This window comes from Aurantibrevibacter litoralis (assembly GCF_034651555.1).
Taxonomy (GTDB): Bacteria; Bacteroidota; Bacteroidia; order Flavobacteriales; family Flavobacteriaceae; genus Aurantibrevibacter; species Aurantibrevibacter litoralis.
Genome location: NZ_JAYEEQ010000008.1, coordinates 55,932 through 113,602 on the forward strand (window position 1 = coordinate 55,932; position 57,671 = coordinate 113,602).

Annotated in this window: 45 protein-coding genes and 1 tRNA gene (1 of these 46 only partly in view); 22 read left to right on the forward strand and 24 right to left on the reverse strand. The window is 40.2% G+C overall.

Going from position 1 to position 57,671, the window contains the following annotated elements:
- From U1E44_RS08675 to U1E44_RS08695, 5 genes are all read right to left on the reverse strand, one after another.
- Positions 1 to 2,567: thrombospondin type 3 repeat-containing protein (locus U1E44_RS08675; protein WP_322930678.1), on the reverse strand; the 2,567-nt coding region annotated here is incomplete at its 3' end.
- A 19-nt stretch (positions 2,568 to 2,586) separates the two neighbouring features.
- On the reverse strand, positions 2,587 to 3,048 hold the full coding sequence (locus U1E44_RS08680; RefSeq protein WP_322930679.1) for a hypothetical protein: 462 nt from the start codon (positions 3,046 to 3,048) through the stop codon (positions 2,587 to 2,589).
- Positions 3,049 to 3,641: 593 nt separating this feature from the next.
- A complete protein-coding gene (locus tag U1E44_RS08685; RefSeq protein WP_322930680.1) occupies positions 3,642 to 4,238 on the reverse strand; it encodes a Crp/Fnr family transcriptional regulator in 597 nt (198 codons plus the stop codon).
- A gap of 84 nt (positions 4,239 to 4,322) precedes the next feature.
- On the reverse strand, positions 4,323 to 4,844 hold the full coding sequence (locus U1E44_RS08690) for a 5' nucleotidase, NT5C type (protein WP_322930681.1): 522 nt from the start codon (positions 4,842 to 4,844) through the stop codon (positions 4,323 to 4,325).
- Positions 4,845 to 4,896: 52 nt separating this feature from the next.
- The gene (locus tag U1E44_RS08695; RefSeq protein WP_322930682.1) at positions 4,897 to 5,775 is read right to left on the reverse strand and encodes a phytanoyl-CoA dioxygenase family protein; all 879 of its coding nucleotides are present in this window, start codon (positions 5,773 to 5,775) and stop codon (positions 4,897 to 4,899) included.
- Between the two features lie 278 nt (positions 5,776 to 6,053).
- Here U1E44_RS08695 and U1E44_RS08700 point away from each other — a divergent pair, with 278 nt between their 5' ends.
- The 7 genes from U1E44_RS08700 (at position 6,054) to U1E44_RS08730 (ending at position 14,571) form a co-directional block, all read left to right on the forward strand.
- Positions 6,054 to 7,067: a zinc-binding alcohol dehydrogenase family protein gene (locus U1E44_RS08700; protein WP_322930683.1), complete on the forward strand. Its 1,014-nt coding sequence runs from the start codon at positions 6,054 to 6,056 to the stop codon at positions 7,065 to 7,067.
- Between the two features lie 49 nt (positions 7,068 to 7,116).
- On the forward strand, positions 7,117 to 8,769 hold the full coding sequence (locus tag U1E44_RS08705) for a UxaA family hydrolase (RefSeq protein WP_322930684.1): 1,653 nt from the start codon (positions 7,117 to 7,119) through the stop codon (positions 8,767 to 8,769).
- A gap of 457 nt (positions 8,770 to 9,226) precedes the next feature.
- Positions 9,227 to 10,123, forward strand: a complete 897-nt coding sequence (locus U1E44_RS08710; RefSeq protein WP_322930685.1) for a mechanosensitive ion channel family protein — start codon at positions 9,227 to 9,229, stop codon at positions 10,121 to 10,123.
- A gap of 460 nt (positions 10,124 to 10,583) precedes the next feature.
- Positions 10,584 to 13,331, forward strand: a complete 2,748-nt coding sequence (locus tag U1E44_RS08715) for a hypothetical protein (protein WP_322930686.1) — start codon at positions 10,584 to 10,586, stop codon at positions 13,329 to 13,331.
- Positions 13,332 to 13,521: 190 nt separating this feature from the next.
- Positions 13,522 to 13,773 (forward strand): type II toxin-antitoxin system ParD family antitoxin, encoded by a 252-nt coding sequence (locus tag U1E44_RS08720; protein WP_322930687.1) that lies wholly within the window; start codon positions 13,522 to 13,524, stop codon positions 13,771 to 13,773.
- Positions 13,760 to 14,062 carry a type II toxin-antitoxin system RelE/ParE family toxin gene (locus tag U1E44_RS08725; protein WP_322930688.1) on the forward strand — a complete coding sequence of 101 codons (303 nt, stop codon included), beginning with the start codon at positions 13,760 to 13,762 and terminating at the stop codon, positions 14,060 to 14,062. The genes U1E44_RS08720 and U1E44_RS08725 overlap by 14 nt, the downstream gene beginning before the upstream one ends.
- A 20-nt stretch (positions 14,063 to 14,082) precedes the next feature.
- The gene (locus tag U1E44_RS08730) at positions 14,083 to 14,571 is read left to right on the forward strand and encodes a DinB family protein (protein ID WP_322930689.1); all 489 of its coding nucleotides are present in this window, start codon (positions 14,083 to 14,085) and stop codon (positions 14,569 to 14,571) included.
- A 199-nt stretch (positions 14,572 to 14,770) separates the two neighbouring features.
- Here the strand turns inward: U1E44_RS08730 and U1E44_RS08735 are convergent, their stop codons facing one another.
- The 7 genes from U1E44_RS08735 to U1E44_RS08765 all read right to left on the reverse strand — a co-directional run bounded on the left by U1E44_RS08735 (position 14,771) and on the right by U1E44_RS08765 (position 25,319).
- A complete protein-coding gene (locus U1E44_RS08735; RefSeq protein ID WP_322930690.1) occupies positions 14,771 to 16,021 on the reverse strand; it encodes an NAD(P)/FAD-dependent oxidoreductase in 1,251 nt (416 codons plus the stop codon).
- Positions 16,022 to 16,318: 297 nt separating this feature from the next.
- Positions 16,319 to 17,326, reverse strand: coding sequence for a 4-hydroxyproline epimerase (locus U1E44_RS08740; protein ID WP_322930691.1), 1,008 nt, complete (start codon positions 17,324 to 17,326; stop codon positions 16,319 to 16,321).
- A gap of 184 nt (positions 17,327 to 17,510) precedes the next feature.
- Positions 17,511 to 19,436, reverse strand: a complete 1,926-nt coding sequence (locus U1E44_RS08745) for a DUF7133 domain-containing protein (RefSeq protein ID WP_322930692.1) — start codon at positions 19,434 to 19,436, stop codon at positions 17,511 to 17,513.
- Positions 19,437 to 19,446: 10 nt separating this feature from the next.
- Positions 19,447 to 21,306 carry a 3-keto-alpha-glucoside-1,2-lyase-like domain-containing protein gene (locus U1E44_RS08750; protein ID WP_322930693.1) on the reverse strand — a complete coding sequence of 620 codons (1,860 nt, stop codon included), beginning with the start codon at positions 21,304 to 21,306 and terminating at the stop codon, positions 19,447 to 19,449.
- 673 nt (positions 21,307 to 21,979) lie between these two features.
- Complete coding sequence (locus U1E44_RS08755) at positions 21,980 to 22,597, reverse strand: SusD/RagB family nutrient-binding outer membrane lipoprotein (protein ID WP_322930759.1); 618 nt, start codon at positions 22,595 to 22,597, stop codon at positions 21,980 to 21,982.
- A gap of 30 nt (positions 22,598 to 22,627) precedes the next feature.
- The gene (locus tag U1E44_RS08760) at positions 22,628 to 24,211 is read right to left on the reverse strand and encodes an aldehyde dehydrogenase (NADP(+)) (protein ID WP_322930694.1); all 1,584 of its coding nucleotides are present in this window, start codon (positions 24,209 to 24,211) and stop codon (positions 22,628 to 22,630) included.
- A 190-nt stretch (positions 24,212 to 24,401) separates the two neighbouring features.
- Positions 24,402 to 25,319, reverse strand: a complete 918-nt coding sequence (locus tag U1E44_RS08765) for a dihydrodipicolinate synthase family protein (RefSeq protein ID WP_322930695.1) — start codon at positions 25,317 to 25,319, stop codon at positions 24,402 to 24,404.
- Positions 25,320 to 25,736: 417 nt separating this feature from the next.
- On the opposite strand from U1E44_RS08765, the gene U1E44_RS08770 reads away from it, so the two are divergent.
- Positions 25,737 to 27,293, forward strand: coding sequence for a M28 family peptidase (locus tag U1E44_RS08770; RefSeq protein WP_322930696.1), 1,557 nt, complete (start codon positions 25,737 to 25,739; stop codon positions 27,291 to 27,293).
- Positions 27,294 to 27,681: 388 nt separating this feature from the next.
- Here the strand turns inward: U1E44_RS08770 and U1E44_RS08775 are convergent.
- Positions 27,682 to 27,757 (reverse strand) — tRNA-His (locus U1E44_RS08775).
- Between the two features lie 302 nt (positions 27,758 to 28,059).
- On the opposite strand from U1E44_RS08775, the gene U1E44_RS08780 reads away from it, so the two are divergent.
- A complete protein-coding gene (locus U1E44_RS08780) occupies positions 28,060 to 30,090 on the forward strand; it encodes a tetratricopeptide repeat-containing sensor histidine kinase (RefSeq protein ID WP_322930697.1) in 2,031 nt (676 codons plus the stop codon).
- Here U1E44_RS08780 and bshB1 read toward each other — a convergent pair.
- The 7 genes from bshB1 to U1E44_RS08815 form a co-directional block, all read right to left on the reverse strand.
- Positions 30,087 to 30,809: a bacillithiol biosynthesis deacetylase BshB1 gene (bshB1, locus tag U1E44_RS08785; protein ID WP_322930698.1), complete on the reverse strand. Its 723-nt coding sequence runs from the start codon at positions 30,807 to 30,809 to the stop codon at positions 30,087 to 30,089. The genes U1E44_RS08780 and bshB1 overlap by 4 nt on opposite strands.
- Before the next feature lie 133 nt (positions 30,810 to 30,942).
- On the reverse strand, positions 30,943 to 32,118 hold the full coding sequence (locus U1E44_RS08790; RefSeq protein ID WP_322930699.1) for a trans-sulfuration enzyme family protein: 1,176 nt from the start codon (positions 32,116 to 32,118) through the stop codon (positions 30,943 to 30,945).
- Between the two features lie 343 nt (positions 32,119 to 32,461).
- The gene (locus U1E44_RS08795) at positions 32,462 to 33,334 is read right to left on the reverse strand and encodes an ABC transporter ATP-binding protein (protein WP_322930700.1); all 873 of its coding nucleotides are present in this window, start codon (positions 33,332 to 33,334) and stop codon (positions 32,462 to 32,464) included.
- The gene (gene modB / locus U1E44_RS08800; RefSeq protein ID WP_322930701.1) at positions 33,327 to 34,007 is read right to left on the reverse strand and encodes a molybdate ABC transporter permease subunit; all 681 of its coding nucleotides are present in this window, start codon (positions 34,005 to 34,007) and stop codon (positions 33,327 to 33,329) included. Before modB ends, U1E44_RS08795 begins: the two co-directional genes overlap by 8 nt.
- Complete coding sequence (locus tag U1E44_RS08805) at positions 34,000 to 34,404, reverse strand: TOBE domain-containing protein (RefSeq protein WP_322930702.1); 405 nt, start codon at positions 34,402 to 34,404, stop codon at positions 34,000 to 34,002. The genes modB and U1E44_RS08805 overlap by 8 nt, the downstream gene beginning before the upstream one ends.
- Entirely contained in the window at positions 34,397 to 35,170 is a 774-nt protein-coding gene (gene modA, locus U1E44_RS08810) for a molybdate ABC transporter substrate-binding protein (protein ID WP_322930703.1), read from the reverse strand. Before modA ends, U1E44_RS08805 begins: the two co-directional genes overlap by 8 nt.
- A 109-nt stretch (positions 35,171 to 35,279) precedes the next feature.
- Positions 35,280 to 38,441, reverse strand: coding sequence for a cytochrome c biogenesis protein CcsA (locus U1E44_RS08815; protein ID WP_322930704.1), 3,162 nt, complete (start codon positions 38,439 to 38,441; stop codon positions 35,280 to 35,282).
- Positions 38,442 to 38,672: 231 nt separating this feature from the next.
- Here U1E44_RS08815 and U1E44_RS08820 point away from each other — a divergent pair, with 231 nt between their 5' ends.
- From U1E44_RS08820 to U1E44_RS08850, 7 genes are all read left to right on the forward strand, one after another.
- The gene (locus U1E44_RS08820; protein ID WP_322930705.1) at positions 38,673 to 39,437 is read left to right on the forward strand and encodes a Rossmann-like and DUF2520 domain-containing protein; all 765 of its coding nucleotides are present in this window, start codon (positions 38,673 to 38,675) and stop codon (positions 39,435 to 39,437) included.
- A complete protein-coding gene (locus tag U1E44_RS08825) occupies positions 39,421 to 39,948 on the forward strand; it encodes a KdsC family phosphatase (protein ID WP_322930706.1) in 528 nt (175 codons plus the stop codon). Before U1E44_RS08820 ends, U1E44_RS08825 begins: the two co-directional genes overlap by 17 nt.
- A 5-nt stretch (positions 39,949 to 39,953) precedes the next feature.
- Positions 39,954 to 40,541 carry a Maf-like protein gene (locus U1E44_RS08830; protein ID WP_322930707.1) on the forward strand — a complete coding sequence of 196 codons (588 nt, stop codon included), beginning with the start codon at positions 39,954 to 39,956 and terminating at the stop codon, positions 40,539 to 40,541.
- 116 nt (positions 40,542 to 40,657) lie between these two features.
- A complete protein-coding gene (locus U1E44_RS08835; RefSeq protein WP_322930708.1) occupies positions 40,658 to 41,602 on the forward strand; it encodes a hypothetical protein in 945 nt (314 codons plus the stop codon).
- A gap of 3 nt (positions 41,603 to 41,605) precedes the next feature.
- Positions 41,606 to 42,145, forward strand: a complete 540-nt coding sequence (locus tag U1E44_RS08840) for a mechanosensitive ion channel domain-containing protein (protein WP_322930709.1) — start codon at positions 41,606 to 41,608, stop codon at positions 42,143 to 42,145.
- A 115-nt stretch (positions 42,146 to 42,260) separates the two neighbouring features.
- Entirely contained in the window at positions 42,261 to 44,777 is a 2,517-nt protein-coding gene (locus U1E44_RS08845; protein WP_322930710.1) for a PIG-L family deacetylase, read from the forward strand.
- 119 nt (positions 44,778 to 44,896) lie between these two features.
- Positions 44,897 to 46,603: a sodium:solute symporter family protein gene (locus tag U1E44_RS08850; RefSeq protein WP_322930711.1), complete on the forward strand. Its 1,707-nt coding sequence runs from the start codon at positions 44,897 to 44,899 to the stop codon at positions 46,601 to 46,603.
- Between the two features lie 46 nt (positions 46,604 to 46,649).
- On the opposite strand, the gene U1E44_RS08855 is transcribed toward U1E44_RS08850, so the two are convergent.
- Together U1E44_RS08855 and U1E44_RS08860 are read right to left on the reverse strand one after the other, a co-directional pair.
- Positions 46,650 to 47,495 (reverse strand): DUF2911 domain-containing protein, encoded by an 846-nt coding sequence (locus tag U1E44_RS08855; protein ID WP_322930712.1) that lies wholly within the window; start codon positions 47,493 to 47,495, stop codon positions 46,650 to 46,652.
- An 85-nt stretch (positions 47,496 to 47,580) separates the two neighbouring features.
- Positions 47,581 to 48,813, reverse strand: a complete 1,233-nt coding sequence (locus U1E44_RS08860) for a hypothetical protein (protein ID WP_322930713.1) — start codon at positions 48,811 to 48,813, stop codon at positions 47,581 to 47,583.
- A gap of 188 nt (positions 48,814 to 49,001) precedes the next feature.
- On the opposite strand from U1E44_RS08860, the gene U1E44_RS08865 reads away from it, so the two are divergent.
- The 6 genes from U1E44_RS08865 to U1E44_RS08890 all read left to right on the forward strand — a co-directional run bounded on the left by U1E44_RS08865 (position 49,002) and on the right by U1E44_RS08890 (position 55,749).
- Positions 49,002 to 49,499, forward strand: a complete 498-nt coding sequence (locus tag U1E44_RS08865) for an SRPBCC family protein (protein ID WP_322930714.1) — start codon at positions 49,002 to 49,004, stop codon at positions 49,497 to 49,499.
- Positions 49,500 to 49,501: 2 nt separating this feature from the next.
- On the forward strand, positions 49,502 to 50,197 hold the full coding sequence (locus U1E44_RS08870; RefSeq protein WP_322930715.1) for an SDR family NAD(P)-dependent oxidoreductase: 696 nt from the start codon (positions 49,502 to 49,504) through the stop codon (positions 50,195 to 50,197).
- A 28-nt stretch (positions 50,198 to 50,225) separates the two neighbouring features.
- On the forward strand, positions 50,226 to 51,536 hold the full coding sequence (locus U1E44_RS08875) for a cryptochrome/photolyase family protein (RefSeq protein WP_322930716.1): 1,311 nt from the start codon (positions 50,226 to 50,228) through the stop codon (positions 51,534 to 51,536).
- Positions 51,536 to 53,011 carry a cryptochrome/deoxyribodipyrimidine photo-lyase family protein gene (locus tag U1E44_RS08880; RefSeq protein ID WP_322930717.1) on the forward strand — a complete coding sequence of 492 codons (1,476 nt, stop codon included), beginning with the start codon at positions 51,536 to 51,538 and terminating at the stop codon, positions 53,009 to 53,011. The genes U1E44_RS08875 and U1E44_RS08880 overlap by 1 nt, the downstream gene beginning before the upstream one ends.
- Before the next feature lie 207 nt (positions 53,012 to 53,218).
- Positions 53,219 to 54,646, forward strand: coding sequence for an amidohydrolase (locus tag U1E44_RS08885; protein ID WP_322930718.1), 1,428 nt, complete (start codon positions 53,219 to 53,221; stop codon positions 54,644 to 54,646).
- A gap of 236 nt (positions 54,647 to 54,882) precedes the next feature.
- A complete protein-coding gene (locus tag U1E44_RS08890) occupies positions 54,883 to 55,749 on the forward strand; it encodes a ThuA domain-containing protein (protein WP_322930760.1) in 867 nt (288 codons plus the stop codon).
- Positions 55,750 to 55,898: 149 nt separating this feature from the next.
- On the opposite strand, the gene U1E44_RS08895 is transcribed toward U1E44_RS08890, so the two are convergent.
- Positions 55,899 to 57,467, reverse strand: a complete 1,569-nt coding sequence (locus U1E44_RS08895) for a solute:sodium symporter family transporter (protein ID WP_322930719.1) — start codon at positions 57,465 to 57,467, stop codon at positions 55,899 to 55,901.
- A gap of 33 nt (positions 57,468 to 57,500) precedes the next feature.
- Positions 57,501 to 57,671, reverse strand: the 3' end of a protein-coding gene (locus U1E44_RS08900) for an inositol oxygenase family protein (protein WP_322930720.1). The gene runs 705 nt beyond the window's last position; the window shows 171 of its 876 coding nt (coding positions 706-876); its start codon lies beyond the right edge, outside the window; its stop codon occupies positions 57,501 to 57,503.

Below are 57,671 nucleotides of genomic sequence, written 5' to 3' on the forward strand. Positions count from 1 at the left end.
GGAGTGCCATCGTTGTCATCGTCCAGATCGGTATTATCTCCCGTACCATCGCCATCCGTGTCGGTATCCTCGTTGGGGTCGGTGGGGAAAGCATCTTCATCATCCGGAGTGCCATCGTTGTCATCGTCCAGATCGGTATTATCTCCCGTACCATCGCCATCCGTGTCGGTATCCTCGTTGGGATCGGTGGGGAAAGCATCTTCATCATTGGGAACTCCATCACCATCAATGTCGGCATCGCATGCATCTCCAATACCGTCACCGTCTAGGTCAGCTTGATCGGCATTTGGGGTGGTAGAGCAGTTGTCCACCGAATCCAATATTCCATCACTGTCAAAATCCTCATCTACCTCATCTGTAACGCTTATTGTGATTATCGCTTCAAAGATGTTGTTGTCCGAGTCTGTCGTACGTACTCTAATGGAATAGGAAGTTTTGGTTTCAAAATCAAATATTGTAGTGGCCAATAAATTGGCACCATCAATACTAAAATGGGCATTGTCCGTATCACCGACACCTGTAACCAAAGCATAATCATGCGTGTCGCCTGTATCCGCATCAATCGTGGACAGTAGTCCTACCAACTGATTTACGGTATTGTTTTCTTGGATCGTATTTGGCGAAAGGGAGATTCCTGTTGGCGGATTGCTGATTTCCAAAACAGGGCTCATCGTAAAACTATGGTGCAATGTCCCAAAATTATTTCCTGCACCACCATCGGTAGTTCCGGAAGTTGAGCATCTCTTGAAAATACCTTGTTCTCCAGTGATTAGCGGGTTGGATGTAGATTCTTTAAGAACCACATAGTAGTTGGTATTTTCTTGAAGCACCGTACCTGCGGTAAACGTAAAACTAAAATCTGATTGAACAGTATTTGCAGGAACGGTGACGATTTCAGAAGCCTCCAATAAGGAATTGAATTTCAGAGCAGGGTTGGCCGAAGCAGGGTCGTTATCGGTTTCATGTAATTCCAACCATAAATCATAGCTGTTGGTCGCATTTGTGTTTTCCAACTGTAAGGTCACTGTTCTCAACGCCCCCGTAGTAACGGTGCGTATCGTTTGCCAGGCACCGCCCCAGCCAGTAGTACATGGAGCGTCTGTATTGCCTACGATTTCGGATTGCAGCGTGTGCGATCCACTCTCATTGGTTACAGTAATATAAAAATCGGTGGCACCGTTGGGTACGGTAACCTCTAAGGTATTGGCATCAACAACCGAAAACAGCGCATTAAGCGTACCAATGGCCACGTTGCTCGTGGTGCTAAAATTTGCTCCAGTTACAGTTATGGTCTCACCATGTGCAGCTGACTTCGGATTAAAATCGACAATAACAGGAGGAGCCTCCTTAGTAGTTAAAGTTTCTGAGATGACCTCTGTGTAGGCATCATTGACCCCATCAAAAAATTTAGAAACGAAATAAAAATCGTAAGTGGTTAATGCCTCCAAGTTTGACAAATGGAAGACGTGTTCCTGATTGGCCAGCATTGCTGCATTGCCAGCTGCCGCTACGGTAACGCCCCCATAATTGACTCCTGCTTCTATTTGGGTTTCTGTGGGCGGGGTTGATCCTTGTGGTACCGCAAGCCAATAACCCGTACCGGGTTGTACTGTGGTTGCGGCGTAGTCTGCCGAATTATACGTTATATTTTCAAACGCTCCAATAGCAGCACTGGCCACGCGCATAATGATTTCATCAATCTCCGGTAAGGTGCCGGCACCATAATACCAAATGAGTTCATCACTTTGGTTTACGCCCAGATCGTTGAACCTTACGTATAAGGCATACGAACCATCGCCAGTTGTGGTTATGGCATTGGTCGCCGGATTTTGAAGGTAGGCATTACTGAATGAACAACAATTGCTTATGGTTGAAAATGCTCTATCTGAATTACTGAAAAACAAAATAGCTTCTTGGGCGGTAGAGATTTTAATGGCTTTGGCTTGATCTGCCATACTGGTATTGCGAACAAACTCTTCATCAATCAAATTGCCTCTTTCTTTTGTAGGTCTATCTGAGCCGCCGACAAAATCATCCCTCGTACCTACCCAAAGCCGTACATTGCTAGCGTTGGAACCGCTAATATTAGTTATTTTGACCTTTATAGCAATATAGCCTTCAGGTTGCAATAACTCGAACAAATTCTCTACCCGGAACAATTGACCGCCAAGCGTAATTTCCCCGCTAGTTCTAATTTGACCAAAACCTTCTCCCGTGGTTGAATTGGTAATGGTAAATCCTGAGAAATCAAAGGTCTGATTAGCGAATATGGGGTTCTGGCTAATGGAGCCGTTAGTATTCCAACCTGAGGTGCCATCACCTCCAATGCCCCATGCAATATCTAGGGGAAAGGTACTGAATGTCAGCTTTTGCCATGTAGTACCATTGAAATAGAAGGGTTGCTGCATGTTCCCGGAATTGTTTATGGAATTTTCCGTTCCGTTCCCTACCCGAAGTCTGTTGTTATTTAAAATTCTGTTGGTTTGCCCCTGAGATGGGTTTAATCCCACAAAAACAACAAAGAGCAACAACAACCAAGGTAATTTTAGTCTTAATTTTGGTTTCATTTTTAGTTTGATTTTTAAATTAAAGTGTGGTTTTATCAATTGACCATTGGTCAGATTCTTTAAGTAATTTCAGTGTTGTATTGGAGGTTTTGGCAGATCCGTTGTCAGAATAGGTTAAATAAATCCCCACGAATGCGCTATCTCTATCTACAACTAGAGTATGTACAATAAAATAAGGCTGGTCGCCAAGGGAACTGAGTTCTTCTTTTTCTATCAAGGAAACGGGTATTCCGTTAATTGAAAACGCCTCTGGCAAATCCAGTTCCACACTATGGTGCAAAATGTAATAGTTTGATAGATGGGTAGCCTTTATTAGAGGTTCTTTCCAAAGACTTTCATGTTGCATGGCTATGGCCAGTACTGAAGCAACGTCCCTTTCGGAAGCGGATGATTTGTGTTCTTGTGCTGTCGCAATACAGAATACTGTAAAAAAGTAAAGCAACATCAATTTGTTCAATTGGATCGTTGTACGTGTCATCATAATTTTAATTAATTTGTAGGATTTAACTTATTTTGTGTAATCTTTTTCTGCTAACGTCCTACAACTTTTTCAAGTATAAAAAATCGTAAAACAACATGACATATGTCAATTTCATCGGTTTTTTAGATCACTTTATCGATTTTTTTAACAATTCGTCGATAAAAAGGGTAGATAAAAAATTTCTTGGAACCGACTATCCCCGAAGCAAGCCATAGAGGTATTTTGCCAGTTTCATTTTGGTCTTTGGGCCAAAAACCGAAATTTTGTATTTTACGTCAACCGGAACTGCAAAAAGGCAGTTCTGACCTCTCCAAAGGAGCGGTAAATAGGAAACCCCGAACCCCAAGGGTCGGGGAGTCTTTAGATTGAATAAGTTCGATTAGATCTATATTTCCTAAGCGGTATATGAAGCTTTTGCGTTGGGGTATAGACGACAATAACAATCTAATGCGCCATATAAAAATGAAGAAAGAAAGGTTTAAAATCTGGAGTTCGTTTGCTAAAGGCGTATCATCCTGTTCGCATCACAAATTAAGTAAATACAGAGTATAAGATCGAATTCAAAAGTGTAGGTAAGTGCCTACTGCACTAAACTACAGTCCATTTTTCAGTAGTCTCGACAAGGTTTCAGGGCGCATATTTAGAAAAGAAGCTAAATACTTCTTTGGAATCCTATCTATTATTTCTGATTTGGACGTTGCCCGATAATGATGCCACCGCCCTAATGCCGAAGGGATTCTGGCCAAATACGCTCTGTTTTCTGCGTGTAAATAGTAGTCTTCCATGAGAATACGGTTTAAATCCCTCATCTCCGGAAAATTTTTAAGACAGAAATGCATGTCTTCATAGCTTAAGTACACGCAATGGGTTTCTTCTAAAGCCTGTATGTTTTCCATGGCGACTTCATTTCTGAAATATCCGGTAATGGACGTAAAAATATCGTTGTCCGAACTAATCCATGTAGTAACCTCTGTTTCATCCGCCATAAAAAAACCTCGGACCACCCCTTTCTTTATCACATGAAGATTAGTACACACCTGTCCCTTCTTACATATGAGATCTCCCTTTGCAAAAACAGTACTTTTAATATGGGTCGCCAAAAAAGACTTCAACCCAGCACTTAAAGGAATAATTTCATTAAGGTAAATTACTATAAAAAGATTCTGATGCGGCTTTTTATTATGAGGCATATCTATTTGGTTGATGGCTTAAAATTAAAAAAATACCTCTTAAAAAAATTCATAATTCTTACAACGCATTTTAATATTCAAGAATTATAAAAGCTTATCCCCCAACTCTAACCATGTATTGGCGCGCTCAAAACCATTTGTATTGATATTATGGGGCGAGGTAAACATAATAGGTCTACCCTTAAATGTTTCTAAATTAAAGGTGCGGTCATCGATAAGGACATCCCCATGTAAAATATGCTTGTCGCCACACAAGATGCGCTTTTTCCAATGGATAAACGGAAAGTGGGCATCTAGCCAATGGTATTTTTCGATCAAAGATTTAGGGTATTGCATAGCTGCCGATGCAATATAGACTTCATATTTCTGAGAAAGTTCTTTTAACACGACCTGACTATCCTTTATAGGCTCTAATTCCATAAAAAAACCATCTAAGGATGCGTGCTTATGTATACTCTCTTGGCGATCTTCGGGCACGCATTGCCATACCTCGCGCCCCATACAGTCTGCTTCGGTTAGATTTTCATTGAAATCTGCGTTATATCGATCTATGTGCGCTTTAAAGGTATTCGCCATTACCTCGTCCATATCCACAAATAATGTCATAGCGTTCTTTTTTTTGCGAAGTACGCTAAAATAATTTAATTGTAAAATGGATTTAACGCTGAAAAATGAGAGGGAAAAACTTGCCCTCCATCTTTTCTCCTTTTTTTATGATAGGAACACCTTGTAATAAAACATCATTGGTGTTGCTCACCGTGCCGTCTGCAAAAACATTGAGCACAAATGCCCTGCGACTTCGCTCGGAAGTATTTGCATAAGAGCCATGAACCAATAAAGGGTGATGAAAAGTAGCATACCCTTTTTTAAGTTCTACCGGTACTGGAGTAAATTCTGCCTTTTGAGCCTCGGTTAAGTAGGCCATAATCCCATTCATTTCGCCAGCCAATTCGGGTTTATCTAATAATCCCCAACGATGACTCTTAGGGATATAATGCAAACACCCATTTTCTGTAGTCGCATCGTCTAAACCCACCCAGCAGGTAAGATGTTGCATGGCAATGGTGCGTGTCCAATACGAATAGTCTTGATGCCACGCCACTACTCCACCGTGTTTGGCAGGTTTGCAAAACAATTGATCGTGCCAAAACCGGACATCTTTATCGCCTAAAAGTTGACTTGCTACCATTAAAAAAGCGGGGTTCCATAAGACATCGTGAAAACCTTCTGCAATACGCCAATGCCCTAACGAATGAAACAAAACCGCTTCGGGATCCGTAGATTCATTCGAATGAAATTCATAAAACAGATGATGTGCCGGATGTTTAGGATCTGTTATTTCCGCAAGTTCCTTGTTCAATATGGCAATCTGTGTTTCATCCAACAATTTTATACCGGATAGATATCCATTTTCATGAAAAGAAGCCACTTGTTCCTCGGTAAGTCTATATTGTTCCCATTCTTCTTTAGCCTTGGGTTTGGAAAACATAGACGTTATAGGGTGGTGGTAATCTGCCAAATCTTTACTTTTTTCCATAAATGCTAAATTTAATGTTGCAATCTGCTATATATTTTCCGTTGCTCGGATTTTTTTCTACCTTCCCAATTCAAAATAAAATTGCTGCTGATCTCCTTCATCGCTTTAGAATAGATTTACAATGTTTGATTCTCCTAACCCTAAAAATACACAATTTACCATTATTTTACAGCTTGGTTCATCTATTGATAGTGTGAAATCTTATGAAAGTACATGATAGCTCCATAAAATAATTTTAGCACCTTAGCAGTAACCCATATTTTAAAACTATTCACAAAATGAAATACATTGTCTGTGAAAAACCGGGGAGGTTTCTCATGAAAGAAAAAAATAAGCCGGAACGTAACCCAGGGGAAGCCCTTTTGCGTATTAAAAAAGTTGGGGTTTGCGGTACGGATTTACATGCCTATTCCGGAAATCAGGCTTTTTTCACCTATCCTAGAATTTTAGGACATGAACTTGCCGCCGAAGTGGTTGCTATAGACGAAAACCAACAAGGCATACAGGTGGGCAACAAGGTAGCGATAATGCCCTATGTCAGTTGCGGTGTTTGTGTGGCTTGCCGTCAAGGGAAAACCAATTGCTGCGTTAATATGCAGGTTTTGGGCGTACATACCGATGGTGGAATGCAAGAGCAAATTTCTGTGCCTATAGATTTACTGCTACCCGCTCAGCACCTTCGCTTAGAAGAAATTGCCCTTGTAGAACCTTTGGCTATTGCAGCACATGCTTTAGCACGTGCGCAACTAAAAGCCGGCGAAACTATTGCTGTAATTGGTTGCGGCCCTATTGGTATTGGCATTATTAAGTTAGCGCAAATTGCAGGAGCTCATGTTATTGTAGTTGATGTAAATAAGCAGCGGCTACAGTATGTCCAGGATTATTTTGATGCAGCCCATTGCATTGTTGCTGATGAAAAAACTAAAGTGACCATTTCCGATATTACGAAAGGAAATCTGTGCAATGTGGTTTTTGATGCCACCGGCCATAAAGGTGCCCTAGAAGCCGGTATTAATTATATGGCACATGGTGGGAGGTATGTTTTAGTGGGACTTTCAAAAGGCGAACTTACGTTTCTGCATCCGGCCATACATGCTAAAGAAACTACCTTACTTTGCAGTAGAAATGCCACGATAACCGATTTTAAATATGTGATGGAAATTCTAGAGAAAGGACTTTTCCCAACGTCCTCATTTATAACGCATACCGTAGATGCTGCGCAAATGATTTCTCATTTTGATGGATGGTTAGATCCTTCAAACGGTGTTATAAAAGCCATGGTCAACTTTTAACTCGATATAAAGCGTTATTTTTAACCTTCTATTATAGCACAAGAAATTTATGAGTACTTCTTACCTGCAAATTCATCCTAAAGATAACGTTTTTGCTGCCCTCAAAGATTTACAACCCGGAACAAACATTCTTTATGGAAACGATAGCTTTCCGGTATTGGCTACAATTCCTGCAAAACACAAGTTTGCGGCCTTAGATTTTGAAAAAGGCGATCCTGTGCTGATGTATGGCTGCCTGGTAGGAAGAGCTACCCAAGTCATTAAAAGAGGTACACAATTGACTACTGAAAACGTAGTACACGATTCCCAAGCCTACAAGATATCAGGAGAAAAAAAATCTTGGCAAGCCCCGGATGTCAGCCAATGGAAAAACCGAACCTTTAACGGATACCATAGAACCGACGGTAGTGTGGGTGTGGCCAATTACTGGTTGGTGATCCCTTTGGTTTTCTGCGAAAACAGAAACGTGGAGGTCATGAAACAAACGCTGCTGAAAGCATTAGGGTATTCAACAAGCAATGATTTTATAGTAGATATAGATTCCTTGATTACCCAGTACAAAAATGGAAGTAGTGAGGCTGATTTATTAAATGCTAACCTCATAAAAACCTCAGAAGATATTAAATTGAATCGCACCTTTCCCCATGTAGACGGTATTAAGTTTTTGAACCATAACGGGGGTTGTGGCGGCGACCGACAGGATTCGGATACCTTATGCCATTTACTTGCCGGATATGTCACGAATCCCAATGTGGCCGGAGCCACCATACTGAGTTTAGGGTGCCAAAATGCACAATATAAAATCGTAGAGGAAGCTATCGCGCTTCGGGATGCTCATTTTTCGAAACCGCTTGTAATCATGGAGCAACAAAAGAGCAAAAGTGAGCGCCATTTCATTGAAGAAGCTGTTAAAAGAACTTTTTTAGGATTGATAGAGGCTAATAAAGTACTGCGACAACCGGCACCGCTGAGTCAGCTTGTACTTGGTCTAGAATGTGGCGGATCCGATGGTTTTTCGGGGATTTCCGCAAACCCCGTTTTGGGGTACACTTCTGATCTTTTGGTCGCTTTGGGAGCTACAACCATTTTATCTGAGTTCCCCGAACTCAATGGAGTGGAGCAAGAATTATTAAATCGATGTGAAACCCTTGAAAGTGCCGAAAAATTTTCCGCTCTCATGACTGCTTACTCCAAACGAGCGGTGGCGGTGGGCTCCGGATTTGAAAATAACCCTTCACCGGGCAACATAAAAGACGGGTTGATTACCGATGCCATGAAATCGGCTGGTGCCGCCAAAAAAGGAGGCACTTCACCGGTTACAGATGTATTAGATTATCCTGAAAAAGTTACAAAAAAAGGACTCAACCTGTTGTGTACTCCGGGCAATGACGTAGAAAGCACCACCGGGTTGGCAGGTGCAGGAGCTACCCTAATTGCCTTTACCACTGGGTTAGGAACCCCTACCGGAAATCCCATTGCCCCGGTTATCAAAATTTCCAGTAACAATACCCTATCAGAACGAATGAAAGATATTATTGATTTTAATACGGGCACTATCATCACCGGGGAAGACACGATTGAAACCAAAGGAGAAGCTTTGTTAGAATACCTTATTAAAGTAGCAAGCGGCGAAGAAACCACCGCTGCAGTACGCTTAGGACAAGATGATTTTATTCCCTGGAAGCGGGGGATTTCGTTGTAAGCGATAATTTAGTTGTCCGTTTTCAGTTGTCCGTTTTCAGTTGTCCGTTGTCCGCACCGATGGCGCGGATTTTCGCCCGATAGCGCAGATTTGCAATCTGTGCAAGCTATAAATAAGAAGGGTTCTACGGTAATGCTAGCTCAAATAAAGGGGAAATTGTCAAGAAGTATAAGGCACGGAAAATAGTTACGCCCCATCGGGTGCGGAATTACAATCCGTGCTACTATCACGTCCTGATAAAATCGATGCATTTCGTTTTTGACTTCCCCTATCCCCTCCCAAGGAGGGGGATAAAACACAACTACATTAATAATATAGTTTCGCATATCGCTATATACATGTAAAAACTGAGCATTAGATGCTGCCATTTTTGGATTGCGGCTCTTCTTGAAAATTTAAAAATAGTATCTTTGAGATGTTTCCGTTCGGAATATTCTTTTAATCAATGGTATAGCGCATGTTTAAAGATTTTGAAATCAGCAAGGCATTTGAAAAAGTAATCGATAAACTCTACGCCTGGGGCGAGATGATCATTTTAAAAACACCAAACTTTCTGCTGGCCATTTTCGTTTTTGTAGTGTTTTGGTATGCCGGTAAATACTTGGCGCATTTCATTAAAAAAGTGCTTTTAAAAAAGGTGGGGCAAGAATCTATAAAAGCCATTCTGGCCCGTACTGCCTTTATTGTAACTGTACTCGTTGGGTTTTTCAGCGCTTTAGCCATTTTAGATTTAGACAAAGTGCTTACTTCGGTTTTAGCCGGAGCCGGGGTGGTTGGTTTGGCCATAGGTTTGGCTTTACAAGGCACGCTGCACAATACCTTTTCGGGATTTATTCTATCTTTTTTACCTAATATTCAAATTGGCGACTGGATTGTTTCTAACGGCCATGAAGGCAAAGTGATCGATATTAACCTTAGAAGTGTTACCATTATGGAGGCAGATAATAATGCCGTGGTAATTCCAAATTCAAAAATTATTGATGCCCCTTTTAAAAATTTTAGTGGTACCCAACGCTCCAGAATAACCATAAGCTGCGGTGTTGGTTATGAGAGCGACTTAGCGCTGGTGAAGCAGGTAACTACAAAGGCAATAGAAACCCTGTACCCACAAAACCAAAATGAAGAAATAGAGTTTTTCTATACTGCGTTTGGTGATAGCTCTATTGATTTTATCATCCGATTTTGGACCGATGTTAACAACCGAAAAGATATGCTAGCAGCCCAAAGTTCTGGTATTATGGCTATAAAAGCGGCCTACAACACCCATAAAATTAATATTCCGTTCCCTATAAGAACCTTAGATTTTGACAAAAATAAATTCCGCTCAGAAACTCTAACCGTTAAAAAAATATAACTTTGGCAGTGCGTCGAAGGATAGTCTATACGATGTCGTAGTCCTTAATTTTGCAGCATTAAGGTCTCAAATAAAAAATTTCTTGAAACTGACTATCCCCGAGGCAAGCCATAGGGGAATACTTCTACTGCGCTCAGTACGGGTTTTGCCAGTTTCATTTTGGCCTTTGGGCCAAAACCGAAATTTTGTATTTTACCTCACCCGAAACTGCAAAAAGGCAGTTCCGACATCTCCAAAGGAGCGGTAAATAGGAAACCCCGACCCAAGGGTCTGGGAATCTTTAGATTGAAGAAGTCCGACAAGGAGTTTTGTATTTCTCAAGAAGTAAAAGGAACGGAAAAAATTTCCGCGCCGTCAGGCGTTGTCAAGAAATCTCTTTTCGATTTGTCATATCTGTTTACACGGATGCATTTTATTTTATCGTTTTTGTGCTTATTTTTAAAGAAAACTGGCGGTAGTCATGCTCAAAGCGCTTTTTTATGCAACTGTGCTCATTTATGCATTTTTATTCGCACAAATCGGTCATACACAAAATCCTTTGGAAAAGGAAACTGAAGTATTCGCAAATGCTGCAGATGCCGAAAAAATATACCTACAACTTTCCGGAACCACCTTTAATACCTCAGAAACCATTTGGTTCAAAGCCATAGTAACGGATGTAATTGACCACATGCCTACAACAAAAAGCGGCGTACTTCATGTTGAGTTGATTGACCCATTGGAAAACCGAATAGTTGACAAAAATCTTTTAAAGATAAGTGGTGGTGTCGCTAATGGATTTTTTCAGTTGCATTCAAGTTACCCAGAAGGCAAATATATGGTTAGGGCATACACAGAATGGAACAAAAATTTTGGTTCGGATTTTATTAACTCTATTCCTATTCATCTATATCGATTACAACAAGCTGATGGCAAACCCAATCCCATTCGGGATATAGTATTCACAAAAGACCTAAATTCCAGTACATTTTCTTTATCATCTACCATTGCAGTTAAGGCGTTGGACAGTCTTCATACTGGTGATGCCATGTTATACATGCGTTGGGAAGGGGGAAAAGACTCTATTGTTATAAAACCAAAAAAAAAGGAACTGAACATAAACACACAACATAAGGTTCCACTAAATGTCCCAATAGTACATTACCGGTTACAGACCAAAAATGAGGTGTTCACAAAGGCCATAGTCCTTGATGAAGAATACGGCTCATTACAGTTTTTTCCTGAAGGTGGTTCTTTGGTAGAGGGTTTACAAAGTGTAGTTGGATTTAAGTATGTAGATTATCGGGGAAAGGGCGCAGAAATCCAAGGAACTATAGAAGATAAAAACAATACTAAAGTTGCCGAATTTAAAAGCAATGCGTTGGGGATGGGCAAAGTAATCCTAACACCGGAAGCAGAAAAGACCTATTATGGTGTTTTAACTACCAAAAGCGGGAATACGTTTAAGTACGAATTGCCCAAAGCAAAAAAGACAGGTCAGGTTTTCAGTTTGATTAATAAAGGATTAGATAAGGAATTAAGAATTTGGAACAAAGAAAAGAATAGGGATAGTGTCTTTATCAAGCTGTTCCACAGGGGCAAGAACCTTTTCGGGATTAAGGCCAGATTCAGAAATGGGATGTTTTCCTATAGAGTTCAGCCAGAAGACCTTCCCCACGGGGTTATTGGAATTACGGTCTTTGATAAAAATTATGGCCCCGTGGCAGAGCGTCATTTTTTCAATGAACGTAATGAACAAAACCTTGATATAACCATAGAAACGGATAAGGATCGCTATGCTGTTCGGGACAGCGTTCAAGTTTCCATATCTACACGGCAAAATGGACAATCCATACCAGCCTCGGTCTCTGTTATGGCAGTTGAATCCAGTTATTTCTATGGCACCAATCTGGAAAGGAACACTATTGTCTCCTACTTTTTGTTGCAATCTGATATAAAGGGAACGGTTGAAAACCCATCATACTATTTTGAAAATACCAAAAACTTGACCGACCTGGATGATTTAATGTTGACACAGGGTTGGACCAACTATAAATACAAAGAGAGGAAAAAGCCAAAACTTGTTGATGCTGAAAAAGGTTTGGAAATAAAAGGTACTGTCGATGATCTTCAAAGAGTAAGCAAAAAGGGCATAACAAAGAAGAACGAATATGATTTAAATATACTCCTAATGGAAGAACCCATAGAGGTTTATACACTAGAGACTGATAGTACAGGGTATTTTAGGTTTGGGTTGGGAGACAGCTATGGACTCGGCAGAAATTTTGTGATACAGCCCTCGGATGCGAGCAACAAAAGGGGTGACCTAAAAATAAACATCAAAGAGTACGAAGTCCCTGAAATAGCCTACGGATTGGAAAAAGTCATTGTTCCTGTAGATAGTATTGTCGAAAAGAAAATGTTCCAAAAGATGGAAGAGGATATAAAAGAGGATCCTTTGCTCTTGCCAAATACCATAGCGCTGGATGAAGTAGTGGTGAGTGATTATAAGGTTACGCCAGAGCGGGCTGAAATGGTAGCACTTCATGGGATTCCGGATGTGGTCATCGACAACAGAGAGTTGGTAAACAAACAAAAGAACTGGACAAATAACCTTTACAGATGGTTGCTTTTCAATTACCCAAAGGATATAAAGGTTGAACGGCTCCGAAACGGTCTAGGGTTTGAAATTGCCTACGTTTATGGTGCGGATTGGACCTACGTGGTTATAGATGGTATTCCCGTACATGAGCGGGATTATCATCTCATCGGTAATATTCCGGTAAGAGCGGTTAAAAGTGCAGAAATCATTCGAAATACAGGTACGGCAAATAAATACCACCGTCAGGTTTTTGATTGTGCACCAGTATGTCCACCTCCACCGTTTCCTGCCATACTTGCCATTTATACCTATTCGGGAAAAGGTCTGTATGGTGCTTTCCCCAAATCCAACACTACCAACCTTATAAATGACACAGCTCCCCAATTTACTCCTATCCGCGAATATTATGTTCCCGAATATCATGAACCCTCAAAAATAGACTGGAATGTTCCTGACAGGCGCACACTGCTGCATTGGAAGCCTAATATGGTTACCAACAGTTACGGTCTGGCAAAAACAAGTTTTTTCAATGGCGACCTTACCGGAAAAATGGTGCTTATCTGTGAGGGGATTACTTCAAATGGAAAAGTAGGGTATTCCCAACTGTTTTATGAAGTGGAGAAGTAATGCAAGGAAAAAATTCGACACTATCGGGTTATTAAGCCATCAGTTACTAACAATTCTTCATTTTTTAACGGACCAGAATAGGATCTTGGTGAAAAACACCAACAACGACGATAAACAGTTTATTCCTCGATAGTTGTTTAAATTGAATTTTATTTCTAACTTGAACCAGTATTAATACTATTGGTTCATTATGGCGGTAATTAGAAAGTCCATCACCTTTACAGAACAACAAGAGGCGTACGTAAAAAGCTTGATTGAACAGGGTTTTTATACGAATGATAGCGAATATATCAGGGATATTATTCGAAAAGATCAGGAACGAAGAAAGCAAATAGTAGATTTGAACGATGCGCTAATTGAGGGAATGGAGAGCGGCCCATCGGATGCCACCATAGATAGTATATGGGAGGAGGCCATAAACGAGCACAATGACGAACAATAAATATGTCATTAGTGCCAAAGCAAGGAGCGATATAAAAGCCATTGCCAAATACACCTTAATAGAATTAGGAAAGCGTCAATCTTTAAAATACGCACATGGGCTAAAGGAAATTTTACAGGAACTGGCAAATAATCCCGAACTAGGTAAGCGCTATGTGGCAGTTAAAAATCAAATGCTGTTTCGGTTTAGATATCAATCACATGTGGTGTTTTATTATAAGGGCCAAAATGAAATATTCATAGTTAGAGTTCTTGGTGGCATGATGAACTTTTCAAAACACATAAAATAAACTTCACAAAGAACAACAATTTGAGAGTTTTAATCCAAGAAATCAGCAATCAACTTCTAGAGATACAGGAAGCAAAAATTTGGCTAGGTGAAAATTTTTCCAAAAAGCTAGCCATGGTTGATGAAACTGAAGTATTTACCAGACCCTTGCCTAACCTTCATAGCATAGCCGAAATTATCTCCCACCTCACCATTTGGAGAAAAGAAACAATACTTAAGATTAATAATGGTAAAGGCTCTTTGATAGACAATGGTGAAGAAAGCTGGCTTACCAACGACCTTTTGATTGAAATAGGATGGAAGAAAATCTTAAAGGAATACAAGGATTCGTTATTAGAAGTTATAGCCTTATTAGAGAACAGAGAGGATAGTTTTTTGGTTCAGAAATACTATGATAATGATTTTAAGGGATGGCATGAATACCGATTTGTTCTAAACGGAATGCTTCATCATGATATCTATCATTTAGGACAACTTGGAATAATTATTAAATTATTAAAACTAAATTGAAAGTTTTGGTTTACATAAGATTATAATCCGCAATTGAATCTAGCATCTTGCTTGTGTCCTACTGTAAAACATTATTATTTTAACGTTGAGAAGACCTTCAAGATAAGGTAACGGTCTCGATCCTCCTACGGCGGACTGGTACTTTTTTTTAACTTGTGGAAAAGCAAGTTTAAAAAATCGACCTGACACTCTAGGTGAATTAAAACCTCCTATCCGGAGCAAAAGGTGCAATATCCATCGATGTCTTTTTATTCGCTATAATTTCAGAAACCAGTTGCCCCGTAGCCGGACCCAGACTCCATCCCATCATGGCATGTCCGGTAGCAGAAACAAGGTTTTTAAACTTGGAAGATCTGCCGATATAGGGTAAACCATCGGGTGAAACCGGGCGTAATCCGCTTTGGGCTGCCATTTTTTCTTCATCATTAATTTTTAGTTCCGGATAAAAATAGGTGGCAGCTCTCGCAATAGCTTCAACGCGTTCTTTCCGAATAATTGAATTGACACCCGAAAACTCCATAGTTCCGGCAAAACGAGTAAAACCGTTCATGGGGGTAACGGCTACCTTGGCTTCCATTAAAATGGCAGGAAGTTGAATTCCCGTAGCTTGCGCAACATTAATTCGATACCCTTTCCCGGCTTGCAAAGGAAGATTCAGTTGGAGTTTCTTTGCCAAATTACCACTCCAGGATCCTGCAGCTAAGACAAATTCATCGGCTTTATAGTTTCCCTTAGTAGTAAGAACTTCAGCTAGGGTCTGATTGTTGAATTTGATATCGATAACTTCTTCATTCGTCTTAATAACCACTCCATTTTCTTTCAGAAAATTGACCAACTTCGGCATAAACTCGGTGGGTGTCATATGTCCGTCGCAAATATAATGTATGGCTCCCTGAGCGTCTATTTTTACATTGGGCTCCAATGCGTCTAATTCTTTTTTGTTCAATTGGGCTACTTCAAGACCCAAAAATTTTGCTTTTTCGGCCACTTCCATTTCATGTGCTCCTGCCTTATCGGTTTTGTACAACATCAACAGACCCTTGCGCTCCAATTGAAAAGAACCCAAATCGCCGCTAGTTTTGATGCCTTCAAACAATGCTCTACTGAGGATATTAATATCTTTAATCACCGGAATAGCTTTTGCTACTTTTTCTTTGGTTGATGCCCTGTGAAAATACCAAGTCCATTTAAAAAAATCGGTGTCCCAGCGGGGTTTCATATAAAACGGACTCGCCGAATTGAACATCCATTTTATGCCTTTGGCAATCATACCGGGAGATGCCAAGGGAATAATATGACTTGGAGTAATGTAGCCGGCATTAACAAAAGAGGCTCCAGAGGTAATATCCGATTTATCAATAACGGTTACCTGATGTCCTTCCTTGTGCAAAAAATAGGCAGCACTGAGTCCTACAATACCCCCTCCAATAATTACAACATTTTTTTCCATAAATTAAATAGTATTAAACCCCAACGCCATCCCAAAACCTTTTCAAACTCGATCGGTAAGTAATTAACCTATATCTTCTCGTCCGCCGAAGCGATACGCAAAGGAATATAATATTTCTTCAAACTTGCCTGTTACCGAAGCGAACTAAAGGTATAGTACGCAAGTTTCATTTTCAGCTTTGCACCAAAAACATAAATTTTATATTTCACCTCACCCGGAACTGCCCTTTGCAGTTCCGACCTCTCCCAAGGAGCGGTAAAGCGGAAACCCTGAGCCATGGCTCGGGGAATCTTTAGATTAAATTACCTGAAACCCGTAAGCGTACGGATCGTCTTCATCAATTACAATTGTATTATGTCCGTAAATTTTAGCCCACCCTTTGATACCGGGAACAATAGCCGGAATACCCGCCAGACTCGTCTCTTCTTCAATTGTTCCTATAAATTGCGAACCAATATAGCTTTCGTGAATAAATTCTTGTCCCATTTTTAATTTGCCTTTGGCATGCCACTGCGCCATGCGTGCGGAAGTTCCGGTGCCACAAGGCGATCGGTCAATTGCTTTATCTCCGTAGAAAACAGCATTTCTAGCCGTTGCATTGGGTGCCAAGGTAGCTCCAGTCCACAGTATGTGACTTACATCCCGAATATGGGTATCCTCCGGATGAATAAATCTATCAGAATATTTTAAATTGATTCTTTCCCGAATTTCTTGACTAAACTGCACCAATTTCCCGGCGGAAAAATCCTGGATGCCTGAAAAACATTTCTGCGGATCTACAATAGCGTAGAAATTACCCCCAAAGGCCACATCAAAAACGAGTTCACCTAAATCCGTACTTTCAATAGTGAGTTCGGAAGCCGCCAAATATGATTTTACGTTGGTTAGTTTTACCCAATCTACCTTTTTCCCTGTTTGTTGGTATTCAATGAGCACTAATCCGGCAGGTGTTTCCATCCGAACCTTTCCGGGTATTTTGGGTTGCAGCAACTCTTCCTCTATACCAATAGTTATGGCACCTATAGTACCATGTCCGCACATAGGCAAACAGCCACTTGTTTCAATAAAAAGGATGCCAAAATCATTAGCAGGATCGGAAGACGGGTAAAAAATACTACCACTCATCATATCATGTCCGCGGGGTTCAAACATCAACCCTTTTCGAATCCAGTCGTATTCCTTTAAAAAATGTTGACGCTTCTCTGCCATGGTTGCCCCTTTAAGATGAGGCCCCCCGTGCTTTACAACTCTAACAGGATTGCCACAGGTGTGAGCATCGATGCAAACAAATGTATTCCGCGACATATAAAAACACTATTTTACGCCAAAACTACACGTAATGTAGTACGTTGCTCAGGTTAGTACAAATATATTGTTTATGAACTACCTTTTTCAAAAAAAAAGTACGGTTGCTAAATGTATTTAGGCTGTTTCCTATTTGTCAAAACGTAATGAAGATATTGTTTCAGATTTCAAAAGTAAGCCTTTCTTAGTCCCCCATGCGTAATGAATTTATCCATGCTGCTATTTTTAGGGCATCTTCCCGTTTCACTTGTGGCATTGGTGCCATTGGTGTTGCGTACTCTGGCCAGTTAGAAGGTTCGGGATTGTATATTAGTTCTACTATTCTTTCATTGGAATATTTTCGTTTTGCAACATCTACATAGGCAGGCCCCACTTGTTTTTTGTTTACTTGGTGGCATGCGATACATGTATTACTTTGTAATAGTGGCATAATTTCCTCGGTGGTTAATACCTTGGTGGCTGCTACCGTTTTAGTTACCGTTGTTTTTCTAATTGTCTTTTTAGATGTCATGCGCTTGGTGCTCAACGAGCTTAGTGCCACCTTAGCCCCATCGGGAATATTATTTAAAGTATAAAAACCTTGTGGATGCAGCACAGGAAGGTTTTCTTTTAAAGACATGACGCCAGGTGTGTTTATTTCATAAATATAGTATTGCCGCAAGTTTTCTACTACCAATCGAACTTTTAATAAGTCATCGGATACTTTTACTCCTTTAATCTTTAAATCTTCTTCATTGATGGTTGGGCTGCCATAGACGGAATGATATTTATAAGTAAATGAACGCCCGGTATAACTATCCAAATCTTCTGCGGAATCTCTATTTATTGGTTTTGTGAATTCAATTTCAAAACCGTCGGGCATGGCTTTTATCGTTTTCATTTCCATGGGTACATCGCCTGTCCACACCAATCGTTGAAACCCGGAATCTTTAGGTCCCGCAGAGCCCCAACCTCGGTTGGTTTCACCTATATAAAGTGAACCATCATTACCATAAGCCATGCGCAGCACACCGGATTGAAAACCCGACTTAAAATCGAAAGAAACACCTTGATATACTCCTTTTACTTTCTCTAAAAAAACACGCATTATCTTACTTTGACCCTGATCACCCACAAAAACTTGTCCGCCAAATGGCCCAAATTTGCCTTGAGTTTCATCCATAATAATCTCTGAGGTAGAAATTCCCTGTATAGCATGAGGCAACCAAACGGCCGGTAACTTTATTTCCGGAAAACGTTTTTGGGCGTCTGATAGTAACAGCGGATTTGTTTCATCCTGAATATTCTCCGGCTTTACAGCTCTCCCTTCTTTGGTTATACGACGTTCGTCAAAAGCAGCATAAAAATCCTCTTGTTTTCGTTTAACAGGTGATATGGGATCTTGAGACCAGCGCAATCCTGCCGGATGACCCGTAAAATCCCCCTTTTCTAAATGCCAAATAGCACCACTTCCCTTCCAATCACCCTGATTATCTGCATAGAATAACTCATCGTTAACGATGCCTAATCCTGCAGGAGAACGCATACCCGTTGCCCAAGGTTGCAATTGACCGTCTTTTGTAATTTTGAGTGTCCAGCCCCTCCATGGTACACGACTCTCACCGCGCCACCATTCTTGATCGCCGAAAGCCACATTAGTGGAAACGTAAAAATTACCGTCCGGAGAAAATTTAGGGCCAAAAGAATACTCATGATAATGCCCTGAAAGAGGCCATGCATAGATGGTTTCATATTGATCTGCCTTGTCGTCTCCGTCTGTATCTGAAAGCTTTGTGAGTTCGCCTCGTTGTGCCACAAAGAGTGCATTATCTCGGTATGCCAGTCCTAGCGGCTCATGCAAACCGGAAGCAAACAAAGTAAATCTTGGCAAGCTATTATCTTCCAAAGCAGCATTTTCAATAAACCATACATCGCCTCTTCTGGTACAAATAGCCATTCTACCATCTGGAAGCGTTGTAACACCACCCACTTCTAAAAGCATTCCCTCTGGAACCGGAATGTTAATTATGCGATAATAATCATCTTCAGTTTGTATATTGGATTGAGCCCGTATAGTCTGCACCACTAGAAATGAGACTACGATTATAAAAAGTGAATTAAATTTAATCATGATTTTTGAGTTACCAAATTATAGAATATGTTATAGGAGAAATGCTAGGACTTACTAACATAAGTTCTCCTAGCTCATTTTTAGCAATATGTGCTCTAGTTCCATTTTCCAAATGGATATAATATGACTGATTGACCACATACAAGCTATCGGTTAATTTTTGAATGTTTTGCCCATGGGCAAGTTTAAATTCCGGACTATTCTCTTTTGGTACATTTTCAAAAGTAACTTCTCGTATAAGATGTTTCTTACTAGTATCCGGATAAATTTTATCCTTTACTTTTACGCCCATATCATTATACAAAAAAGTAGGTATTCCTTGTTCATCTAAAGTGTATCCTAAGCTTTTAAAAGAATCCCCATTACTAGTAGTAAATGCGCTTTCTTTAGATAAATATGTAACCACTCCCCTTGGCTGGTAAGAACCGTCGCCTCTATTGTGCCACATGGGGGTTGCATCAATAAAGGCACCCTTCCACACACAGGCTATATTACCTGAAGCCAGATTATATACATAATGTAATTCTGACGGATCACCGACTGCAATGGTATGGGTAAGACGTTGATCCCGGTCTTTTTCATAATCCAAAAAAGCTCTTAAATGTTTGGGTGAAGCCCCTACATTCACATAAATTGGAGCAACAAAATCGCCATCGGGCGGATATGAGGTTATATGGTGAAAACTTTTGGAAAGTGTATTCTCACTTTTAATTTCCAACCCAAGTTTAGGCTCTAACCACCCAACTGTTTTGTAATACACTATTTCTAAAGGATATATCCCTTCTTCTAAAGTTAGTGTACCTGTAGCCACAGACCAATCATCATCACTTAAAACTACATTGTTTACCTTTAAGGAAGCCGAACCATTACAAGAAACTTTAAAGGTATAGCTTCCACTTTCCGCTATAGTTACCATACTTTCATAGCGAACGCCAAAATTATTTTTGGTGGCAGATACTTTAAAAGTTAACTCATTTAAAGTACCTGATGAAACAGGTTGGGCATTAAGAACATCCGTATCTGTCTTAAAATCTCCTTGGTAAGCCTCGTAGCTAAAAGGCGTTAATGCTACGGTTGACTCTTTTAATAGTTTATATTTAAAATTCTTTATAGCAACCGGACCGTGATCACCTTGTATCATAATTGGCCCTACCGCTTTCTCGTTATTTTCTATGGCACCCCCAGTAGGTAAAGGAATTTCTACGTTTTGATGAATGGTAATACCGTTAAGCGTTGCCTGTACTATTTTCGCGTTTGCTACCTTATTACCATCACTATCAAATCGAGGTGCTCTAAAATTAATGGTTAAATGTTGCCATAAACCGGGAGCTTTTGCAGCATTAGATAGTGGTGCTTTACCTAGGTAAACTTTTCCTTGTTCCTTTTCCCAATTGCGATAAATGCCTCCCATATCGGAATATTTAGGGCTTTTTACACCATAACTATCAAACAATTGTATTTCATACCGTCCTTGAAGATAAATTCCGGAATTAGAACCTTTTGGCAACATCACATCAAGCTCCAATTCCATATCTCCATGTTCCCATTGGGTAATTAAGGCGTCTTTACTGTTCTCATTATTAACATTAAGAAGTATCCCTGATCCCTCAGTAAATTGCACTGCTTTAGGAAGTTCTGTTGCCTCTTGTTTCTTCCTTTTCTCCTTTTTCTTTAGGGGTAAGCTTTCCTTATGGGTTACCGCTACCAAAGGATTCATAACCACATCACCGACCAAAAACCAATTTCCAGCCTGCGCTTTAAACGAATTTAAATCGGTGAACGATTGTTGCGTAAACCCATCTTGGGCAAATGTAAAAAAGCCAAAAAAATACAGCACAAAAGCCGATACTATGTGTTCTTTAAAATTCATATTTATTTATCTACAATTATAAAATTTAAAATTAGGTTAGATTCTATTGGCATGTGCCGAAAAAGCTGAAAAAAAACATAAAATACATGAATTTGATGATTTTAGTCCTCCTCTTTTACTTTAAATAAGATAGATTGAGTTTATCGTATGCCTAAGACCCTATTGTATGCTTAGTAAAAAATAAACCATTAGCGATTTCCAATCTCTAGTTTTCTCAAATAATGAATTGAGAAAAGAGCCACCGATGCCCATTTTTATACGATTTTGAACTTCGCTACCTCTTTTTAAGATACTAGATACTGATGATAATCAACATAAATATAAAAAACTAATAAAGAATTTCTTGAAACTAACTATCCCCTAGGAAAGCCTTAGGGATACCCCTTGGAATACATGGTATACTGAGTTTATCGAGGTATTCATGGCAGGTTTCGCCATATCGATAGCTATCGGTATTAGTTCGACGGGTGATACAGGGAGCCTATCGAACTGCTCAATACATCGTTTTTTCGCCTGAAGCTCAAAACCGAAATTCATTAATTTACCTCATTCGAAACGACCAATAGCAGTTTCGACTGCTTCAAAGGAAGGTGGATAGAGAAACCCCGGCGGACTTGCCCCGGGGAATTCTTTGGATTAAAGAACAGCTATTTTAATTGATTTATGGATATATTTAATTTTCCCACCACATTGGAGTTATTGGCGTTTTTTGATTCGCTAATACGTTAGCTTCATTCCTGTTTAGTTCACTTGGAGGATAATTGGCTCTTCGAAACCATTGTCCAGCAAATTCAGGGTCGGCGCTATTATTTTCTAGTCTGATCTGCAACCCTATGAATACTTCATCGGAAAAATTATAACGTCTGTAGTCTACAAAAGTTTCCGGATTTAGAAAATTATGGATGTATTTCTCTTTCATTATATGATGAAGCATTAATTGATTTGCGCCTACAGAAATAGCACCATCTGCCAGGTAATCTGCTCCATCAACACCATACATTTCCATACTTGCAGCTATACCCTCTACGTATGCGTCATAGGCTAAAGCATTAGTTCCTGTACTTTGTTGATTTCCTCCGTTCGCTAAAAATGCAGCTTCTGCCTTGATAAACAGTGCTTCGGAATACGAAATAAGTAATAGAGGCGCATCGATGCTTGTATAATATCCATCGGTTTTAAATCGGGTATTAGCGGGGCTACCATCCGGTGAAATACCCTGACTCCCACTAACAAAACCTTTCCACTCGATATCGCCACCATTCTCTGCAAACAGGGGCAGTCTTGGATCGATTTACTAAATTAGAGACAAACACATGAAACATTAAATTTTTGCATTGGTATGCACCCCGTTAAGGATGCGCATAATATTTAAAGGGTTGTCATTTTTTAAAGCATCCGGTAATAATGACTGAGGCCAGTTTTGCAGGGAAATTGGTCGTACCCATCGCTTAATAGCAGATACGCCAACCGAGGTAAAACGACTGTCCGTAGATGCCGGAAAAGGGCCGCCGTGCTGCATAGCCGGACACACCTCTACTCCTGTAGGCACTCCGTTAAAAATGAGGCGCCCTACCCTACTTTGAAGCGCATCTACACTCTCCAAATACGTTTCCAGATCAGCATCATTACCTAACACGGTGCCCGTTAACTGTCCTTCCAGATGGTCTAAAACCGTAGTAACTTCTTTGGCGTCTTCACATTGTACTACAATAGAAAATGGGCCGAAAACTTCACGGTGCAGCGTAGGATTCTTCAAAAAGTCGGTACCTGTAACAGTTAATACTTTCTGTTGTGCAAAATTGGGTTGTACATCGGTGTGGTATTCCGCTACAACAGCAACGCCTTTTTGTGAGGAAAGCTCCATTTTATTCTTTTCGTATGCCTCGTGTATATTTGGATGCAACATGCAAATAGGATCTATTTTTGTAATTGCATCGCCTAGTTGCGCAACAAAATCGGTTAAAGCGTTGCTTTTAACACCGATTATTAAACCCGGATTGGTACAGAATTGCCCCGCTCCCATCGTAATAGATCCCGCATATTGGACAGCCCAAAAGGCGCCCTTTTCTTCTAGCGCTGATGGCAAAGCTAACACGGGATTGATACTTCCCATTTCCGCAAACACCGGAATAGGTTCCGGTCTTTGGTTGGCCAAATGATACAGGGCTGTACCGCCCTTTATGCTTCCGGTAAAGCCTACCCCCTTAACTCTAGGATGTTTTACCAATTGTTGGCCTACTTCAAATCCGCTACTATTAAGATTAGAAAATACGCCCTTTGGCATTCCTGTGCGCGAGGCGGCTTTTGATACGGCCGACGCCACCAACTCACCGGTACCTGCGTGCATAGGGTGACTTTTCACGATGACGGGACATCCGGCAGCCAAGGCACTTGCGGTATCGCCACCTGCGGTAGAAAAAGCTAGGGGAAAATTACTGGACCCAAAAACAACAATAGGACCTAACGGAAACAGCATTTTTCGCAAATCTACTTTAGGAATGGGTTGTCTGTCTGGTTGGGCGGTGTCAATAGTCGCTTCAACCCATGAACCTTCCTCTAAAAGCGAAGCAAAAGCACGTAATTGACCCACTGTCCTGCCCCTTTCGCCTTGTGCCCGGCCTTCGGGCAGACCGGATTCTGAACAATATACGTGTAATAAGTCATCCCCAAGTGCTTCTATTTCTTCTGCAATGGCTCTTAGGAATAGCGCCTTTTGTTTTCCCGAAAAATTCTTATACTTTTGAAATGCTTCCCATGCCAATTCTACGGCCACATCAATCTCAGCAGGGGAGGCCTCATAAAATTCCCACGAATTTACCGTATTATTTTTGGGATTAAAGGTGGTAAACACTTTTTCGCCTTTTGCCGATACTTCTCCTCCAATGTAATTTTTTCCTTGAATCATTTTGTTCTTTTATTTGTTTATTCAAATTCTGGTTCACATGTTTGCTTGTAAAAATGGCCTTTCAGCGTCAAACAAACCTAATTAAAGAAATATTGAGTATTCCTTATTTTCAAAAATACAAATCCTTTGGCAAACACTAGCTTTTGAACGGAATTAGTCTTGAAGTTGTTAAAAACAATTTTCTTTAAAACTAACCTAACACTTTATAATCAGGAAGTGTAGGTCTATTTTTAAGAGCTGCATCTATTATATTCTGAACCCGGATACGTTCTGTTCCCTGCAGGGGTAATCGCGGAGCCCTTACATTTTCAGTTCCTATTCCGGTGGCTAACTCAGCCAATTTTATATTTTGCACCAATTGCGGACTAATATCCAATTCCAATAATGGCATAAACCAACGATATATGTCCAAGGCTTCCTGAATTCTTCCAGCCTTTGCCAATTTATATATAGCTACAGTTTCCTCAGGGAAAGCACATACCAATCCGGCTACCCATCCGTCTGCTCCAACGAGTAAACTCTCTAGTGCCAAGGTATCTACCCCGCATAGAATGTGGAGTCTATCTCCAAATCTGTTACGAATTCGAGTAATATTAGTCGTGTCTCTGGTAGATTCTTTTACGGCTTGTATGTTTTTGTGTTCCAAAATTTCTTCGAACATATCTAGTGTCACCTCAATTTTATAATCAATGGGATTATTGTAAATCATTATGGGCAAATCTGTGTTTTTTGCCACTTCCTTAAAATAGGTAACTGTTTCAAAATCTGTAGCTTTGTAGCGCATTGGGGGAAGCATCATTAATCCGGAAGCTCCATATTTTTCTGCCTTATTGGCTGTAATTACTGCGCCCTTGGTTGATTGTTCGGCAATATTGATGATTACAGGCACCTTGCCGTTTACCATACCAACAGTTTCTTGAATCAGGGTTTTCTTTTCATCGTCGGATAAGGTACTGGCCTCTCCCAAAGTTCCTCCCAAAATAATACCGTGGACACCCGCTTCTAACTGTGCCTGAATATTGGTGCCAAACATTTTTAAATCTAAGGTGTCATCCTCTTTAAATTTTGTAGTTACAGCGGGCATAACACCCTTCCATTGTATGGTCATTTGCTTAAAATTTAGCTTTGCGTAGTACTGGGAGACGTTTTTTGCACATTGTCATGAATACCACTTTGTTTCTACAAATGTAGTACTTTGTTTTATGTTTAAGATAAGCCTCTAGTGGACTGTTTTCGTTCTCGTATGCGTTTTTACACCTTTTGCAATACGATAAAAAAACAGCCCAGAGACCTAAATAAAAGACCAGGCGCTCCTGAACGTGAACAAATTATTTAGGGGGTTGTTCTTATTGAGCATACTGAATTTATGTTTAAGAAACACCGGCGTATGGGTCTATTTTGTTGGGGTATGGGACACAAAAACAAGTATTTCGAGTAAAAAAAAGCAGTATTTAAAGCATGTAAAAACACCAATCACTTTGTTTTTACTATTTTTGAACACTTTTGAAATTTATAACACAAACGAATGAAAAAAATAATACTTCTAGTTGGGCTGGTTATAGGCTGTAATTCCTCCCAAAAAACGGTTGATGAGATTGTAAAAAATCCCATCAATTCAATTTCTTCAATCACTTTTGCGGAGAGCATTACGGAAGCCGAATTAAAAGATTATTTATACACCTATGCCTCGGACGAATTTGAAGGACGGGAAACCGGAAAGCCAGGACAGAAAAAAGCGGTCGAGTTTCTAAAGGCCGTATACCAAAGATTAGGAGTTCCTGCTGCCCAACAGAATGGTGACTATTTTCAGGATGTACCTTTAACCATAACCAAACTCCCCACAGGATTTTTAAAAATAAATGGTGAAGAGTTCCCTATCGGGGATGATTTTATTGGTTTTTTACCTGCAAAAGATACCTATAGTAGTATCGTTTATGCCGGGTACGGGATAGAAGATGAAAATTATTCGGATTACGCTGGTCTCGATCTTGAGGGTAAAATGGTATTGGTAAAATTAGGCGAACCCGTAAACAGCGATGGCACGTATACGGTAACCGGAACAAACGAAAAATCTGTTTGGAGTAATCCATCAGAATCTATTGGTAAGCGACTAGAGGTGGTGAGTGGCAAAGGTGCTAAAGGCATGATCTACTACGATGCCGAAAACTATAACCGATTTAAAAGTAGATTTGAGATGATGAGTACTCAAAATCAGGACAGAATGAGTCTTAAAAATGATGAAAACTCTGATTTTGCCTATTTTTTTGTAGCAGGTTCCTTGGCCAAAACAATGTTTCCAGCCATAGACACAGATCATTCCCCCAAGGAGATACCGCTTGCTTTGGAGACGCACTTAGAAAGCAATAATGACGATGTACAGTCCGAAAATGTGGTTGCTTTTTTAAAAGGTTCTGAGCTCCCTGAAGAATATGTGGTCATTTCGTCCCATTTAGATCATATTGGCATTAGCAATAATGGCGATATCAATAATGGCGCAGATGACGATGGCTCCGGTACAGTGGCCTTGCTGGAAATTGCCGAAGCCTTTAAAAAAGCTGCCGATGCAGGATATGGCCCTAAAAGATCTGTCGTTTTTCTGCATGTTACCGGAGAAGAAAAAGGACTGTTAGGATCGCAGTATTATACGGATATCGCTCCTATTTTTCCGCTAGAACAAACCGTTGCCAATCTTAATATTGATATGATTGGGCGTATAGATCCGAAGCGAAAAGGGGAAAGAAACTACATTTACTTAATTGGTTCGGATAAGTTGAGTACCGAGTTGCATGAATTGTCTGAAGAAGTAAATAAAATACACACCAAAATAGAACTCGACTACACCTACAATGATGTAAATGATCCAAACCGTTTTTATTACAGAAGTGACCATTATAATTTTGCCAAAAATAATATTCCCGTGATCTTTTATTTTAATGGGACGCATGATGATTATCACAGACCGGGAGATACGCCGGACAAAATAAACTACGATCTCTTGGAAAACCGAACCCGACTCATTTTTTATACTGCTTGGGAAATTGCCAATCGAGAAAAACGGCTCATCGTAGATAAATCAGAATAACGCACACCTACTTTCAAAGAAGCCTTGTGTCCTCGCAAGGTTTTTTTGTTTTTATATTACCAACAGATCTCTACCTTCAGTCTGTTCAGGGAGAAGGCTTTGGTAAAGCGATTTGTGGTATTTGTAATTTTCCCATAGCCCATGGTTTAAACCATGGGCTATGAATTGCAGAGTCGCACGATGGGACAGGCTTCTCGACCTGCGCTTCTCAATCCAATCTGGACATAAAAAAGTTCTCAATATTTTTGGGAACTTTCTGTCAGGGTGGAAGACCGGTCTTCCTTCGACCCCGATCACTCAGGTCTCAGGACAGGCTTCTAGACCTGCGCTCCTCAATCAAATATGGACATAAAAAAAAGTTCCCAATATTTTTGGGAACTTTCTGCCAGGGTGGAAGACCGGTCTCGAACCGGCGACCTCTAGAACCACAATCTAGCGCTCTAACCAACTGAGCTACAACCACCATTTATTAGCGGTGGCAAAGGTAATTTTTTTTACGCCATCTTTCAAAATAAAACCTGCGATATTTTTAGTAAAAAGAAATACAGCGCCTGTTTGTAATTTCAAAATCATTGTGCGTGACGTATAATTTATCGACAAAATACATGATTTATAGGATGAAACACACAAAAATACGCATTTCACAACATAAATTCCCCCAGTAGGCGTACGCTGATTAATTTTAAAGCTTATAATTTAGTTGCTGATGCACCGCAATCCCGTTTTTTTTAGTACCGATTACCGAAATGTAAAAACCGGGATATGCTTGCTTTTTCTTCTAGTGGGATTTGCTACTATAGGAATGGGGCAACGAAATCTACGTGATAGCCTCAAATTGCAAATTACCGCCTACAAGCATCAACCTGCATTTTCTACCAAAGACACCACCTTTATCGATTTATTGAATAAGTTATCGGCAGAGATGCGCTATTATAATTCCGACAGCTTACGATTACTGGCTTTAGAAGTTCTAAAGTACAGTAAAGCTGCAACCTATCCCAGAGGCGAGAGTATGGCGCTACTTCGGTTGGGCGATTACCATTCTGATAGAGGGGATAGAGAACAAGCCATCTCGCATTATCTCGAAGCTATAGAACATGCAAAAGAGCTCTCTAATCCTAATTTGCAGTTACGCATTCAGAATAATTTATCGGGTGAATATGGGTACAACGGGGATTATGCCAAAGCCCTTTCCGGCTATTTGGATGGAATTGAATTGGCTGAAAAAGTAGATCATAAGCTAATGCTGTCTATTATGTACGAGAATATAGGCGGTTTATATGCTTCCCAAAAGGATTTTGTACAGGCGTTGGAATTCTATAAAAAAGTAAAAAAAATTAATGAGCAAATTGGCGATCCTATAAATAGTGCAAAATCTATGGCCAATTTAGCTTCGGTGTACACCCAGATGAATAATCATGACTACGCCATGTTCAATATCAATTCCAGTATTAGCACTTTTGAAAAATTTCACATCATGGATTGGTTGGCTTTTGCTTATGAAGTAAAGGGGAAAATATATGTCAATCAAGAAAAATATACCTGGGCGTTACATTGGTATAAGCAAAGCGAAATGTTGCACCAAAAAATAGACGACGAGCGTGGTAAAATTGATTTACTGAACGGTCTGTCCGAAGCGTATTTTGGGCTTAAAAAAGACAGTATCTCCGAGGGTTACGCCCTTGAAGCATTTGAAATATCTACTAAAATACTATTTTTAGAAGGCATACGTAAGTGTTCTAAGACGCTGTATAAAATAAATAAAAACAAAGAAGACTATGCTACGGCGCTTTATTACCATGAACTCTATCAAAAATTAGCCGATACCCTTGCCCGTACTGAAAACAGCAAAAGTCTGTCTATGTTTAAGACCAAAATAGCGCACGACAGGCAACAAGAGCAGCTCATTCTAGAAAATGAAAAAGCCTTAGCCAAACAGCAAGGTTATATTAAGGCGTCTTTGGTCATGTTACTTATTGTTATTTTGGTAGCCCTTTTGGTATACCGTAATCAGAAGGTTCAAAAAAAATTGAACATAGCCCTACAAGCAAAAACAGAAGATCTGCAAAAAAACGAACAAGAACTCAAAGAAATTAATGAAACCAAAGACAAACTTTTTTCTATTATTGCTCATGACTTGCGCGGTCCTATCGGTGCCTTAAAAGGGTTGCTAAAGTTATTTAAAGACGGTGAGATAGCAAAAGATGAGTTTTTAGATTTTATGCCCAAACTGACCAAAGATGTAGACCATATTTCGTTTACCCTAAACAATTTACTCTCTTGGGGCCAAAGTCAAATGAAAGGATCTGTGACTAAACCGTCTGTAACCGCCTTAGAAGTTTTAACCAGAGACAACATCAATCTGTTGGCAGAAATAGCCAAAGAAAAATCGATTAAAATCAAGAATACTATACCGGAAAATACACTCACATGGTCCGACGCCAATCAGATCGATATTGTAATTCGCAACCTGATCAGCAACGCCTTAAAATTTACCCCCACCGGCGGAACTATACTAATTAATGCCTGTGAAGTAGACCACTATTGGGAAGTTGCTGTAAGGGATTCTGGTGTAGGTATTACTTATGATGTACAACAGCATATTTTCTCTAAAGATTCTAATATTACTACCTATGGTACCAACAATGAAAAAGGAACCGGTTTAGGCTTGGGCTTATGCAAAGAAATGGTAGAAAAAAACGGAGGCAGAATTTGGGTAAAAAGCGCACCGCAAAAAGGAAGCTGTTTTTATTTTACGGTACCCATGGCTCAAAAAAAGTATCAGAAGGCAGGTTAAATAAGATCGCCTAAACGATTTACGACTACGTATCGTTCTACTGTAAAGCCTTCGGCGTAATCTACCCCTACCAATCTACCTAAATCTCGCGCCCTGTAATTGATGCTGTCAATAAAATTTTTACTGCTGATGGGTGTTTGCGGCGCATCGCTTTTAGGGTCATAAAACTGAGAGCTATACGCCAAAATGGCTTCTGTTTTTTTCTCAATAAAGGCACTAACATCTACAACAAAATCCGGTTTTAAGTCCTTCCATTGAATATAGTGATACACCACTTTGGGCCGCCAAACTTCTTGCCATTGGTCATCGCCCTCGGCTTTGGTATCAATTTTTACCAACCCACTTAAAAAACAGGCATCACTAACGAGTTTACTCCCCTTGGCATGATCTATATGCCGGTCATCCACGGCATTACAAAGCACAATTTCCGGACGGTATTTTCTTAAAACTTGAATAATCTTTAATTGGTGCTCCCTATCGTTTGTAAAAAAACCGTCGGCAAATTCAAGATTCTCCCGTGCGCTTAGTCCCAATATTCTGGCCGCTGCAGCTGCTTCTTTAGCTCTTAATTCGGCAGAACCTCTCGTTCCCAATTCGCCTCTGGTAAGATCAATTATGCCCACCTTTTTGCCGTTGGCTACTTCTTTTGCAATGGTTGCCCCGGCACCTAGTTCCGCATCATCCGGGTGCGATCCGAATACTAAAATATCTAATTTCACGTGCTTATTATTATTGTTTTTCTACAATTGGATATGCCCTTCGATGATTAAAATGTGTATTGCCCGGAGTGCCCGTCAACTGGCGCGCAGTAGTACATCCTATTTTGAACATGTCGATTGCATTGGTTAGGTACTAATCTAAAGCAACCGTATTGATTTGCTTTATTTTTTCTATGGCCTGTGCTATATCTGCAATTAGGTCTTCTATTTCCTCTATACCTACTGAGAAACGGATAAGACCATCCTTAATTTCTTGACGCTCCCTTTCGGCCGCACTGAGCAAGGAATGAGATGTTAATGTTGGTGACACCACCGTACTTTCTACCCCTGCCAAACTCATGGCAGGTTTTATTAATTTTAAGGCTTTTGGAAACTTTGATGCATCTATACTGTCCTTTAATTCAAATGATAGCATCCCACCAAATCCTTTCATTTGCGATGCTGCCAACCTATGCCCGGGGTGCGAAGGTAATCCCGGATAGTGTACCGCAGTGATATCGGGATGTGCGTACAGATAATGCGCCATTTTAAGCGCATTTTCATTTTGCGCTCGCACCCGAATGCCCATGGTTTTAATACTTCGCTCTAGTAACCACACGGTGTAATCGCTAAGGCTTCCACCAAAATTCTTAGCCAAATGAAAAATACGCTCCATATAAGCTTCCGATGAAGCCACCACACCCGCTAAAATATCGGAATGTCCACCCATGTATTTTGTTGCGCTGTGTAGCACCACATCAATACCAAAATCAATCGGGTTTTGGTTTACCGGACTGGCAAAAGTATTATCGATCATCGTAATGATACCATACTTTTTGGCCAGTTCGGCCACCGCACTCAAATCTGTAATAGTCAACAATGGATTGGAGGGTGTTTCTATATAAATTACTTTGGTATTGTCTTGAATTTTACCTTTAAAATCGGCAACCTCCCAGCCTTCGGTAAAGGAATAAGAAATTCCAAATTTATTAAACTCTTCAGTTACCAAATTATAGGTGCCGCCATATAAAGTTTGCTGTAATACCACGTGGTCTCCCGCCTTTAAAAATGCCATAAGAGCCGTGCTTATAGCCGCCATACCGCTACCGAAGATCATGGCAGCCTCGGCATGTTCTAAGGCGGCAATTTTTTTTGAAAGCGCAACCTGATTGGGCGTATTAAAGTACCTAGGATACCGCTTTATAGCTACATCTTCATAGTCATACGCTGTACTCATAAATAAAGGAGAAACCACCCCCTTAAACAACGTATCTTCCAATTCCCCAGTGTGGGTGCAAATGGTGTTAAGACCTATTTTTTTTGAATTCATCTTGCAATAAAGTTAAAAAAATACGGGAAACGTATCCCTATCCATAAAAAATTTCTTGAAACTGACTATCCCCGAGGCAAGCCATAGGGGTATACTTCTACTGCGCTCAGTACGGGTTTCGCCAGTTTCATTTTGGCCTTTGGGCCAAAAACCGAAATTTTGTATTTCACCTCACCCGGAACTGCAAAAAGACAGTTCCGACCTCTCCAAAGGAGCGGTAAATAGGAAACCCCGACCCAAGGGTCGAGGAATCTTTAGATTGAAAATCAAAGGTACGGAAATCCGATGTAAAACGTTTTAATCGCTCCTTCTATTTCGCGACGACTACGTTTGTGTACACCGTTTAAATTTCAAAAATCATAGGATTAAATGCCTTGGAGGCTACCATCACTTTTTGGCCAATCGAAAACTTTTCGGCTTCCGTTGAAGTAGCAATTACTTTAACGATCGCATTGCCCATAAGCACGCTAATACAATAGACCACATCGCTTTTTTGAATGGCTACAATTTCTCCACTAAGTTTAAATTTACTGCTGATGGCATCAGACGAAAAAACATGTTCCGGACTTCCTTCCTTTATCACCTTGCCCTTTTCCAATACCATAACCCGATCTGCAAGTTTGAAAATTTCGGGCAGATGATGACTAACCAAAATGGTTGTCAATTGATACTTGCGATGAATTTTTAAAATATATTCCTGAAGTCTATGTCGCATCTGGTCATCTAATGCGGACAAAGGCTCATCTAATAATAGAATTTTAGGTTTTCGGACAATGGCTCTTGCCAATGCAACCCGCTGCCTTTGTCCTCCGGATAAATGTTCGGGTTTGCTGTGTTGAAGGGATTGTAGTTCCATAAGTACCAATAATTCATCAACAATAGCTGTGGTATCTCCTTTTTGCTTGGCAAAGTCCAAATTTTCCTTTACAGTCAAATTAGGAAATAAGGCAAAGTCCTGAAAAACAAAGCCAATGGATCGTTTTTGAATGGGCAAATGCACTTTTTTGGCTGTATTGTCCCACATGGCCTCATCCACTTCAATGACTGCATTTTCTGCCGTAGTAAGTCCGGCTAAGATTCGAAGTAAGGTTGTTTTTCCCGCTCCGGAACTTCCGTAAAGTGCCAAAAATTGACCCTTTTGCAGTTCAAAAGTAAGGTCTAGCGGAAGCTTCCCTTCCGCCGTCTGCAACATTTTATAGGCTGCGAACTTAATCATGCAACGGATTGGTCTTGTGAAATGAATTGTTGATAAGATATACCCCTAACAACGTAAAAAAAGTAAATCCAAACAAAATACCTGCATAAAAATTTGCGGTACCATAATTCATGGCTTGTACTTCATCGTAGATGGCAATGGCAACTACCCTTGTTTCATCGGGAATACTGCCTCCAATCATTAAAACCACTCCAAACTCTCCGATAGTGTGTGCAAAGGTTAAGACGATACCGGTTAAAATGGAAGATTTGATATTGGGTAACAAAATTTTTGTTAGGGTGGTAAAGGGCGATTTTCCAAGCGTTAAGGATGCTTCTTTTAATGACACAGGAAGGTTTTTTAATCCGGATTGAATAGGATGCACCATAAAAGGCAAGCTGTACAAAATGGAAGCAATAATGAGCCCTTCAAAGGTAAAAACCAACCGTAAATTAAAATAGGTATCTAAAAAAGTACCGAGTGCATTTTCGGGACTAAAAGCCACCAATAAATAGAATCCCAAAACCGTGGGTGGCAGTACCAAAGGAAGGCTAACCGCCGCTTCTACGGCGGCCTTAAATTTGAATTTGCTATACGCCAACCAATAACTCAACGGAATAGCAATAACTAATAGGATGGCGGTAGTAATTAACGCCAACTTTGCCGTAAGCCATAACGGACCTAGATCAATCATTTGAGGCAATGCTTATTTCGTTCGTTTTTATAAGTGCCCAAACCACATCATTTACTTTTAATTTAAGTTGCTGGGTGGCGGCAGTTGTTATAACCGATTTCAATTTGTGTTTTCCGATATCGATCGTAACCTCGCTTAGAAGTTTCCCCTCTTTTAGTGCACTGATTTTTCCCGGAATCTTATTTTGAATGCTTAGCTCCAAAATGTCACGGGTAGCCAGAATCACTTCGGTTTCCTTAAAAAACAGTGCTACTTTCTTTCCAATTTCTAGATACGGCACCGTTTCCGGAGTGTCGATTACAATGGTCGTAAATACAAATTCGTCTACCGCCATGTTAACCAAAGACAAGGTGTCGTTGGTTTGTAGTGCCGTAATGGTTCCTACCAGTCTATTCATTTCCCAGCTGTGTGAAACCAAAATGAGTTAAAATAGCAATTGCCATTTGAGATGCCACAAAGTCATAAAAATGATGTGCTAAGGGCTTATCCTTGCCCGGCTTTAAGATTACATAGCCTTGTTCCAAGGGCAAATGACTGGTTTCCGGAATAAGATAATACATCCCTCCACTTTTTTTCAATGTGGGCGACAAGGCCAAGGACAAGGCTACAATACCAATGTCTGCCGCACCTAATTGCACAAACTGAGCTGTTTGCGCAATATTTTCACCAAAGACAAACTTCGATTTTACCCGCTCATACAAAGTATAAAACTCCATGCTCTCTTTGGCTCTTGCTCCATATGGCGCATGCTCAGGATTAGCAATGGCAATTTTCTTTATTTCTGGATTCAGGAAGCTGTTCATTTTGTCTTTGTTGGGATCTATCTTCTTGCTCCAAATAACGATTCTTCCAATTCCATAAATTTTTACTTCCGAGGCCGTAAAGCCATCTTGCTGCAATTTTTGAGGGTAACTTTTATCCGCAGAAAAATAAATATCGAACGGGGCACCATGTTGAATTTGTTCAAAAAATTTCCCCGAAGAACCATAGATGACTTGTACAGTGCTCGTGGGTTCTACTTTCTGATAAACCGAAATAACGGAATCAAGGGCAAATTTTAAATCAGAAGCAGCAGCTATGACAACTTTTTCCTGTGCACTCACAATCCATCCACTAAAAAGGAATACTGTCGCAAAAACAAATAAGCCTATTTTCCTTTTCATGATGGTTCTTTCTAAAACTGAAATTTAAAAAATATTTTACGTAAACCTAATCCCAAAAGGCTCTGTAAATACCATTAATAGACCTACCAACGATAGCACCTAAGCGCTCTTATTTTGTGTAATTTACCCGATAGCGCCAATAGCTTATTGCTCCTAACACAAAAACACCAAACACCGTGTACCAAATAAAACTTGGTGTTATTACTTGGGCACCGCTGGCATAACTGTGCAACCCTGCCAAATAGAAATTAACCCCAAAATAGGTCATCATAATACTGGCAAAAGCCACAATACTCATAAAGTTAAACGTCCACCGTCCTCGAAGTCCCGGTATTAATCGCATATGAACCACAAAGGCATACACCATAATGGAAATTAAGGCCCAGGTTTCTTTGGGATCCCATCCCCAGTAGCGCCCCCAACTTTCGTTGGCCCACTGACCCCCTAAAAAGTTACCAATGGTAAGCATTACAAGGCCAACCGTTAAAGACAACTCATTAATAATGGTCAGTTCCTTAAGATTGATGTCCATTTTGGCTTTATTATTCTTATTGGTCAGAATTATAAGAATGAGCGACACCACCCCCAAAATCATTCCTACGGTCAATGGGCCGTAGCTGCCTACGATAACCGCTACGTGAATCATTAACCAATAACTATCCAGTACAGGTTGGAGATTGGCTATAGAAGGATCTACCCAGCTCTGATGGGCAATCCACAACAACATTGAGGTTACAAAAGCCGATGCGGCGATGGTCATGTCACTTTTTTTACTGAACAACAATCCCATCCCCATGGTAGCCCAAGATACATATAAAATACTTTCGTAGGCGTCACTCCAGGGGGCATGTCCGGAGATATACCATCGGGCTATGAGTCCGGCTGTGTGTAAGATAAAGAAAAGTACAATGACGAATTTAAATCCTAAGATGCCATACCGTAAGACTTTTCGATCTTTAAAAATCTGAAAGACGACCAAAAAGAACATCAACACCCCAACCAAGGCATAATATTTATATAATTTATTGAAAATATCTACCTTATTATATACCACTTCAGCTTCTATTTTACGATCGCTGGGCATTACTTCTTTTCCGTGATTGTACTGATTTTGCTTAAAAGCTGCCAACAATTTAGAAGCTTCGGAATAATCTCCTGTTTCATTGGCTTTCTGAAGCGTCATTAAATAATACGGAATCGCATTTTTTACAAAATTGCTGTACAGCGAATCCTGAATAACATAAGTACCCGAACGGTACTCCAGTGCAGAAATCCATTTGTTATTTTCATCGTTCAACAATGGAAAAATCTTTACAATATCACCGCTTAGTGCCCTGTCTAGCAACGCCAAACGCAAATCTGCATCTTTAAAATCCTTTTCAAATTTGCTCGGCGTATTGGTCGCATAGGCCTTTTGGAGGTAGGGTGCTAGTTTGTATTGGCCTTGATCATCAAAAAAATCGGTAGCTTTCACATATATTTTATCCAGCGGAACATTTAGTATATGGCGTATGCTATCGTTTTGCCCCTTTTTATCCAGCATTATAAATTCCGTATTGTACCATAGTACCGGATTTTGCATCATGGAAAGGAAAATCTGATCGGCATCATACTCCTTATACGTATCTTTTAGGCTTAGTTTTCGCAACAACTCTGAAGCAAAAGTGTTCATGGGCTTCATACGGCCACCCTCATCCTGAACAATTAATTTTCCAAATTCGGCGGCATGTTCTTTGGATACAATTAAGGTACGCAGCAATGAGTCTACTTGTTGTTGCGAAGGAGGCTCCTGATGCCCATGATTGTCCTGCGCTATATTCTGACCGGTAAACCCTAAAAACAACAGCCCCAAAAGTGCCGCTTTTTTTGTTTTTAATTTATCCAAAGAAGTGGCCAAATCTTTGAAACGGGTTTTTCCGAAAAACATAATACCCATAAGTCCAAGATATAACAAAAAATACCCAATATAGGTAACCCATGTGCCCCAAAAATCGTGATTCACAGATAGTCCGGTTCCCTTTTCATCGGGATCAAAAGTGGCCTGAAAAAAGCGATATCCTTTATGATCCAATACATGGTTCATATAAATATCATAATCAAATGGTCGCTCATCCTGTACGGTTATCCGGCTCATAAAGGAGGCATATCCCTTTTCTGTGCCGGGGTATTTTTCGGCAATAAAATCGTTCAGGGTAATGGCAAATGGTAATTTATATACCTTGGAGCCATAACTAAATGAAAAATCCAATCCGCCGACATTAAATTTATCCGAAAAATTAGCGGTTCCCCTTGCGCCTAAAATTTTGCGTTGAACCTTTTCACCTTTTGACGAAATTTCGAGTACCAAAGCATCCTGAGTTGCGGGTGTAATTTCGTTTTTTGGCACGGCTACAACCCCGTAAGAACCCTTTACTACAGGTTCGGGGATTACAAATTGCATCCCGGCAATACTGTATAGCGACCGTAACTGTAGGGGCTGAATAGAATCGGCACTTACCGCTCCCTGAAACTGATCTGCCATACGTAAAAAACTACCATTAAATGGTGTTTGTATGGCATAGGTGGTATCTGTGGTATAGATATTTATAGCCCCTTCGGTGGCCTTATTTAATGCGAAAAGCACATTGTGAATGCTGGCAATTTCTCCATCTTCCAGGTAATGATCGTGGCGATTGCCATCTCCGGCCTCCACGATTTTTAGATAGGTTTGTCCTTGTTCATCGGGTATCAATCCTTCTTGTGCCCCTTTTATAAAATCGACATATTTTATACTAAAATCCTGACCGTTGTAATCGCTTTTCCAGGGGAGACTCGACTTTAGCGCCTCGGGAGTAACAATGATAGGATCTTCCAAAATCTTTCGTCTTGCTTCCCCATTAATTTCACCATCGACATGCGCAGTTAAAAACGTCTTTTCGGAATAAAACACACTTTCTGTATTTCCCTCTCGTATGGGCATCATCCCTTCAAAACTAATGTATCGGGTAATAAAAGCGCCCACAATAATTAACACCCAAGACAAATGCAACAAAAGAACAGGCCATTTTTCTTTGCGCAACAGTCTATACCGAAAAATATTTCCCGCAAAGTTAATTACGAAAAAAGCCATAATAGCCTCGAACCACGTGGTGTTATAAATCCAAATCCGAGCTGTATCTGTGCTGTACCAGCTTTCAATAAAAGTTCCGAAAGCCATGGCCGTAGCAAAGACGATAAAAAGAACGGCGGTTAATCTGGTCGAAAAAAGAATCTTTTTTATTTGTTCTAGCATTAGAGGGAGGTATTTTTCAGTTGCAAAAATAGGATATTTGTAAAGAATTTAAGCCATATTAACATTTGGGCAACGTTCCTCTTAAAAAACCCATGCCGTAAGCACTTCGTTTGCAAAATTAAGGTTTAAGGTGCTGTATGCCGACATAACGTTCTAGCGCTAAATCAAAAAAAAATGTCCCCGCACAACAGGATAATTTAAGAAGCCAAAATATATACTTACTTTAGTGGCATGATTACGGTGGTTCTACTTGGCGGAGGAAATTTGGCGCTTCATTTGTTCGATGCACTTCAAAAAAGTAAAGAATGTAGTGTACTGCAGTACTACAATAGGTCGATAGAAAAAATAGCTCATCTTTCCGGAGCGGTATCAATTACCAACAACCTGCAGGAAATAGTGTCTGCCGATTTGTATATTGTAGCCGTTTCGGATGATGCCATCGCTAAGGTGGCCAAAAACATAACGAAACACAATGCTCTTATAGCCCATACCTCGGGAAGTGCTCCCCTAGCTGTTTTGCCTCCACACAGTAGAAAAGCCTCCTTTTATCTGCTGCAAACATTCACAAAGGGACGTGCTTTAGATTTTCAATCGGTACCTATATGCTTAGAAACCGAGGATGAGGCGGATTTCACCCTTTTAAAACGCTTGGCCATGTCGCTTTCTAGGTCGGTACATCACATTTCTACGCCACAGCGACAGGCTTTGCATTTGGCCGCTGTATTTGTTAATAATTTTACCAATCACCTTTACCTCATTGGCCAAGAAATCTGTGTTGCGCAAGGATTATCTTTTGATCTGCTACGACCTTTAATTATGGAAACCGCTAAAAAAATAGAAAGTCTATCTCCTTTTGAAGCGCAAACAGGTCCTGCCAAACGTGGAGATACAAAAACATTGCAGCGACACCAGCGGCAATTGCAACAAAAAAATCGTAAAGAAATGTATATTTTATTAAGCCAATCAATTGAAAATACCCATGGAAAAAAGTTATAAATCCTATTTAAAAAATATCACCACTTTTGTTTTTGATGTGGACGGCGTATTTACTGATGGCTCTATTTTAATTACCACAAATGGTGAAATGCTACGCAAAATGAGCGTCAAAGATGGCTATGCGCTGAAGACGGCGATCCAAAAAGGATATCAGGTGTGCATTATTTCGGGCGGCACCAATGAAGGTGTTAAAGAACGTTTGCGAGGTCTTGGGGTAACCGATATTTACTTAGGCGCACACCACAAGGAAGCACCCTTAAAGGAATACTTAGATGTATACCGTATAGATCCACAACAGGTACTTTACATGGGCGATGATATTCCCGACATTCCGCCTATGCGTTTGGTGGCGTTACCCACCTGCCCGCAAAACGCTGTACCCGAGGTTAAGGCTATTTCAAAATACATATCGCACAAAAATGGCGGTAAAGGTTGTGTGCGCGATGTCATAGAACAAGTACTTAAAGTGCGAGGAGATTGGGATGCTAATTTCGATGCCCAAAATGCGTAAGACTTATGTGGAAATCAACGCTTAAGGAGTATAAAATTGTCTTGGGCTCTGGCTCCCCGCGAAGACAAGAATTTTTAAGCCAATTGCATCTGGACTTTGAAGTGCGAACCTTCCCTGTAGAAGAAGTGTACCCCTCCGATTTAAAAGGGCACGAAATAGCCGATTATTTGGCAAAATTAAAAGCAAATGCGCTTTTGCCAACCCTAAAGGATCGCGAAATTATAATCACTTCGGACACCGTAGTTTGGCATCGAAATACAGCACTTGGAAAACCAAAAAATACAGAAAATGCCATAGCCATGCTAAAGATATTATCTGGCGATTGGCATGAGGTAATTACTTCGGTATGTTTTACAACCACCAAAAAACAAATTTTGGTAAACGAAACTACCAAAGTGAAATTTAAGGAACTTTCGGAAGAAGAAATTTTATTTTATTGCAACCTACAACCACCCTTAGACAAAGCCGGCGGTTATGGTATTCAGGACTGGATAGGTCTTATTGGGATTGAGAAAATTGAGGGATCCTATAGCAATGTGGTGGGGCTGCCTACGCATTTGGTATATAAAACGTTAATGCGCATGGTTGCCTGATGCTTTTTAGATAATTTTGCACAGCATAATGCGGGAAGCCGACAGCCCCCTAAGGATCAATCATCATACCTTGCTTTTTAGAAAATTAAAAAAATGTTTAACCTAAAAATATACGCATGAATCATAGCTTCAAAATCATTTATACCCTAATTTTAGGCGGTTTGTGTTTTACTTCTTGTGCCGATTCCTCTAAAACGGCTGCGACTAAAATTGCGGATAATTCGGCAAAAAAAACTTCAGAAGCGCTGCCTAAAAAAGAACTTTCCCAACCCTTTAAAGCCTATTGGTATGCAGGTGATGCCGAAATCACATCGTATGAACTAAAACAAGCACGGTACGGAGAACTACGTGAAGGTACTTCGGTTTTGGTGTATGTAACCGAACCCTTTTTGGCTGAAAAACAGGTAAAGGCCGATGCACACCACTCCGACAATATTCCGGTCTTAAAACTAAATTTTACTAAAAATTTTCTTACCGGTATCTACCCCTACTCTATAATGACTAGTAGTTTTTATCCCGTACACGATAATGGGCATGCGCTTAAAGTAACCAATACCGTTCAGGAATGGTGCGGCCATGTCTTTGCACAAATCAACAATAAGGATAAATTTGAAATTAATTCCTATTCATACTTTGAAAGTGAAGGAGATCAACACCTTACTCTAGATAAAAATATTTTAGAAAACGAACTTTGGAACAAGATTAGAATAGACCCTAATGATTTACCCACGGGTTCGTTACAAATAATCCCGTCCTTAGAATTTTTACGATTACGACACAAAGAACTTAAGGCGTATACCGCTACCGCTAATATGGTTACCGAAGATACCCTTACAACGTATACCCTAACCTATCCGGAATTGGAGCGAAGTCTTAGCATTACGTTTCAGTCGCAATTTCCCTTTGGTATAGAAAGTTGGTCCGAAACCTTTGTAAGTGGATTTGGCCCAAAGGCCACCCCTATGACCACAACGGCCACAAAACTGAAAACAATAAAAAGTCCCTACTGGCAACAAAATGCCAACAGTGATGAAATATTACGAGAAAGTTTAAGCTTATAATGTATGGAGGATTTTTTAACCGAATACCAAAAAGAGCTGGTAAGTAGCGGCATTACCATTGTAGTTCTGTTGATTGTAAAATTTATTTTCGCAAAAACAATTCGCAGGGTTGGTGCCTTAACAGATATTAATCGGGTTCGTACGCGCCTTATTGTAAAATACGTATCGGGGGGGCTTACCAGTCTTGGTATTGTAGCGCTCATCCTTATTTGGGGCGTAAACATCAAGGATTTAGGACTTATATTTTCTTCTGTTTTTGCCGTAATTGGGGTTGCCCTTTTTGCACAATGGTCTATTTTGAGCAATGTTACTGCCGGCGTTATCTTATTTTTCTCTTTCCCCTTCCGGATTGGCGACCGCGTTAAAATTTTTGACAAGGACATGCTTTCTAAAGACTCGGATAGCCAAGAAATTTTCCTCATTGAAGATATTAAGGCATTTCATATTCATTTGCGCAGTAGCAATGGTGAATTGCTCACCTACCCCAATAACCTCATGTTACAAAAAGCAGTAGCACTCGTGTACTCTTACGAAAATTCATAACCTGGATTAAAATAGCTGTACCCTTAAAAAAATCTTTGTTTGTTAAAGAAGTTGTAAAAATACGCTTCCGGGTCTTAATCTTTCTATATTTGAAAACCATCTAAATCTATAAAAAATGCGGTATTTTTATGCCTTAAGGCTATGGGTTTTTTTATGTACTTCCGTTGCTTTAGCACAGCTTCCTAAGAGCAACTCCTCAACGGAGATCTATACATCGTTACAAAAGTTAAATTTCTTAGGCACTGCGCTTTATGTGGCAGCGCATCCCGATGACGAAAATACGCGGTTAATTGCTTATCTAGCCAATGAAGTAAAAGCAAGGACAGCCTATATGTCACTAACCCGGGGCGATGGAGGTCAAAATTTAATTGGTTCCGAATTGGGTTCCCTTTTAGGCGTCCTAAGAACGCAAGAATTATTGGCCGCACGACGTATTGATGGGGGCGAACAATTTTTTAGTCGTGCTATTGATTTTGGGTATTCTAAACACCCTGAAGAAACCCTAAAAATTTGGAATAAAGAGGCTATTTTGGGCGACTTGGTACGTGTCATCCGCGAGATACAACCCGATGTTATAATCAATAGATTTGACCACAGGACACCGGGAACCACGCACGGCCACCATACCTCTTCTGCCATGCTCAGCTTGGAGGCCTTTGACTTGGCAAATGATCCCAAAGTGTATCCGGAACAACTAACCTCAACAGAAATCTGGCAACCTAAACGTATATTTTTTAACACCTCATGGTGGTTTTATGGCAGTGAAGAAAAATTTAAAGAGGCCGATAAAACCAATCTACTAGAAATGAATGTTGGGGTATATTATCCCATACGTGGTCTTTCTAACAATGAAATTGCTTCCTTGGCTAGTAGCCAACACCTGTGTCAGGGATTTGGCCGACTCACTACTCGGGGAAATGAGGCAGAATATGTAGAGCTGCTGAAAGGCGATATGCCCGCCGATAAAACCAATATTTTTGAAGGTATAAATACGACCTGGTCTCGAATTAAGGGCGGGGAAGCGATCGGGAAGATTTTATATGATATTGAAGCTAATTTTGATTTTTCTAATCCGTCTAAACACGTACCGCAGTTGGTAGCCGCTTATGCCTTATTGCAAGAGATAACGGACACCCATTGGAAATCGCTAAAGTCCAAAGAATTAGAGGAACTCATTGTTGCTACTGCCGGACTTTATCTGGATGCCCATACGTCGGAAGCCTATGCAACACCCGGAAGCCAAGTAAAAATCCATTTTGAAGCTGTAAACAGGAGCAATCAACCTATCACATTAAAAAATATTGAGGTTCGTCCCTCTAAGGAAAACATAACAATAAATACTGCCTTGGCAGAGAATGAAAAAAAATTATTTAGTCTCGCTATTCCCATCCCAAAAAATCAACCTTATACCAGTCCGTATTGGTTAGAAAAAAAAGGCAATTTGGGTATTTTTGAGGTTACCGATAAAAGTTTGATAGGAAAGCCCAGAACGCCGGCTGCTTTCACTGCAGGTTTTGAATTGGAGATAAACGATGTTGCAATACGTATAGAAAGACCGGTAATTTACAGGTTTGCGAAACCGGACAAAGGTGAAATAGTACAATCCTTTGAAATTTTGCCAAAAGCAACCGCCAATATCGACGAAAACGTCTTTGTTTTTGCTACAAAGGACGCTAAAGAAATCCCGGTGCGCATTAAAGCCATGGAAAAAAATCTTGAGGGTTCCGTGCGTCTTCAACTGCCTAAAAACTGGACATCATCTCCCGATAAAATTGACTTTGTAATTTCGCAAAAAGGAGAAGAACGCACTGTTGTTTTCAAACTTTTACCTCCCGAGGCAGAGAGTGAAGGGTATATTGTACCTGTGATTTCAATAAACGGTAACACCTATTCGCAAAGTCTGGAAGAAATCACCTACGATCATATTCCCAAACAAACGATACTATTACCTTCCGAAAGTAAAGTAGTACGGCTCAATATTAAAAAAAATGGCGCCAATATAGCTTATCTTATGGGAGCGGAAGATAAAGTTGCCCTTAGTTTGGAACAAATTGGATACCATGTAAATCGGCTGGATGTGAACGCCATTAAAGAAGGTAGTTTAGATCAGTATGATGCCGTGGTGGTAGGCATTAGAGCCTACAATGTAATTCCGGAATTAAAATTTAAGCAAAAACACCTGCTGGAGTATGTTAAAAACGGAGGGAATTTGGTGTTACAGTACAATGTAGTGGGACGCAGTGGCTTTTCGTTTGAAGGCATTGCACCGTACCACTTACAATTGTCTAATAATCGTGTAACGGACGAAAATTCACCCGTAGAACTGTTAGCGAAGGATCATATAGCTCTAAATTACCCCAATAAAATTATACCGTCAGATTTTGACGGCTGGGTACAAGAAAGAGGATTGTATTTGCCCAATACATGGGACGAACGTTTTACCCCTCTTATTTCCATACATGATAGCGGAGAATCTCAGGAAAATGGAAGTATTCTAGTGACCAAATACGGCAAAGGAAATTATGTGTACACGGCACTAAGTTTTTTTCGAGAATTACCAGAAGGCGTTCCGGGGGCCTATAAATTATTTACGAATTTGCTGTCTTTGCCAGAAAACAAGCCTACCCCCTAACCTATAATGTAATAAAATGTTAGATAAATTACCTTGGAAAAAAGAATACACCTTAGTGCTGGTTTTAAATGCCATCTACATAATTGTGTTTTATTATTTGATGACCGCATTTAGTTAAGATGAGCGCACTAGATTGGACAATTCTAAGCTGTACCTTACTTTTTATTGTAATTTATGGGGTTTGGAAAACAAGAGGCAGCAAAGACGTAAACAGCTATGTACTAGGAGATAATAAGACCAAGTGGTGGACCATTGGGTTATCGGTAATGGCCACCCAAGCGAGTGCTATAACATTTTTATCAACGCCGGGGCAAGCCTTTCATGATGGAATGGGTTTTGTGCAGTTCTACTTTGGACTCCCTATAGCCATGATCATTATATGCGTTATCTTTATTCCTATATACCACAAACTTAAAGTATATACTGCCTATGAATTCTTAGAAAATAGGTTCGATTTAAAAACACGGACGCTCACAGCCGTATTATTTTTGTTGCAACGCGGACTGTCGGCCGGTATCACCATTTTTGCTCCTGCCATTATTCTTTCTGCCGTATTAGGGTGGGATCTTCGTATTTTGGTGGTGATTATTGGTGTTTTAGTGATCATTTACACCGTTTCCGGTGGCACCAACGCCGTTAGCGTAACCCAAAAACAGCAGATGTTCATTATAATGACCGGAATGTTTATTGCCTTTTTCTTTATTCTTGGCTATTTACCTTCGGATATAACCTTTGCCAAGGCGCTAAAAACGGCAGGAGCCAGCAATAAATTGAATATTCTCGATTTTAGTTTCAACACCAGCAGCAGATATACGTTTTGGAGTGGGATCACCGGAGGCTTATTCTTAGCACTCGCTTACTTCGGAACAGATCAAAGTCAGGTACAGCGCTATTTATCGGGCAAATCGGTCAGAGAAAGTCAATTAGGGCTTATTTTTAATGCGATTCTTAAAATTCCGATGCAATTTTTTATACTCTTGGTAGGGGTCATGGTTTTTGTTTTTTATCAATACAACCCATCACCTTTAAATTTTAATCCGGCTGCTACAAACGCCATTCTAGAAACCCCTTACGCTTCCGACTACAACTTGCTGGAACAAAAACATAGAGAATTGGAAGTAGAAAAAGTAATGGCGCAAAATAAATTTTCTTCTGCCCTAGATTTAAAAGAGTACACCGCAATTGTATCGGCAAAAGAACAGATTATAGCCATTAATCAAAAAGATCAAAATAATAGAGCAGCAGCCAAAGCACTTATTGGAAAAGCCAATTCTATTGTAGAAACCAATGATAAGGATTATGTGTTTATCCACTTTATCCTAAACTTCCTCCCCAAAGGACTTATTGGGTTGTTGCTGGCGGTAATTTTATCCGCGGCGATGTCATCTACCGCCTCAGAATTAAATGCGTTGGGTACTATTAGTGCACTAGACTTATACAAAAGAAATAGAAAAGGTTCGTTCTCTCCAAAACACTACGTAAACGTTTCTAAGATTTTTACGCTACTATGGGGTATCATAGCCATCCTTATTGCCTCATTTGCTAGTTTGTTCGATAATTTAATTCAATTGGTAAATATTATTGGCTCTATATTTTACGGCAATGTTTTGGGCATTTTCCTCATCGCATTCTTCTTTAAGTTTATTAAGGGCAATGCTGTTTTTGTAGCCGCTATAATTACCCAAGCCATCGTTATATTTATCTTCAATGCCGATCTGTTGTCCTATTTATGGTTAAATGCCATTGGATGCGGGGTAGTCATTATACTAGCCTTTCTTCTTGAGATATTTGACCGTATTTTAAAGAAGCCTGTGGTCGCCACATAAAAAAAGCCCACATTAATGCGGGCTTCTTCTTTTGTGATTTTAGGTCTTATTTTGCGCCCCACTCTTGCAGCGAATCGCGATTCATTTTTACGTAGTCTGCATTACCTGCCTCCTCGGAAGCTGCCAAAGACTTTTTTGCTATTTCAATAGCTCCTTTTTTATCACCGGCTTTGGCGTAAATAAGCGACTGTTGTCTTAGCTGCCAAAATGCAGGTTTTTCAGTCAGCGACATGGCTTTGTCTATCCATGTTTTGGCTTGTGCAATATCTTTTCCGGCTTCTAAGTAATATACGGCCGCATTGTAATACTCTCCTGCACCGGGGCCTGCCATCGCCTTCTCGATAGATTTAGATACTGCGGCATCTGTAGGCACATTAAACGATACGCCAACATACGTCTTTTCCCACATGATACCTAATACGGCAGAGGTTGCCGTTAAATCATCCAAAGAAATGGTAAACGATTCTACATGCATTGGCAAATTGTGTACCTCGACAGTTGTTCTTGCGGCAACCTTAGTTTCGTCTAAAGTGGCGGGAGCTCCACCACCTGCATATTCGCTGTAAAATAGGACATCCCAAGAAGTCTTTCCCGGAATTGTAAAAATAGCATAGGTACCTGCCTTTAGGCTTTGGTCGCCAATGGTAACGTCTTCACTAAACGTGATTTTTGTTCGGGCATTGGCACCCGTACGCCATACTTTATCAAAAGGTACTAAATCCCCAAAAACGGTTCTACCTCGTGTAGCCGGACGGGAATACTCTACCGTTACCTCTGTTAATCCTACGGTCTGAATCAGTTTTGAAGCAGGACTGGGTGCTGGTGTTAAAATTTGGGCATTCATTGCGAAACTCACAATAGAAATGCCACATAAAAGCATAATTTTCTTCATTTTATATAGATTTTGTTACGAATACAAAAATACAAAATAAGAAAATGGAAATCCTACAGAAATGATCGCGAATTGGACTAAATTTTTAGTTGAGAATAAATGGTTTTGAAATTATTTTTCCCTGAAGGTAAAAAGCGAGATAGTACACCGATTTTTCGAGCATGGATACATCGATGCTGGCCGACTTCTCTGCGCTAATACCTTGTTGTACCAGTTTCCCCGTGGTGTCAAAAATGACCCTTCCAAAAACGGAGCTTCTGGTTTGCAGTTCATAATGAAGTACAGACGACCCAAAATTACGATATACCCTAAGCGCATCCTGTTTTTCTGATGTATTCTCCACATCCGGAGGATCTTGCGGTTCGGGGTTTACCGGAGTGTCCTCTTCCGGTACATTTTCCTCCGGTACCAATTCTTCAGGCAACACAATCTCAGGTGGTTCATTTTGATGTAGTTGGGTAAGTGAATAAGCGAACAAACGGGATTTAGACGTAATTGGGGGATTAGCATTCAAAAACGTTTCTGATGAAAAAAAGTAGCTATTCTCATTGGCAAAAGCAATCCCCTCGGCCTGAAGAAAACCTAAATTAAGGTTCGTTTTTGCCGTATTTTCAGAAAAAAGAGCCGTAGCCGAAACCCCATCAATCCGAACTAAAAAAGGCGCTAAAAACCGTGTATAGCCTACCAAAAACAAAACTGATATATTCGGATTGTAGGTAGCCCCTGTGACCAATCCCCCTGCAGCAAAACTCCCCACCTGAGTTGCAGTATACGTTCCGGGTACGGTAGACATGGCATAGGCTTTTGTACCATTAGAAACCCATTGTTTGGTAAGCACCACGAGCTGGTTATTCCAAACAAAAAGCGCTTCGGCATCCCAGTCGTTGTTGTTGGGGTTGGCGTCAAAACTCAACTGATCTTCATAGGTAAAGGCTATTCTTTCGGCGGTGACACGATCCAAGGCATTATAATCAGTTTTTAAAATCCTGTAGATTCCTAAATCTGTTCTGGTGCCATTATTGTTTCCAATATCGCCAATGTATATATAGCTTTCATCCTGGGCCAAGTCTTCCCAATCTACGTTAGCGGCATTCGTTATGGTTACTGTTCGTGTAATTTCTAGGGAAAGTGTATCTATTTCGAAGAGTTGTGCCGTGTTACCGGAATCGTTATGGGTAATGAGTTTCCCATTATAAAAGAGCAATCCTGAGGTTTCTTGTACTTCATCGGGCAACGCTCCTATTTCCCGAATATTTTCTTGAGCCCGGCAAAAAGGCGAAAAGAATAAAAATCCTAAAAAGAAATATCGGAAAAGCATGATTTCATTTTCTAAGGAAAAGTACAAAAAGAATGCTTGAAATTGTATTTTTTGCCTTAAAGTGTACCTAAAAACCTTTAAAGCGAAACCTAGCATGCTAAACTTACCCAAAAAGTTTAATTTTGTTTAACAATTTTCATTTTTTATTCAACAATATCATCTTATATTTGCCACATACTCCATTTTTTATGACACTTTATCAATTATATTCTAAACAATCCCTGCCCATATCTCAGGATGAGGCGTGGGACTTTTTATCCAGTCCCGAAAATTTGTCTGTAATTACCCCACCTCACATGGGGTTTCATATTTTGTCAAAAGACACAAAAAAAATGTTTCCCGGCCAGATTATTCAGTACAACGTATCGCCTTTTCCCTTCTATACCACCAGATGGGTTACCGAAATTACCCATGTAAAAGAGGGCGAGTATTTTGTAGACGAGCAACGCTTTGGACCGTATGCCTTATGGCATCACAAACATTTTATAAAACCCATTGCGGGTGGCGTGGAAATGGAAGATCGTATTGATTATAAACTTCCTTTCGGAATTTTAGGAACATTAGCGCATCATTTACTTGTACAAAAACAACTGGAGACAATTTTCCGATTTCGAGAAAAAAAATTGAATGAATTATTTGGCACCTTTGATGGGGTACCTAACATCCTAGAATTAAAATCAATTTAAAAATGCAAAAAAAAAATATACTTTTAATCGGCGGATCGCATGGGATTGGCAATCATATTGTACAGCTCTTAAATGACCAAAACCATATCTATGTTGCCTCGCGTTCTCCGAAAGGTTTAGCTGATTTTGCGATAACCTATATGCCGTTTAATGTGTTGACGGATACCTTGGATGTATCCCAACTCCCCGATGAACTTCATGGCTTTGTGTACTGTCCGGGAAGCATCAATCTAAAACCCTTAAAAATGATGGGACTAGAAACCTTTCAAGAAGATATGGAATTAAATTTCTTTAGTTTAGTAAAAGTCGTAAAACAGATACTTCCGTATATGGCACAAAATGCAAGTATGGTCTTTTTTAGTACGGTTGCAGTAGGTCAAGGAATGCCTTTTCATACCAGTGTAGCCGCTGCCAAAGGTGCTGTCGAGGGATTTGGTAGGGCCTTAGCAGCCGAATATGCGCCTAAATTACGCGTCAATGTCATTGCGCCTTCCTTAGTAGATACGCCTTTGGCTTCCAGACTGCTCAACAACGACAAAAAACGAGAACTCATGTCGCAACGCCACCCCTTAAAAAAAGTGGGGCAACCCCAAGATATTGCTGAAATGGCGGTATTTTTATTGAACGACAAAAGTACCTGGATGACCGGGCAGGTTTTAGGTGTTGATGGTGGACTATCTCGTTTAAAAATGGATTAAGTTGCTTTTAACTAGGTGTTTAAAATAGATGAATAAAAAAGTAACTGTTTTTTGGTTTCGAAGAGATTTGCGGGTCGATGATAACAGCGGTTTATTTCATGCCCTGCACGGCGCACATCCCGTATTGCCTATCTTTATTTTTGATCCCGAAATTTTGCAGCACTTGCCCAAAGACGATGCCCGTGTAAGCTTTATTTTTGAAATGCTACGAACCATAAATAACCACTTAAAAACGGAATTTGGCAGTGGTGTAGCGCTGTATTTTGATACTCCCGAAAAGGTGTTTTTGCAGCTGCTAAAAACCTACACTATAGATTGCGTTTACACCAATCACGATTACGAGCCTTATGCGAAGCAACGAGACCAGCAGATTGGCAACCTATTATCTTCTCACGGCATTGGGTTTAAAACCTATAAGGATCAGGTTATTTTTGAAAAAAACGAGGTGGTAAAAGACGATGGAAACCCTTATGTAGTCTACACCCCGTACATGAGAAAGTGGAAAAGTACCTTTATAGCAACTTCGGCTATAAAAGAGTATGACACTGCACCACTTTTACACAAATTACATCGCGATGCCCAATTACCTAAGGTTTCTTTGTCCGATATGGGTTTTGAAGCGGCTTCCATAGGAGTTCCCGATTATGTAGCAACACAAAAGCTCATTCAAAATTATGATGCTACCAGAGACTACCCTGCCATAAAAAATGGAACTTCTCGTTTGGGTCCGCATTTGCGATTTGGTACCGTTTCCATCCGAAAAATGATTAAAAAAGCGATTTCTGAAGACAATGAGGTTTTTTGGAATGAGCTTATTTGGCGCGAATTTTTTATGCAAATTCTTTGGCATTACCCGCATACGGTGCACGCCGCATTTAAACCAAAGTACGATCGAATTGAATGGCGAAATAATCCGTTGGAGTTTGAAAAATGGAAAAACGGACAAACAGGTTATCCGTTAGTAGATGCCGGAATGCGCGAATTAAATGCTACAGGTTTTATGCACAACAGGGTTAGAATGCTGGCAGCAAGCTTTTTATGTAAACATCTATTAATAGATTGGCGTTGGGGCGAAGCTTATTTTGCGGAAAAGCTTCTGGATTATGAATTGAGCAGTAATGTGGGCAATTGGCAATGGGCTGCCGGAAGCGGTGTCGATGCCGCTCCTTATTTTCGCATCTTTAACCCCATGACGCAGGTAGCAAAGTTCGACAAAGAACGACAGTATATTAACCGTTGGGTGCCCGATCTACAAGAACTAACCTACCCGCAGCCCATGGTAGACCATAAAATGGTTCGGGAGCGTTGTTTAGACGTCTATAAAAAGGCTGTAGGGTAATGGTCGTCGTCTGGTTCAAAAGAGATTTGCGTTTGTTAGATCATGAGCCGTTAGTAAAGGCCATTGCTACCAGAGAACAGCTGCTACTTCTCTATGTTTTCGAACCTCTTTGGATGGAAAATGCGCACTACAGTAGCATGCATTTTAACTTTATCAAGGAAAGTTTATCGGATATTCAGAACCAATTAGCCATGTACCAAACAAAACTTCTTGTGGTGCAAGGCGAGATTTTAGATGTGTTAAACACCTTGTATGCGATACACCCTATTACCCAACTTTTCTCTCATCAAGAAACCGGAATAAAAATCACCTTTGATCGAGATAAAATGGTTCAAAATTGGTGTTATGTACACCACATACCATGGCACCAAAGTGTGGCTAATGGAGTTTTCAGAGGACTCAAAAACAGGAAAAATTGGATGCAAGATTGGAAGACCCATATCTCCAATGAATTACAAAATCCCGATTTGGTAAAAGGAAATTGGATCCCTTTAAAAACCATACTAAATGACTATGAAATACATTTCAAAATTCCTTCACTACAGACAGAGAGAAACCCGCAACATCAACAAGGGGGTAGCCAAACAGCACTAAAGTACCTACATTCTTTTTTGGAGAATCGCATATCGGGCTATACCCAAAACTACAGTAAACCGCTAACCTCACGATATCACAGCAGTAGATTATCTCCCTATTTAGCCTGGGGTAATGTATCGTCTCGCCAAGTGTTTCATATTACGATGGACTATAAAAACCCATCAAACAAACGAAATTTAAACGCCTTTCTGTCTCGCATGCAATGGCAAGCCCATTTTATACAAAAATTTGAAATGGAATGGCAAATGGAATTTAAGAGTGTTAATGCGGGCTATCATCAACTGCAAAAACCCGTGCATAGCGAGTGGCAAAAAGCATGGCAAACGGGCAACACCGGTATTCCAATGGTAGATGCTGCCATGCGGTGTTTAGTGGCTACAGGATTTATAAATTTTAGATTACGTGCTCTTTTGGCATCCTTTTTTACGCATCTATTATGGCAACCATGGCAGGATTGCACAGCACATTTAGCACACCATTTTCTGGATTTTGAACCGGGTATTCATTTTCCACAGCTCAACATGCAATCCGGAGAAACCGGTATACATACGATTCGAATTTACAACCCTGTTAAAAATGGGAAAGACCATGATCCACAGGGAAAATTTATAAAAAAATGGGTGCCAGAACTTAAAAACATACCGCTAAGTTACCTACATGAGCCATGGAAAATACCCGTTTTAGAACAACAATTTGTGCAATTTTATCCGGGCATTACCTACCCTAAACCCATTATAAATATAGAAAAAGCGCGCAAGCATGCCAGTGACACCCTTTGGAACTACAAAAATAACGCTAAGGTAAAAACGGAAGCCCAGCGCGTACTGGCAAAACATACCTTAAAACATCGCCCTATATGGGATGCGCCTATAACGTAGTAGGGTACTAAATTGTGCCAAAACACTAAAGGTATTGCTTGATTTTATTTTTAATCCCCAGCGAAGCATACGCCTTATCCTTAAAATCGCAACACAAGGTTCTTTCAAAATTAGCAAGGAGACTTATTTTAAGGGTATGGAATTAAGGAGAACTTGAGTATCTTTAAGACATAAAAAGCCATACTAACGAACGTAATCCTTTACAAAATGAAAAAAATAGTACTTTATCTGATGCTCCTATGTGTTACAGGTGGACTCTCTGCTCAAAAAATGAGCAAAACTAAAACCGCAGCCATTGCCTCTGTAGAAAAACACAAAGAAACTCTTATTAAAATAAGCGATTCTATTTGGGCATTGGCCGAAACCGCTTTTAATGAACAACAGTCGTCAGAAATTTTAGCCAATTATGCCGAAAAGAACGGTCTAAAAGTAACTCGTGGTGTGGCCAACATTCCAACAGCCTTTGTGGCCACCTACGGTTCAGGGAAACCAGTCATAAGTATTTTAGGGGAGTTTGATGCTTTGCCCGGTCTTTCGCAAAAATCCGTTCCCACTAAAGAATCGCTTAATGCCGGTGCCGCAGGGCATGGCTGCGGTCATAATTTGTTCGGCACCGCCAGTTTAGGAGCAGCTATCGCCATAAAAGAACTTATAGACGAAGGAAAATTAAAAGGAACCGTTAAATTTTTAGGCACCCCGGCAGAAGAAAAATACTTTGCCAAAGTATGGATGGTAAAAGCCGGTTTGTGGGATGGTGTAGATGCCAACATCAGCTGGCATCCTTCTGCCGAAACAGAAGCCGATGTGCAAAGCGGGCTTTCTTTGATCGATTTTATTGTGGAATTCAGTGGGCAGGCTGCACATGCCTCAATGGATCCTTGGAATGGTCGTAGTGCCTCAGACGCCTTGGAACTCTATACCACCGGAATTAATTACTACAGGGAACATGTACTACCCACAACCCGAATGCATTATCACATACAAGATGGGGGGCAAGTTGTAAATGTAGTTCCCGATTATGCCCGTTTATGGATGCGCGTAAGAGACCCTAAAAGAGCAAATATGCTGCCCGTGTATGAGCGTGCCAAAGCGATGGCAGAAGGTGCCGCCATCATGGCCAATGTAGACTATAAAATTTCTTTAGTTTCCGGAATCTATGAAACCTTAGTGAACCGAACCGGAGGCGAAATTGTGCAAAAAAATTTGGAACTTCTGGGTGCCATCACCTATACCGAAGATGAAATTGCATTTGGAAAAGCCATTCAAAAAGCTACAGGAAAACCTGAGGTAGGAATGGATAGCAACATTTACCCCTTACGCAAAACCGAGGAAAATCCGGGTGGTGGTTCTACCGATGTGGGCGATGTAAGCTGGAATGTTCCCAACATTAACTTAGGGGTTACCGTGGCTCCCAAGGGTACGCCGTGGCACTCCTGGGCTGTGGTGGCCTGTGGTGGCATGAGCATTGGGCATAAAGGAATGGTGTATGCGGCAAAAACAATGGCAATGACCATGACCGATCTTTTTGAAGATCCAAAATTGTTGGCCAAGGTAAAAACCGAATTTAAAGAGCGAAAAGGCGATGAAGTGTACGAGCCAATGATTGATGGACCACCGCCTATCGGTAAAAAGTAAAAGCATCAATTGATTTGGCTGTTACGAGATAGATTTTTAGCACACTCTAAAGGGAGCATATTTTAGACTAAGAAGTAGGTATAACCATAAAAATGCATAGAAAATATGCAGACATTTGCCTAAAAACACCTTAAAAACCAACCGAAATTAAAAATATACTACTCATTGCCATACTTAGTCTATATTTCCTTACAGGTACAATAGCCCAAAAAGGTGATGCCAACATAAATGTATTAATTGTTCAAGATATGGATCACCACGATGTGTTGTTGCAAACCAATACGTTTAAAAGCATTCTACAAAATGCCTTGGGCTATACCATTGATGTTATTCAATCTACCGATGAAAAGAAATGGCATGCGTATAATCTTCAGCTTTCTCGTTACGACTTAATTGTCACATCAAGTTTGGGTTTTGAAAACCTTCCGGAAGAACCATTACTTCAAATAGAGCAATTTATAAAAAATGGTGCCGGTTTGGTTGTGGTGCACCAAGGTGTTGGGTCTTATGAAGAAACTCCGAAATTTCAAGAACTCATTGGCATCGGGTGGTATGGATCGCATACAGGATCTCATATTTTCTGGAACGATGTTGAAAAGAATTTTACAGAAACGCCCATTTATCATGGTGTGGCACCGGCACATGGGAAACAACACGAAATAACAATAGACATAAGAAATCAGGAACACCCTATCACAAAAGGAATGCCCTCGAAATGGATACACGGAATGGACGAGTTCTATCATGGTATGCGTGGCTTTACGAAAAACATTACCATATTAGCCACGGCTTATTCCGATAAAAAGATGTGGGGTTCGGGAGAACATGAACCCATTGCATGGACAAATTCCTATGGCAAAGGTAGCGTTTTTGTTACGGTGTTGGGGCATGTATTCAATGAAGATAACGCTGAAGATATCCCCGGAATTAACACTTCGGAGAATGGCACGAATGCCTTATATTGTGTCGGATTCCAAACACTTTTTGCCAGAGGTGCTCAGTGGGCTGCTACCGGAGAAGTAACATTGAGACTACCAGTAAACTTCCCCACTGACCAAAAGACTACAGTACTTCATCCAGAGGAAGTGATATGGCCAAAATAAAAAATTTCTTGAAACAGGCTAACCAACAACAAAAATGAAATACTATAATTTCCTCACTATTGTCCAATCAATCCTTAAATTTAATAGTATTAAAGCCATTATTACTTCAATGAGATAGCTATTAAAGTAGGCTGTACTAATACAAATCCTTAGGACAGCAACACATAGATCAGGACTGTAAGCAACACCAAAATAATTCCGGCAATATGCACCAAAGACCATGATTTTCCGGGGTTTTCGTCTTCTTCCGGTATATAATCTTCCGTAGGATACATTTTAGAAGCCACGTACATGATTATAAAATTTAACACAAACTCAATGCCCCATAAATGCACAAAATGAATATTCAATTTTAGAATAAAGGTGGCTAAAATATAAAAGGCAAAACCAAAAAACAACCCCATTTTGGCACCAAAGGCATTAATTTGCTTTACAAATATGCCCGCAATAATTACCGATGATATGGGTATAAAGAAAATACCGTTTAACTCCTGAAGCAGAAAATAAAGTCCGTCCGGAGCGTAGGCTACCAATGGAGCCACACCAATGGCAATGAGGGCCAAAATGATGGAAGTTCTTTTTCCAAGTTTTACCAGTTTGGTATCGGAAATAGATGTATTAATTATTTTTTTATAAATATCATAGCAAAAAACGGTGCTTGCAGAATTTAACACACTGTTAAAGGTGCTCAGTACAGCTCCCAAAATAACCGCTGCAAAGAAACCGTACAAAGAAGCGGGCAGGACTTTTTTTACCAATAAAGGATAAATAAGATCCGGAGTGTCGTAAAATTCATCCTGAAAATAGTAGAACGCAATTAATCCAGGCAGGACTATAATAAGTGGAACAAATAGCTTGAGTACTCCGGTATAGATTAAACCTTTTTGGGCTTCTACCAAGTTTTTTGCGCCAAAGGCCCGTTGAATTATGGCCTGATTCATCCCCCAAAAATAAAGTTGATTAATCATGAGTCCTGTAAATAAGGTAGAAAACGGTAAAATGGAATCCGGACTTCCGATGATATCAAACTTGTCTGGAGCAAAATCGTAAACGGTGGTCATCCCTTGAAGCATGTTTCCATGTCCGATCTGGTACAATGCAATGGCGGGAATAAGCAATCCACCCACCATTAAACCGACTCCGTTTAACATGTCGGAATACGCTACGGCTTTTAAACCTCCAAAAATGGCATATAACGAACCAATAACACCTATAGTTAATACGGTATAAAGTAGGGCCTCGCTTTTGGTGATTTGGAATAGTTCTGTAAAACCAAAAACACTTTCAATATTAATGGCACCCGAATAAAGGACGATGGGTAATAAGGTAACCACAAAAGACAACATAAGCAAAAAAGCAACGATAGATCTTGTAAAACTATCGAACCGTCTTTCTAAAAATTCCGGGATGGTGGTTAGCCCCATGCGGATAAAACGAGGAATAAAATACAAAGCCGCAATGACAAGCGCTATAGCAGAGGTAACCTCCCACGCAATAACGATAATCCCATTTTTATACGAACTTCCGTTCATCCCAATTAAATGTTCCGTAGAGATATTGGTCAATATCATGGAACTGGCAATTACGGGGCCGGTAAGACTTTTACCTGCCAAAAAATAGCCTTTAGCAGAGGAAAAATTATCTTTCCGCAATTTATAGGTCGTGAAAATAATTACGAAGATCGTAAAGCCAAAAAAACCAATATAGGTTGCTAGCATTTTAAAATGCTTTGATTAGGCCTCATATAACGCTCAAAATTTTAGCTTTTCGGGTAAATATTTGGCCACTAACGCTTCATAATAAGGACGCAGTGCTTTGGCATCCGGTGGTACGGGCACCTTAGAATACAAATCGTAAGGATTAAATTTCTTAACCCACTCAAACATTTCATAATCTTTATCGCTCATGAGATGGGCGTAGGC

What these genes read in the sequence shown, in the direction of transcription:
- U1E44_RS08685 (WP_322930680.1), bottom strand. Translation starts at nt 4,238, where the DNA reads ATGCCTCATAATAAAAAGCCGCATCAGAATCTTTTTATAGTAATTTAC.
- U1E44_RS08880 (WP_322930717.1), top strand. Translation starts at nt 51,536, where the DNA reads ATGGTCGTCGTCTGGTTCAAAAGAGATTTGCGTTTGTTAGATCATGAG.
- U1E44_RS08895 (WP_322930719.1), bottom strand. Translation starts at nt 57,467, where the DNA reads ATGCTAGCAACCTATATTGGTTTTTTTGGCTTTACGATCTTCGTAATT.
- U1E44_RS08705 (WP_322930684.1), top strand. Translation starts at nt 7,117, where the DNA reads ATGAGTACTTCTTACCTGCAAATTCATCCTAAAGATAACGTTTTTGCT.
- U1E44_RS08795 (WP_322930700.1), bottom strand. Translation starts at nt 33,334, where the DNA reads ATGATTAAGTTCGCAGCCTATAAAATGTTGCAGACGGCGGAAGGGAAG.
- U1E44_RS08765 (WP_322930695.1), bottom strand. Translation starts at nt 25,319, where the DNA reads ATGACCATACAATGGAAGGGTGTTATGCCCGCTGTAACTACAAAATTT.
- U1E44_RS08820 (WP_322930705.1), top strand. Translation starts at nt 38,673, where the DNA reads ATGATTACGGTGGTTCTACTTGGCGGAGGAAATTTGGCGCTTCATTTG.
- U1E44_RS08825 (WP_322930706.1), top strand. Translation starts at nt 39,421, where the DNA reads ATGGAAAAAAGTTATAAATCCTATTTAAAAAATATCACCACTTTTGTT.
- U1E44_RS08875 (WP_322930716.1), top strand. Translation starts at nt 50,226, where the DNA reads ATGAATAAAAAAGTAACTGTTTTTTGGTTTCGAAGAGATTTGCGGGTC.
- U1E44_RS08715 (WP_322930686.1), top strand. Translation starts at nt 10,584, where the DNA reads ATGCTCAAAGCGCTTTTTTATGCAACTGTGCTCATTTATGCATTTTTA.
- U1E44_RS08695 (WP_322930682.1), bottom strand. Translation starts at nt 5,775, where the DNA reads ATGGAAAAAAGTAAAGATTTGGCAGATTACCACCACCCTATAACGTCT.
- U1E44_RS08870 (WP_322930715.1), top strand. Translation starts at nt 49,502, where the DNA reads ATGCAAAAAAAAAATATACTTTTAATCGGCGGATCGCATGGGATTGGC.
- U1E44_RS08885 (WP_322930718.1), top strand. Translation starts at nt 53,219, where the DNA reads ATGAAAAAAATAGTACTTTATCTGATGCTCCTATGTGTTACAGGTGGA.
- U1E44_RS08700 (WP_322930683.1), top strand. Translation starts at nt 6,054, where the DNA reads ATGAAATACATTGTCTGTGAAAAACCGGGGAGGTTTCTCATGAAAGAA.
- U1E44_RS08855 (WP_322930712.1), bottom strand. Translation starts at nt 47,495, where the DNA reads ATGAAGAAAATTATGCTTTTATGTGGCATTTCTATTGTGAGTTTCGCA.
- U1E44_RS08750 (WP_322930693.1), bottom strand. Translation starts at nt 21,306, where the DNA reads ATGAATTTTAAAGAACACATAGTATCGGCTTTTGTGCTGTATTTTTTT.
- U1E44_RS08815 (WP_322930704.1), bottom strand. Translation starts at nt 38,441, where the DNA reads ATGCTAGAACAAATAAAAAAGATTCTTTTTTCGACCAGATTAACCGCC.
- modB (WP_322930701.1), bottom strand. Translation starts at nt 34,007, where the DNA reads ATGATTGATCTAGGTCCGTTATGGCTTACGGCAAAGTTGGCGTTAATT.
- U1E44_RS08770 (WP_322930696.1), top strand. Translation starts at nt 25,737, where the DNA reads ATGAAAAAAATAATACTTCTAGTTGGGCTGGTTATAGGCTGTAATTCC.
- U1E44_RS08760 (WP_322930694.1), bottom strand. Translation starts at nt 24,211, where the DNA reads ATGATTCAAGGAAAAAATTACATTGGAGGAGAAGTATCGGCAAAAGGC.
- U1E44_RS08835 (WP_322930708.1), top strand. Translation starts at nt 40,658, where the DNA reads ATGAATCATAGCTTCAAAATCATTTATACCCTAATTTTAGGCGGTTTG.
- modA (WP_322930703.1), bottom strand. Translation starts at nt 35,170, where the DNA reads ATGAAAAGGAAAATAGGCTTATTTGTTTTTGCGACAGTATTCCTTTTT.
- U1E44_RS08720 (WP_322930687.1), top strand. Translation starts at nt 13,522, where the DNA reads ATGGCGGTAATTAGAAAGTCCATCACCTTTACAGAACAACAAGAGGCG.
- U1E44_RS08710 (WP_322930685.1), top strand. Translation starts at nt 9,227, where the DNA reads ATGTTTAAAGATTTTGAAATCAGCAAGGCATTTGAAAAAGTAATCGAT.
- U1E44_RS08805 (WP_322930702.1), bottom strand. Translation starts at nt 34,404, where the DNA reads ATGAATAGACTGGTAGGAACCATTACGGCACTACAAACCAACGACACC.
- U1E44_RS08845 (WP_322930710.1), top strand. Translation starts at nt 42,261, where the DNA reads ATGCGGTATTTTTATGCCTTAAGGCTATGGGTTTTTTTATGTACTTCC.
- U1E44_RS08865 (WP_322930714.1), top strand. Translation starts at nt 49,002, where the DNA reads ATGACACTTTATCAATTATATTCTAAACAATCCCTGCCCATATCTCAG.
- U1E44_RS08690 (WP_322930681.1), bottom strand. Translation starts at nt 4,844, where the DNA reads ATGACATTATTTGTGGATATGGACGAGGTAATGGCGAATACCTTTAAA.
- U1E44_RS08850 (WP_322930711.1), top strand. Translation starts at nt 44,897, where the DNA reads ATGAGCGCACTAGATTGGACAATTCTAAGCTGTACCTTACTTTTTATT.
- U1E44_RS08735 (WP_322930690.1), bottom strand. Translation starts at nt 16,021, where the DNA reads ATGGAAAAAAATGTTGTAATTATTGGAGGGGGTATTGTAGGACTCAGT.
- U1E44_RS08790 (WP_322930699.1), bottom strand. Translation starts at nt 32,118, where the DNA reads ATGAATTCAAAAAAAATAGGTCTTAACACCATTTGCACCCACACTGGG.
- U1E44_RS08740 (WP_322930691.1), bottom strand. Translation starts at nt 17,326, where the DNA reads ATGTCGCGGAATACATTTGTTTGCATCGATGCTCACACCTGTGGCAAT.
- U1E44_RS08745 (WP_322930692.1), bottom strand. Translation starts at nt 19,436, where the DNA reads ATGATTAAATTTAATTCACTTTTTATAATCGTAGTCTCATTTCTAGTG.
- U1E44_RS08680 (WP_322930679.1), bottom strand. Translation starts at nt 3,048, where the DNA reads ATGATGACACGTACAACGATCCAATTGAACAAATTGATGTTGCTTTAC.
- U1E44_RS08840 (WP_322930709.1), top strand. Translation starts at nt 41,606, where the DNA reads ATGGAGGATTTTTTAACCGAATACCAAAAAGAGCTGGTAAGTAGCGGC.
- U1E44_RS08860 (WP_322930713.1), bottom strand. Translation starts at nt 48,813, where the DNA reads ATGCTTTTCCGATATTTCTTTTTAGGATTTTTATTCTTTTCGCCTTTT.
- U1E44_RS08725 (WP_322930688.1), top strand. Translation starts at nt 13,760, where the DNA reads ATGACGAACAATAAATATGTCATTAGTGCCAAAGCAAGGAGCGATATA.
- U1E44_RS08830 (WP_322930707.1), top strand. Translation starts at nt 39,954, where the DNA reads ATGTGGAAATCAACGCTTAAGGAGTATAAAATTGTCTTGGGCTCTGGC.